The sequence below is a fragment of the Pirellulaceae bacterium genome (assembly GCA_029243025.1).
Taxonomy (GTDB): Bacteria; Planctomycetota; Planctomycetia; order Pirellulales; family Pirellulaceae.
In genome coordinates, this window is sequence record JAQWSU010000006.1 from 57,672 (window position 1) to 115,342 (window position 57,671).

50 protein-coding genes (2 of these 50 cut by a window edge) are annotated in these 57,671 nt (G+C 52.8%); 20 read left to right on the top strand and 30 right to left on the bottom strand.

Annotated elements, in window-relative coordinates:
- Positions 1-377, top strand: the 3' portion of a protein-coding gene (locus P8N76_02240; protein MDG2380469.1) for an SGNH/GDSL hydrolase family protein. It extends 334 nt beyond the left edge of the window; only the last 377 of its 711 coding nucleotides appear in the window; its start codon lies beyond the left edge, outside the window; it ends in the stop codon at positions 375-377.
- 18 nt (positions 378-395) lie between these two features.
- Here P8N76_02240 and P8N76_02245 read toward each other — a convergent pair whose 3' ends face one another.
- The 3 genes from P8N76_02245 to rpiB all read right to left on the bottom strand — a co-directional run bounded on the left by P8N76_02245 (position 396) and on the right by rpiB (position 4,146).
- On the bottom strand, positions 396-1,637 hold the full coding sequence (locus P8N76_02245) for a Gfo/Idh/MocA family oxidoreductase (protein MDG2380470.1): 1,242 nt from the start codon (positions 1,635-1,637) through the stop codon (positions 396-398).
- Positions 1,638-1,656: 19 nt separating this feature from the next.
- Positions 1,657-3,159 (bottom strand): arylsulfatase, encoded by a 1,503-nt coding sequence (locus tag P8N76_02250; protein MDG2380471.1) that lies wholly within the window; start codon positions 3,157-3,159, stop codon positions 1,657-1,659.
- 558 nt (positions 3,160-3,717) lie between these two features.
- Positions 3,718-4,146, bottom strand: coding sequence for a ribose 5-phosphate isomerase B (gene rpiB, locus P8N76_02255; GenBank protein ID MDG2380472.1), 429 nt, complete (start codon positions 4,144-4,146; stop codon positions 3,718-3,720).
- A 548-nt stretch (positions 4,147-4,694) separates the two neighbouring features.
- Between rpiB and P8N76_02260 the strand changes: the two genes are divergently transcribed.
- From P8N76_02260 to P8N76_02270, 3 genes are all read left to right on the top strand, one after another.
- Positions 4,695-5,117, top strand: coding sequence for an arsenate reductase ArsC (locus P8N76_02260; GenBank protein ID MDG2380473.1), 423 nt, complete (start codon positions 4,695-4,697; stop codon positions 5,115-5,117).
- Between the two features lie 62 nt (positions 5,118-5,179).
- Entirely contained in the window at positions 5,180-6,784 is a 1,605-nt protein-coding gene (locus P8N76_02265) for an arylsulfatase (GenBank protein ID MDG2380474.1), read from the top strand.
- Between the two features lie 151 nt (positions 6,785-6,935).
- The gene (locus P8N76_02270; protein MDG2380475.1) at positions 6,936-8,741 is read left to right on the top strand and encodes an ATP-binding cassette domain-containing protein; all 1,806 of its coding nucleotides are present in this window, start codon (positions 6,936-6,938) and stop codon (positions 8,739-8,741) included.
- 64 nt (positions 8,742-8,805) lie between these two features.
- Here the strand turns inward: P8N76_02270 and P8N76_02275 are convergent, their stop codons facing one another.
- Positions 8,806-9,054: a helix-turn-helix domain-containing protein gene (locus P8N76_02275; GenBank protein ID MDG2380476.1), complete on the bottom strand. Its 249-nt coding sequence runs from the start codon at positions 9,052-9,054 to the stop codon at positions 8,806-8,808.
- A 565-nt stretch (positions 9,055-9,619) separates the two neighbouring features.
- Here P8N76_02275 and P8N76_02280 point away from each other — a divergent pair.
- Positions 9,620-10,291: a DUF1080 domain-containing protein gene (locus P8N76_02280; GenBank protein MDG2380477.1), complete on the top strand. Its 672-nt coding sequence runs from the start codon at positions 9,620-9,622 to the stop codon at positions 10,289-10,291.
- 101 nt (positions 10,292-10,392) lie between these two features.
- Positions 10,393-11,736, top strand: a complete 1,344-nt coding sequence (locus P8N76_02285) for a DUF1501 domain-containing protein (GenBank protein ID MDG2380478.1) — start codon at positions 10,393-10,395, stop codon at positions 11,734-11,736.
- 60 nt (positions 11,737-11,796) lie between these two features.
- Here P8N76_02285 and eat read toward each other — a convergent pair whose 3' ends face one another.
- The 5 genes from eat to P8N76_02310 all read right to left on the bottom strand — a co-directional run bounded on the left by eat (position 11,797) and on the right by P8N76_02310 (position 17,833).
- Positions 11,797-13,275 (bottom strand): ethanolamine permease, encoded by a 1,479-nt coding sequence (gene eat / locus P8N76_02290; protein MDG2380479.1) that lies wholly within the window; start codon positions 13,273-13,275, stop codon positions 11,797-11,799.
- 14 nt (positions 13,276-13,289) lie between these two features.
- On the bottom strand, positions 13,290-14,063 hold the full coding sequence (locus P8N76_02295) for a glucose 1-dehydrogenase (GenBank protein MDG2380480.1): 774 nt from the start codon (positions 14,061-14,063) through the stop codon (positions 13,290-13,292).
- A 26-nt stretch (positions 14,064-14,089) separates the two neighbouring features.
- Positions 14,090-14,824, bottom strand: a complete 735-nt coding sequence (locus P8N76_02300) for a gamma-glutamyl-gamma-aminobutyrate hydrolase family protein (GenBank protein ID MDG2380481.1) — start codon at positions 14,822-14,824, stop codon at positions 14,090-14,092.
- Positions 14,824-16,206: a glutamine synthetase family protein gene (locus P8N76_02305; protein MDG2380482.1), complete on the bottom strand. Its 1,383-nt coding sequence runs from the start codon at positions 16,204-16,206 to the stop codon at positions 14,824-14,826. The genes P8N76_02300 and P8N76_02305 overlap by 1 nt, the downstream gene beginning before the upstream one ends.
- 94 nt (positions 16,207-16,300) lie before the next feature.
- Positions 16,301-17,833 carry an arylsulfatase gene (locus P8N76_02310; protein MDG2380483.1) on the bottom strand — a complete coding sequence of 511 codons (1,533 nt, stop codon included), beginning with the start codon at positions 17,831-17,833 and terminating at the stop codon, positions 16,301-16,303.
- Between the two features lie 257 nt (positions 17,834-18,090).
- Here P8N76_02310 and P8N76_02315 point away from each other — a divergent pair, with 257 nt between their 5' ends.
- From P8N76_02315 to P8N76_02330, 4 genes are all read left to right on the top strand, one after another.
- Positions 18,091-21,303 (top strand): DUF1553 domain-containing protein, encoded by a 3,213-nt coding sequence (locus P8N76_02315; protein MDG2380484.1) that lies wholly within the window; start codon positions 18,091-18,093, stop codon positions 21,301-21,303.
- A 6-nt stretch (positions 21,304-21,309) separates the two neighbouring features.
- Positions 21,310-22,725, top strand: coding sequence for a DUF1501 domain-containing protein (locus P8N76_02320; protein MDG2380485.1), 1,416 nt, complete (start codon positions 21,310-21,312; stop codon positions 22,723-22,725).
- A gap of 109 nt (positions 22,726-22,834) precedes the next feature.
- Complete coding sequence (locus P8N76_02325) at positions 22,835-23,773, top strand: DMT family transporter (GenBank protein MDG2380486.1); 939 nt, start codon at positions 22,835-22,837, stop codon at positions 23,771-23,773.
- A gap of 501 nt (positions 23,774-24,274) precedes the next feature.
- Complete coding sequence (locus tag P8N76_02330; GenBank protein ID MDG2380487.1) at positions 24,275-25,279, top strand: discoidin domain-containing protein; 1,005 nt, start codon at positions 24,275-24,277, stop codon at positions 25,277-25,279.
- Between the two features lie 14 nt (positions 25,280-25,293).
- Here P8N76_02330 and P8N76_02335 read toward each other — a convergent pair whose 3' ends face one another.
- From P8N76_02335 to hemG, 6 genes are all read right to left on the bottom strand, one after another.
- Complete coding sequence (locus P8N76_02335; protein MDG2380488.1) at positions 25,294-26,358, bottom strand: hypothetical protein; 1,065 nt, start codon at positions 26,356-26,358, stop codon at positions 25,294-25,296.
- Between the two features lie 68 nt (positions 26,359-26,426).
- The gene (locus P8N76_02340; protein ID MDG2380489.1) at positions 26,427-27,440 is read right to left on the bottom strand and encodes a Gfo/Idh/MocA family oxidoreductase; all 1,014 of its coding nucleotides are present in this window, start codon (positions 27,438-27,440) and stop codon (positions 26,427-26,429) included.
- Positions 27,441-27,464: 24 nt separating this feature from the next.
- Positions 27,465-28,523, bottom strand: a complete 1,059-nt coding sequence (gene mtnA, locus P8N76_02345) for an S-methyl-5-thioribose-1-phosphate isomerase (protein MDG2380490.1) — start codon at positions 28,521-28,523, stop codon at positions 27,465-27,467.
- A gap of 25 nt (positions 28,524-28,548) precedes the next feature.
- A complete protein-coding gene (gene purE / locus P8N76_02350; protein ID MDG2380491.1) occupies positions 28,549-29,058 on the bottom strand; it encodes a 5-(carboxyamino)imidazole ribonucleotide mutase in 510 nt (169 codons plus the stop codon).
- A 102-nt stretch (positions 29,059-29,160) separates the two neighbouring features.
- Positions 29,161-30,267 (bottom strand): alanine dehydrogenase, encoded by a 1,107-nt coding sequence (gene ald, locus P8N76_02355; GenBank protein MDG2380492.1) that lies wholly within the window; start codon positions 30,265-30,267, stop codon positions 29,161-29,163.
- Positions 30,268-30,514: 247 nt separating this feature from the next.
- The gene (hemG, locus tag P8N76_02360; protein MDG2380493.1) at positions 30,515-32,014 is read right to left on the bottom strand and encodes a protoporphyrinogen oxidase; all 1,500 of its coding nucleotides are present in this window, start codon (positions 32,012-32,014) and stop codon (positions 30,515-30,517) included.
- Between the two features lie 132 nt (positions 32,015-32,146).
- Here hemG and fhcD point away from each other — a divergent pair, with 132 nt between their 5' ends.
- Positions 32,147-33,046, top strand: coding sequence for a formylmethanofuran--tetrahydromethanopterin N-formyltransferase (gene fhcD / locus P8N76_02365; GenBank protein MDG2380494.1), 900 nt, complete (start codon positions 32,147-32,149; stop codon positions 33,044-33,046).
- A gap of 37 nt (positions 33,047-33,083) precedes the next feature.
- Here fhcD and P8N76_02370 read toward each other — a convergent pair whose 3' ends face one another.
- The gene (locus tag P8N76_02370; protein MDG2380495.1) at positions 33,084-35,114 is read right to left on the bottom strand and encodes a terpene cyclase/mutase family protein; all 2,031 of its coding nucleotides are present in this window, start codon (positions 35,112-35,114) and stop codon (positions 33,084-33,086) included.
- Positions 35,115-35,539: 425 nt separating this feature from the next.
- Between P8N76_02370 and P8N76_02375 the strand changes: the two genes are divergently transcribed.
- The 5 genes from P8N76_02375 (at position 35,540) to P8N76_02395 (ending at position 41,631) form a co-directional block, all read left to right on the top strand.
- On the top strand, positions 35,540-36,481 hold the full coding sequence (locus tag P8N76_02375) for a MoxR family ATPase (protein MDG2380496.1): 942 nt from the start codon (positions 35,540-35,542) through the stop codon (positions 36,479-36,481).
- An 89-nt stretch (positions 36,482-36,570) separates the two neighbouring features.
- Positions 36,571-37,794, top strand: a complete 1,224-nt coding sequence (locus P8N76_02380; protein ID MDG2380497.1) for a DUF58 domain-containing protein — start codon at positions 36,571-36,573, stop codon at positions 37,792-37,794.
- Between the two features lie 5 nt (positions 37,795-37,799).
- The gene (locus tag P8N76_02385; protein MDG2380498.1) at positions 37,800-40,157 is read left to right on the top strand and encodes a DUF3488 and transglutaminase-like domain-containing protein; all 2,358 of its coding nucleotides are present in this window, start codon (positions 37,800-37,802) and stop codon (positions 40,155-40,157) included.
- 100 nt (positions 40,158-40,257) lie between these two features.
- Positions 40,258-41,286 carry a DUF933 domain-containing protein gene (locus tag P8N76_02390; GenBank protein MDG2380499.1) on the top strand — a complete coding sequence of 343 codons (1,029 nt, stop codon included), beginning with the start codon at positions 40,258-40,260 and terminating at the stop codon, positions 41,284-41,286.
- A 93-nt stretch (positions 41,287-41,379) separates the two neighbouring features.
- Positions 41,380-41,631: a hypothetical protein gene (locus tag P8N76_02395; protein MDG2380500.1), complete on the top strand. Its 252-nt coding sequence runs from the start codon at positions 41,380-41,382 to the stop codon at positions 41,629-41,631.
- Between the two features lie 145 nt (positions 41,632-41,776).
- Here P8N76_02395 and P8N76_02400 read toward each other — a convergent pair whose 3' ends face one another.
- Positions 41,777-42,019, bottom strand: a complete 243-nt coding sequence (locus tag P8N76_02400; GenBank protein MDG2380501.1) for a hypothetical protein — start codon at positions 42,017-42,019, stop codon at positions 41,777-41,779.
- Positions 42,020-42,461: 442 nt separating this feature from the next.
- Between P8N76_02400 and bioF the strand changes: the two genes are divergently transcribed.
- Positions 42,462-43,634, top strand: a complete 1,173-nt coding sequence (gene bioF, locus P8N76_02405) for an 8-amino-7-oxononanoate synthase (protein MDG2380502.1) — start codon at positions 42,462-42,464, stop codon at positions 43,632-43,634.
- Here the strand turns inward: bioF and P8N76_02410 are convergent.
- The 7 genes from P8N76_02410 to P8N76_02440 all read right to left on the bottom strand — a co-directional run bounded on the left by P8N76_02410 (position 43,617) and on the right by P8N76_02440 (position 49,511).
- Positions 43,617-44,027 carry a SelL-related redox protein gene (locus tag P8N76_02410; protein ID MDG2380503.1) on the bottom strand — a complete coding sequence of 137 codons (411 nt, stop codon included), beginning with the start codon at positions 44,025-44,027 and terminating at the stop codon, positions 43,617-43,619. The two genes, bioF and P8N76_02410, sit on opposite strands and share 18 nt — an antisense overlap.
- A gap of 128 nt (positions 44,028-44,155) precedes the next feature.
- Positions 44,156-45,877 (bottom strand): TIGR03790 family protein, encoded by a 1,722-nt coding sequence (locus P8N76_02415; protein ID MDG2380504.1) that lies wholly within the window; start codon positions 45,875-45,877, stop codon positions 44,156-44,158.
- Positions 45,878-46,216: 339 nt separating this feature from the next.
- The gene (gene rpsI / locus P8N76_02420; protein ID MDG2380505.1) at positions 46,217-46,630 is read right to left on the bottom strand and encodes a 30S ribosomal protein S9; all 414 of its coding nucleotides are present in this window, start codon (positions 46,628-46,630) and stop codon (positions 46,217-46,219) included.
- Between the two features lie 43 nt (positions 46,631-46,673).
- On the bottom strand, positions 46,674-47,096 hold the full coding sequence (gene rplM, locus P8N76_02425) for a 50S ribosomal protein L13 (GenBank protein ID MDG2380506.1): 423 nt from the start codon (positions 47,094-47,096) through the stop codon (positions 46,674-46,676).
- Positions 47,097-47,320: 224 nt separating this feature from the next.
- Complete coding sequence (locus tag P8N76_02430; protein ID MDG2380507.1) at positions 47,321-47,971, bottom strand: hypothetical protein; 651 nt, start codon at positions 47,969-47,971, stop codon at positions 47,321-47,323.
- 121 nt (positions 47,972-48,092) lie between these two features.
- The gene (locus tag P8N76_02435) at positions 48,093-48,479 is read right to left on the bottom strand and encodes a hypothetical protein (GenBank protein ID MDG2380508.1); all 387 of its coding nucleotides are present in this window, start codon (positions 48,477-48,479) and stop codon (positions 48,093-48,095) included.
- Between the two features lie 12 nt (positions 48,480-48,491).
- Positions 48,492-49,511 carry a M28 family peptidase gene (locus P8N76_02440; protein MDG2380509.1) on the bottom strand — a complete coding sequence of 340 codons (1,020 nt, stop codon included), beginning with the start codon at positions 49,509-49,511 and terminating at the stop codon, positions 48,492-48,494.
- 134 nt (positions 49,512-49,645) lie between these two features.
- Between P8N76_02440 and P8N76_02445 the strand changes: the two genes are divergently transcribed.
- On the top strand, positions 49,646-51,334 hold the full coding sequence (locus tag P8N76_02445) for a M3 family oligoendopeptidase (GenBank protein MDG2380510.1): 1,689 nt from the start codon (positions 49,646-49,648) through the stop codon (positions 51,332-51,334).
- Here P8N76_02445 and P8N76_02450 read toward each other — a convergent pair.
- On the bottom strand, positions 51,331-51,837 hold the full coding sequence (locus P8N76_02450; GenBank protein ID MDG2380511.1) for an FxsA family protein: 507 nt from the start codon (positions 51,835-51,837) through the stop codon (positions 51,331-51,333). The two genes, P8N76_02445 and P8N76_02450, sit on opposite strands and share 4 nt — an antisense overlap.
- Positions 51,838-52,544: 707 nt before the next feature.
- Here P8N76_02450 and trxA point away from each other — a divergent pair.
- Positions 52,545-52,865 carry a thioredoxin gene (gene trxA, locus P8N76_02455; protein ID MDG2380512.1) on the top strand — a complete coding sequence of 107 codons (321 nt, stop codon included), beginning with the start codon at positions 52,545-52,547 and terminating at the stop codon, positions 52,863-52,865.
- 144 nt (positions 52,866-53,009) lie between these two features.
- Here the strand turns inward: trxA and P8N76_02460 are convergent, their stop codons facing one another.
- The 5 genes from P8N76_02460 to P8N76_02480 form a co-directional block, all read right to left on the bottom strand.
- On the bottom strand, positions 53,010-53,210 hold the full coding sequence (locus P8N76_02460) for a hypothetical protein (GenBank protein MDG2380513.1): 201 nt from the start codon (positions 53,208-53,210) through the stop codon (positions 53,010-53,012).
- A 67-nt stretch (positions 53,211-53,277) separates the two neighbouring features.
- Positions 53,278-53,745 carry a hypothetical protein gene (locus tag P8N76_02465; GenBank protein ID MDG2380514.1) on the bottom strand — a complete coding sequence of 156 codons (468 nt, stop codon included), beginning with the start codon at positions 53,743-53,745 and terminating at the stop codon, positions 53,278-53,280.
- Positions 53,746-53,882: 137 nt separating this feature from the next.
- Positions 53,883-54,803, bottom strand: a complete 921-nt coding sequence (gene ricT / locus P8N76_02470) for a regulatory iron-sulfur-containing complex subunit RicT (protein ID MDG2380515.1) — start codon at positions 54,801-54,803, stop codon at positions 53,883-53,885.
- A 156-nt stretch (positions 54,804-54,959) separates the two neighbouring features.
- A complete protein-coding gene (locus P8N76_02475) occupies positions 54,960-56,075 on the bottom strand; it encodes a terpene cyclase/mutase family protein (protein ID MDG2380516.1) in 1,116 nt (371 codons plus the stop codon).
- 189 nt (positions 56,076-56,264) lie between these two features.
- The gene (locus tag P8N76_02480) at positions 56,265-56,552 is read right to left on the bottom strand and encodes a co-chaperone GroES (protein MDG2380517.1); all 288 of its coding nucleotides are present in this window, start codon (positions 56,550-56,552) and stop codon (positions 56,265-56,267) included.
- 358 nt (positions 56,553-56,910) lie between these two features.
- On the opposite strand from P8N76_02480, the gene P8N76_02485 reads away from it, so the two are divergent.
- A protein-coding gene (locus P8N76_02485) for a hypothetical protein (protein ID MDG2380518.1) crosses the window boundary here: on the top strand, positions 56,911-57,671 show its 5' portion. The gene runs 460 nt beyond the window's last position; the window shows 761 of its 1,221 coding nt (coding positions 1-761); it begins with the start codon at positions 56,911-56,913; its stop codon lies beyond the right edge, outside the window.

Sequence of the window (57,671 nt, forward strand, 5' to 3'; positions counted from 1 at the left end):
AAGACGGGAACCTGACCAAAACGGAAACAGGACGAGTCCAGGTACCACCGGCGGAATACGAGCGCAATCTTCGCGCACTCATTCGTCGATTAAAGGAGACCGGTGCCCAACTCATTTGGTGTTCTACGACCCCCGTGCCCCAAGGCGCACTCGGTCGCGTTGTTGGCGATGCAAAAAAGTATAATACGATCGCGATTCAGGTTGTCCAAGATGAATTGGGTGAGGATTGTGCCATCAACGACCTTTACCAATTCTGCCTGCCCCGACTACCGGACATCCAACGACCGGCCAACGTTCATTTCACACCCGCCGGATCAAACGCTTTAGCAACACAAGTCACCAAGAAAATTCGCAAACGACTCAAGAAACCAGATTGACGTTTCTGCAAACAGCGATCAATGCAATCCGCTGAGATTCCCATCCGCGTCATGGTCGACATGAATCAGCTGGCCCTTGTTGTCCAAGCTGCGCCGCCCCGCCTCGAGGATTGCCGTCACTGCCAAGGTGTCATGAACGGTCGCAAGTTGGTCACGAAACGAATCCACTGCCGCTCGTTGATTGACAACCGAAACGGCAGCCTGGACAAACGCTTCAATACTGCGATATCCGTATCCTTGCTGACCCACAAACTCACCGTTCGAATTAGAGGCATACTTCATAAACAGCGGGTTCGGAGAACTGTATCCGTCCGAATCAGTCGCCAATGCGTAACCCCGGTGAGCCTGATCAACCGTAACCTCCCCCTGATGAGTCGCAAAGAAAAAACGTTGCTGCGAATGCACATCACTGCTGGGCGCAATCCAACTGGAGGTGTAAACCGCAGTCGCTCGGTGGCCAGTCGACAAAAGTCGCCAATCGACGGTTAGTGTGATGGTATCTTCCGTCGCCAAGCCGGCTTCCTGAGCCACGCCTGTAGACGCTGACGCATAAACGCGAAGCGGTTGTGCACAGGCACCCACTGACCAAACGTGGAAATCGATATGATGAGCGTTGAGATAGTAACTAATGTCACTCGATTTCCCTGCCCATGATCGGAACGTTTGCAACTGTGATTTCGGTTGACTCATGTAAGACGAAAAAAAACTGAACTCACCCAATTGACGGACTCGATCACGAGCGTCGGAGTAGATCGGATCCCAGCGTTTGTGAACTTCCATCGCCACTAAGACATTCGCCTGTTTCGCTGCTGCTGCCAACGTCTGATGTTCGTGAACCGTTTTGACGATCGGTTTGGCAATTAAGACATGACAACCGGCAGCGACGGCATCCATCGCAATCTGAAAATGGGTGTCGTCCGGGGTGAAGACAATCACCACATCTCCACGGGACATCGTCGCCAACGCGCGCTGATAGGCTTTTGGATCATCCGCAACGTCTTCGCCCGGAAAGCTCTCGAAGTCCGTCGAAAGATTGTTGTAAGCGTCGCCAATGACTCGCGCTAAATGCTGCCGAATGCTGGGAAATTTGCTTCCATTTGTGCCAACCATTTTCAATGAATTCAACAAGCCGCGCTGGCGCAGGTCAAATAGCGTGAGCGCAACCACTCCCGCGCTTTTATCAGAATCAGCAGCCGCGCCATGCACGAAACCTGTTGTGTATTCACCCGTCCCTACCATCAATGCATTGATTTTTTTCACGTCATCATCCTCAGTTCTTCTAGGAGGACGTTCGCGATCGTCCGGCAGTCCTGATCTTTTTGAGTTGTGCTTTCATCGCGCGTAGCCTTTCAGGATGCTGCTTTGCTAAATTATTCTGTTCCCCAAGATCATCGGCCAAATTGAACAGCTGAAACGATTTGCTCTGTACTCCACGACGTTTCCAGGGAGCAACAATTTTCCAGTCGCCGTCACGATAGGACAACGAACTTGTACCTTGAATGACAAGTTGCGATCTTCCTTTGGCCTTCCGTTTTCCGAGCAATGCGTCCGTGATGACAAGGCTGTCAGGAAATTTTTTACCAATCGGCTGATCCACCAGATTCGCCAAGGAAGCGGGCAAATCGACTAAGCAAACAATTTCCTCAGAGACAGCAGGCTGAACTTGTTTCGGCCAACGAACAAGAAACGGGGTACGTGTCCCCCCTTCATAGGGGCTGTATTTCCCTCCGCGAAGCGGACCGGAGGGTCGATGTCCATTCAAATCTTCAACGGCACGATCTTGATAACCATCATCCAACACAGGACCATTATCACTACCAAAAATAACGAGCGTGTCTTCGGCCAATCCCCGCTGATCCAGCGCTTTCAGGATTTGTCCAACTTGCCAGTCGACTTGCACGATCGCATCACCACGAATGCCGCACTCGCTACTTCCTTGAAACCGAGGATGAGGTACACGTGGTACGTGGATGTCATGGAGCGAAAAGAAAAGGAAAAAAGGCTCCGACTGATGCTTGTCGATAAACTTCACGGCTTGCTCGGCAAACCGGTCAGCCATGTCTTCGTCGACCCAGCGCGCTCGATGGCCGCCGGCCATAAAACCAATCCGGCTAATGCCATTTACAATCGAACTATTGTGTCCATGACTCCAATTCATTTTCAATGAAGCGCGATCAGTCTTACCCGTCGGTTGGCGATCGGGGTTCTGCATCGATACCGTAATGGGATCATTGGGATCAAGATCGACAACCCGATGCCCTTCGACGTAGACACATGGAACGCGGTCTCCTGTCGTGGGCATCAGATAACAATGATCAAAACCGATCTCGAGGGGCCCCGGCTTCAAGTCGCCATTCCAATTAGGACCCGGTTTTTCACCCAAGCCCAAATGCCATTTGCCAACAATTCCGGTTGCATATCCCGCGTCACTCAGCATCGATGCCAACGTCGGTTGACCGGGCTGAATTAACGCCGTTGCGTTGGGCGGCGCGATGCCAGTCCCCGGAATTCGCCAGGCATATTGTCCGGTTAACATCGCAAAACGGGTCGGCGTGCAGGTGGCAGCGGGTGCATACCCGTCAGTGAATCGAACACCTTCTCGGGCAATCCGATCAATATGAGGCGTCTTAACTCTTGTCGCACCGTAACATCCTACATCCCCGTAGCCAAGATCATCGGTCAAGATCAATACAATGTTTGGTTTATCAGCAACAACAGGTGATGCCATAAAGTTGGCGATGATCAAACAGCCAAAACTAAGAACTGCAGCAAAGCGAATCATGGATGTCTCTTTCGGTCTTGTGCAACTTAGGATGAAGGGCATCATCTCGTCCGCAAAAGCCAGGCGGACCATCTTAGTTTAACGCCTATTCGCAATATTGCAGACCACTGATCGCTTGATTTTGACCGCGAAACCCTGGCTCAAGGAAAGTGCTGATCACGGAAGAAAGCATCGCCTCTCATTCTTAACATTTCCACAACGCAAAAGATGAAACGACTCCTTTCCGGGAACCGTGCGTAAATCAACGGCTAAACTTGCAAAACTCGGAGGATCTGCAGGGTGAGGTCGACACGACACAAAATTTGTACGACTTACGGTGTTCAACTTTGACTGGTAACGGAAACGACTCATCGTAGAACCACAGCAAGATGACGGTGAAACGATCAATCTCTTCCGGTGAACTGCCTTCCACAACCGTTGACATCCAATGGCAAGCAAGCGGCCAAGAAAAGACACAAATCGCTCCAGTAGCAGTTCGACACGAGTCTCATGTACCCCACGTGAAAACAACAGCCGACACCAAGCCGATCATTCAGATCGAACAAGAACATTCATCGCTCAAGAATCAATCTTCTCGATTCGGCGAATATGGCGGCCACCTTCGAAATCCGTCGTCAACCACGCGTCCAAGATTTGTTCCACCGTCGACCACTCCGTCAATCTCGCACCAATGGAGATCATATTCGCGTTGTTATGTCGTCGAGCTAACTTGGCCGTTTCAACCGACCAACAAAGTGCGCAGCGAATCCCATGGATTCGATTTGCCGAAATCGCTTCGCCGTTTCCCGATCCGCCCAAGACGATACCCCGATCGCATTGCCCCTCCGAGACAGCGATCGCTGCCGGGCGAATGAAGTCGGGATAGTCTACCGACTCCGTAGAGTCGGTGCCCAAGTCTCGTATTTCATGCCCCTTGCCAACCAAATACTTTTTGATCCGCTCCTTGTATTCAAACCCCGCATGATCAGACGCAATGGCTATTATCATCGTCGACACGTATTCCCCATCGTTGGGCGCTTTAATGGCAGTTTGCAAAACCAGACTGGAGGGCAGACGAAGGCGATTTTACGGCATCATCTCTGGGCTCGATCAGGCCGTCCGCTTCGGATCACCCCGGCCATCCGAATTTTGCAAGCGTAAGGCAGCCAATCATGAGCAGTCAAGCGGTCAGAAGTCAAGTTATTGGATCCCCACGACCCACTGAAAAAAAGCTGATCCGCCCCAATTTCCTCTCAGACCGAGACGAAAGAAGTCGGAACGGTCGCTGGGCGTCAACTTTAGTCCGTTCATGATGTCCCAAGCAAGGCCCATCCGACTCTTCTATCCGCCCAGCCTCTTGAAATGGCGATGGGCGATTTGAACCCTTCAGCTCAGAGAGACAATCTGTCAGATGGCCTGAGCATTCCCGGAAAGAGCCAATTCTGGTAAATCAAATCTCGATCCCACCTTCCGAGCATTGTGTTATGCATCGGACTGTCTTACCATCGCTGGTCGGAGGTACGAAAACAAAAGTCGTAACATGGAGGAGAATAGTTGTGAAGAGTGTCTTGATTCTTTGTACTGGCAATTCCTGCCGCTCACAAATGGCCGAAGGTCTTTGGAATCACCTGGGTAAAGACGCATGGCAGGCATTCTCCGCAGGATCAGATCCCGCCGGATATGTCCACGAATCGGCCATCGGGGCGATGCACGAACAGGGGCTCGATATCGCTTCCAATCGCAGCAAAAATGTGAACGAATTCCTTGAGCAACCAATCGATCTGGTTGTTACCGTCTGTGATAATGCAAAAGATTCGTGCCCAACCTTGCCGGGGGCAACCACCGTATTGCATTGGCCATTCGAAGATCCGGCACACGCGACCGGATCGGATGAAGAAAAAATGGAGATGTTTCGTCGGGTGCGCGATCAGATTTCAGATCGTATTGCTTCCTACCTGAACGAAGTCGATGCGAGCTAAGTGAATTATCGTTGAAGGAATCTCAACCGAGTCATTGCCAAACTTATTCCAAGCCGCTCTTGATGATAAGGGGACGATCATTGGTCCGAAGATCGCATGTTTTTTATTGGGCTGCAGTTTTCGTTTTGTCTGCCACCCCAGTCCCGTCGTCCCCGGCCGCAGAAAAACCGTCGCGCCCAAATATTTTACTCATCATGCTGGACGATTTGGGGTTTTCAGATCTTGGCTGCTACGGCGCCCCGATCATTAAAACTCCAACCATCGACTCGCTGGCAAAGCAAGGCCTTCGTTTTTCTCAGTTCTACAACACATCAAAGTGCCATAGTTCGCGAATCTGTTTGCTGACGGGCAAGTACCCGTTCCAAGCGGGCAATCATGCGATGAACAAGGCGGTGACCATTGCCGAAGTACTCGGACCAGCGGGATATTTCACGGCCATGTCAGGCAAATGGCATCTCAAGGGTGAGCCGACTGAACGAGGATTTGACCGATATTTCGGCCATCTTTCGGGGGCGACAAACTTCTTTACCGGTGACAATTCGTTTCGTCTAAACGGAATGCCGTGGTCAGATTTCTCAGAAGACTTTTACACAACTGACGTCGTCACCGACTTTGCTTTAAAATTCGTCGACGAGTCACTTGCACTCGACAAGCCGTTCCTGATGTATGTGGCTTACAATGCCCCCCATTATCCACTCCAGGCGCCAGAGGCTGATGTGCGCAAATATCGACACCAATTCCTCGGTGGATGGGATCGATTGAGAAATCGGCGGCATCAAAAGATGAAAGACGAAGGGCTGATTCCCGCTGAACTGCAGTTGTCACCGCGACCCGATTATATCCCTGCTTGGAACCAACTCAGCGAAGAAGCAAAGAACTGGGAAGACTTTCGCATGGCCACCTATGCAGCCATGGTCGATCGTGTTGACCTCAACCTAAATCGCTTGATCAAACAACTGAGGGATAAGGGAGTCTGGGAGAATACCTTGCTGATGCTCTGTTCGGACAATGGCGCGTGCCCGTTTGAGCGGACGCGAGGCCGAGAAAAAAAACCCTGGGATCCAGCTTCCTATTGGACCTACGACGTGGGCTGGGCACACGTCGGTAACACGCCATTTCGCTGGTACAAGCAAAACCAACACGAGGGAGGTATTTCCTCGCCGCTGATCGTCCATTGGCCGGAAGGATTGAAAACCGATCCGGGTACCGTGACGCATCAACCAGGACATCTGATCGATTTACTTCCAACCCTTGCTGAAGTTGGCCAAGCAAAAATCCCCTCAACAAAAGGAAATCGCGAGCTTTCGCCAGTTCAGGGCAAATCCTTGATGCCAATCTTCCAAGATAAGGAACGCGAGGGCCACGACTGGATTTACTTTCACTTCAATGACAATCGGGCAATCCGTCGCGGCAACTGGAAACTCGTATCGGCCGAGTGGGGTCGCTGGGAACTGTATGATCTATCCAAGGATCGCAGCGAACTGCACGATCTTGCCGGTGAATTCCCTGAACGGGTCGACGAACTGAAACAACTGTGGCACCAAGCAGCAAAAGAGATCGACGGGGTGCCGAAACGACTACGCCGATCCGTCAGCGATCGGCAGCCGACCTTCCCACCCGGACAAATGACCCAACGGCCCCGAAAAACAAGTGGCGAAACGAAGTAACGAAATTCCCCGGGGCTGCCATCTCAAACTTGGCAATGCGCGTTTTACCCCCGAGTCTGCGGTTGACCATCTCTGAGTCGTGCGTCATCTTGGTCGATTCCTTGGCGTTCATTCCCAGCATTCAACCGATTGCCCGCTTGTCAGAAGACCCATGTCGCTCGTTAGCATCAATGACGTTCAGATCGGATTCCGCGGTCCACCGCTCCTTGACGGTGTCAACTGTCGCATTCAACCGGGACAACGGATCGGTTTATTGGGTCGCAATGGGGCCGGCAAAACGACCCTCATGCGAATGCTCTGCGGTGATGTCCAACCGGATCACGGCGGGATTGTTCTAGCTGCCGATACACGAGTATCCCTGCTGGCGCAGGATGTGCCGCGAAGTGTCGAAGGCACCATCAAAGAAATCGTTTCTCAAGGCATCGACAGCGACGATGTTGATGACGCCTGGGAACAGCAACATCAAGTTGAACAAATCTTGTCCCGTATGTCGCTCGATGCAGATACAAAATTCGCTCAACTGTCATCAGGCATGAAACGGCGGGTTTTGTTGGCAAAGTCACTTGTGCGAAAGCCTGACCTGCTGCTTCTCGATGAACCCACGAATCACTTGGACATTGCATCCATTGATTGGCTCGAACAATTTCTAGTTCGCTGGCCCACGACTTTAATGTTTGTCACCCATGATCGCATGTTTTTGCGACACTTAGCAACTCGCATTCTCGAGATTGATCGTGGACAGTTATTTGACTGGTCCTGTGATTACGACACTTTTCTCCAACGCAAAGAGGCAGCGTTGGCGGCGGAAGAGAAACAAAACGAGCTGTTTGACAAGAAACTGGCGCAGGAAGAAGTCTGGATTCGGCAGGGTATCAAGGCACGCCGTACCCGAAATGAAGGTCGCGTGCGAGCGCTAGAAAAAATGCGACTCGAACGCAAAGAACGCCGCGGCCATGCTGGCGTTAGTCAAATCCAAATTCAAGAAGGTCAGCGAAGTGGAGCACTCGTCGCTGCTGTCGAAAAAATCAGCTTTCAGTACGATGACCGGCCCATCGTAAGCAACTTTTCTACGATGATCATGCGCGGAGACCAGATTGGCATCATCGGAACCAACGGCGCAGGAAAAACTACCCTATTGAAACTACTGCTCGGTCGATTGGAACCGCAGACCGGATCCGTTCGCCTCGGTACCAATTTGCAAATCGCTTACTTCGATCAGTTGCGAGAACAGCTCAATGAAGAGCAAACGGTTCAAGACAACGTGGGCGATGGCTACCAAAATGTGCAAATCAACGGGCGATCCAAACACATCATTGGTTATCTCCAGGATTTTCTCTTCTCGCCCGAACGTGCTCGAACTCTCGTCAAGTTTCTCTCCGGCGGTGAACGCAATCGAGTGATGCTGGCAAAATTATTTGCCAAGCCCGCTAATGTGATCGTGCTTGATGAACCGACAAATGATCTCGATTCAGAAACTCTTGAACTGTTGGAACAGCGATTAGTCGAGTTCCAGGGAACTGTGCTTTTGGTTAGCCACGATCGGATGTTCTTGAACAACGTCGTCACCAGCACGATTGCAATCACCGACAATGCCGTGAAAGAGTTCGTCGGGGGATATGATGATTGGCTGAGACAAACACAAAACCAATCAAGCTTGGCCGACGCCGACAACACAGAATCCGCCAAGCCCAAGAAGGAACGCAAAGCAAAACCGAAAAGCAAACCGAAAAAATTGAACTACAAGGAAACACAGGAACTCGCCAAACTCCCAGCATTGATTGAACAACATGAGCTGACCATCGCCGAACTCCATCAACTCATGGCCGATCCCGCTTTCTATCAGCAAACGGGCGATCTGATCGCCCAATCTCAAAATAAGTTGAAAGCAGCCGAAACAGAACTCGCCAAAGCATTCGAACGCTGGGAGTATCTGGAACAGATCTCGAACGAGTCCTAACCGGTTCTACCGGACTGCCTCAGTGGCAATCTCAATTGGCAGTGAGAACCGGCCAGTCGACTCCCTACAACGAATTGAGCACATTCAGTGTGTCCGCAAGCACCGTTTCAATTAACTTGATGCCACGCGGGTCCGACCACCGGATGCCGAGTTCCTTCATCAGCTTTTCGGCAGTATCAAGTCGCAGATTCGCTTGCTTTCCCGATGCGAATCGTTGCAGCACCTGCTGGGGAATCCCTGTTGTTTTTGCAACACGACTGATGTTACCGCTAGCCAACAATCGGTCTCTCAAATGTTCCGTCAAGCAACTCATCCGACACCAAGCCTCTCTAATTCTTTTTTCCGGTTGCAAAGATCTCGCTCCAAGGCCAGTTAGACCATTTTCATAATAGAACGTCGCATAATCTCATTCAAAACAACCTGCCCAAATCCGAGCCCCCTCAGCTGCCCATGAAAATCCGTAACTGACTCAAATCACTCTAGTTAGCAACTCAATTTCCGCTCCGATCCGCAGATCAAGTTCCGCGAAACTTGTCCGGCAGCGGCGAAGACAACCGCTGCGGTAAAAGAGCCGACCTACACGTTTCAGTGTTACTCGTTGATTGTCGCAGCAAACCCTCAGGATTGTCGCAGCAAACCCTCAGACGACGACCTCCACCGCCGGATCCCTGTCCGGATCCCTGTCCGGATCCGCCATCCAAGGAGACAAAGCCCCGCCTGGAAACCGAACAGAAGAGCCCGTAAGCGTCCGTCCTCGGAGCAATTAAAAGCGGATAACACTTCGGTGACAAATACGAAGTGCGTTCAACAACTCTGATATACTTGCCATCAGTCGTGCCATGTGTTTGATACGAGATACGAGAGAGAGGGATGCGAAAATGAGAATTTTGTCAGGTCGAGTCGTTATTTACTTGGCATTCATCACCCTCTGCTCATCGGCATCGGCAGAGGATTGGATACCGATGTTCAATGGAAAGACACTGGAAGGTTGGACCCAAAAGAACGGAACTGCGACCTACGTCGTCAAGGACGGGACGATTGTTGGCAGCACCAGCGAGGGCAGCCCGAACTCGTTCCTCTGCAGCGTGAATGAATATGGCGACTTTGAGCTCGAGTTCGAAGTGAAGGTTGATAACCAATTGAATTCGGGCGTTCAAATCCGATCTCAGACGAAAGACGAACCCGGTAAGAATACAATTTATCAAACAGGCCGTGTGAACGGCCCCCAGGTAGAAATCGAAGCGAGTGGAAACAACGGCGCTGAAGCCGGCTATGTTTATGGAGAGGCGACTGGACGCGGCTGGCTGACACCTCCCGATCGCCTGAAACCTCACAAGCATTTCGTAGATGGCGAATGGAACAAATATCGGATCGTTGCTAAGGGGCCACGAATTCAAACCTACATTAACGGTCAAATGATCGAAGACATCACCGACGATGCGATTTACAAAACTCACCCCACAGGATTCATCGGCCTACAAGTACACGGCATTGGCAGGAACAGCGGCCCGTTTCAGGTCGCCTGGCGAAACCTAAGAATCAAGGACTAAGCTTTCTTTGAAAGCACTTCTTATCGAAGCGAGAACAATATTTTCTGCCGAGCAACCTTTGCAACACAATTCACACGCTATTTTCCCCAAGGAGATTTACAATGTTGTCGATTCCCATAGGTCGAAAGGCTCGCCTATGTGACGGAATTTCGCGTCGCGATCTACTTCGCGTCGGGAGCTTGGCGCTTGGTGGCTTAACGCTACCCCAAGTCCTGCAAGCCGAATCCCAAGCAGGAATTCGCAACTCGAACAAAGCGGTCATCATGATTTACCTGGTAGGTGCGCCACCTCACCAGGACATGTATGACTTGAAACCACTGGCGCCCGTCGAATTCCGGGGCGAATGTCGGCCTATCCCCACCAATGTTCCAGGAATTGAGATCTGCGAGCTGATGCCTCGCATGGCTCAGATCATGGACAAGTGCGTCCCTCTGCGATCGGTACACGGATCACCCAATGGAGCCCATGATTCGTACATTTGCTACACAGGTCGAGCCAAACAAAATGAGCCTCAAGGCGGCTGGCCATCCATGGGTTCGATCATTTCGAAGCTACGAGAATCGCAAGGCGAAACCGTCCCACCGTTTGTCGGCTTGGCACCCGATGCAGGACATCCACCCTATGGTTCGCCGGGGCTACCAGGTTTCTTGGGCGTGGGCCATGCGGCATTTCGACCGACAGGTCCGGCAAGTCAAGACATGCGATTAGCGACGAACTCAGTTGACCGTTTGGACAATCGTCGCAATCTGTTGCAAAGTTTTGATCGATTTCGCGAACAAATTGATCAAAATCGACTCTACGAAGGACTGGATGCGATTACGGAACAGGCACTGGGAATCCTCACTTCCAGCCGACTTGCGGAGGCCTTAGACCTTTCGAAGGAAGAGACGAGGGTCCGCGAACGCTATGGCAAAGGCAGTACAAAGCCTGTCGCCGATGGGGCTCCACGCAATCTCGAACATTTCTTGCTGGCAAGACGTTTGGTGGAAGCCGGCGCACGTGTTGTCACCTTGAATTTCGGACGTTGGGATTTTCATTCGCATAATTATCGTGGCCTCAAAGAGACTCATCTGCCCTTGTTTGATCAGGGACTTTCCGCCTTGATTGAAGATCTTCATGAACGAGGCATGGCCGATGACGTCTCGGTGATTGCATGGGGTGAGTTTGGCCGCACGCCTAGGATTAACAAGGACGCGGGTCGAGACCATTGGCCACGCGTCGGGGGCGGACTTCTCGCCGGCGGTGGATTAAAAACTGGCCAAGTGATCGGTGCGACAGACCGCATCGCGGGAGAAATCGCCGATCGGCCCGTCCACTTCGGAGAGGTGCACGCCACGCTCTACCATCAAATGGGAATCCGGGCAAATCAAACGACCGTACCCGATCTTAGCGGGCGACCAAGATATCTTGTCGACGGGTATGAGCCTTTGCCAGAACTGATCTGACCCCTGGCGTGCTTTTATCACTAACCAACAGCGGCTTGGTACAACCCCAGTCCGAGCCTGTTATTCCGAATCTGGCGTCGATTCACCTGACAAGGCTATTTGTTCTTCGGGGGCTTGAGCGACCAAGCGTCTCCGGCTGTAGAAAAAATAGAAAACCAAGCAGGCCAATAGAAAAACGACCGTTCCGATCACGCCCGGAATATACTCTTTGACGGAGAAGCAGGCGCCCAACGCGACCAGCGAAAGCAGCCCACCTAGAAGGGCCCCGGGAATGCCAAGCGGACTGCGATAAGGACGAGGAAGATCCGGACGTTTAATCCTCAACACGATATAGCTGAGCATCACGAGGGCGTAGGAAATGACCGCACCAAAGACAGCCATATTAAGCAGAGCCGCCCCCACGGTCCGTTCTTCGAACAGGTGAATTAAAGTGGCACAGGCAAGTCCGATGACCGCGCCCAAGATCAATGCAGTTTGCGGTGATTGCCAACGATTCACCAAGGAAATCCAGCGAGGGAAATAACCGGCTCGCGAAAGCGAAAACAAGACTCGTCCATAGGCATATACGATCGTGTGAAAACTGGCGATCAAGCCCGTCAGGGCAATCAACGTCAACAGAGAACTCGTCACACCCGTTCCCATCACGGCAACAAAACCATCCGCCAACGGTGCAGCGGATGCCCCCATCGCAGCCGCTCCTCCGCCGACACCCGTATTCAGGACAAGGGTAAATAATGAGAACCCGAGCAGTGTAACGATCCCCCAGATCAATGCCTTCGGCATATCGTTGACAACATCGTGGGTTTCTTCCGCCGCAAGAGGTAATTGTTCGATCGCCAGATAAAACCACATTGCAAACGGCAGGGCGGCGAATACACCTTTCCAGCCAAATGGCAGCCAAGTTGCAGACTGACCTTCTTCGGCCGGAATATTAAAGAGTAATTCCCATTGAAAGGCGCCGCTAAAAATTGCAGCCACATAGAACACGATCAGGACCGCGGCGGCCAACGCTGTAATGACCAATCCAACCTTGAGGGTCAGTTCGACGCCGCGAATATTCACAGCCACGAAAAATGCGTAGGCGATGAACCACCAGACAAAAGGCATCCAGCGAGGCGCCTCTCCCACTCCGAAAACAAGCGTATTGAGATAGCCACCGATACCCACAACGATCACAGCAGGTGTAATCACATACTCGATGGTATCCGTCACTCCACAAACAAATCCGGCGGTCGGCCCCAGTGCGTTGCGAACAAAGGAGTAAAAACCCCCTGCATAGGGCAACGCTGCGGACAATTCGGCAATGCTGAATACCATGCAGACGTACATTACCGCCATCAACAAGGTCGCGATGGTCATCCCCCAAAAACCGCCGGCTGCGAGACCAAAGTTCCAGCCAAAATAGTCCCCAGAGATGACCGCGCCGACCCCGAGTGCCCACAAAAGTTTCCAGCCCGCACGTTTTTGAAGTTGCCGATCTTCGAGATATTTTTCATCGACGTTTTCGTAGCGAGCAACGCCGCTGTCCTTGCGATTCATACTGCGAGGTCTTCCTATTCGGGTGTCACGTAAGCGGCGGTAATTCCACCATCGACCTTAAAATCAGTACCGGTGATGTACGATGATTCGTCCGTCGCCAAGAACAGGGCCGCATTCGCCATTTCCTTGGCTTGACCGAATCTTCCGGAAGGAATGTGGACAAGGCGTCGTTGTTTCTTTTCGTCGGTGTCTAAAAACTTCATCAATAATTCCGTGTGCAAAGGTCCCGGGCAGAGCGAATTGACGCGGATATTCTCTTTCGCGTGCACGATGGCCAATTCGCGTGTCATCGCCAGCACCCCGCCTTTTGACGCAGTGTAAGCGATTTGCGGCGTCGCAGCTCCCATGATCGCAACGAACGAGGCCGTATTGATCACCGATCCACCACCGGCACGACGCAAGGCTGGGATGCCATATTTGCAGCCGAGAAATACGCCTTTCAAGTTAATCGACATCGTCAACTCCCAAACATCATTCGAAGTCGATTCGGCGTTGCCATCGTCGCTGTGCATGATTCCGGCGTTATTAAATAACACGTTCAACTGACCGAACTCTCGTTCCGCAACTTGAATCATTTGCTCGCTATCCGATTCCAGTGAGATATCCGCGCGGACGAAAATGGCCCGACCACCCGATTCACAAATCTCTGCTGCTGTTTGTTCTCCGGCATCTTCTGCCACATCAGCGAGTACCACCGCGGCACCTTCTGCGGCGAAGAGCAATGCGGACTCACGACCAATACCGCTGGCAGCCCCGGTGATTAAGGCGACTTTGTTTTGCAATCGCATGACGACGAACACTTTCTATGGATTGATCATTGGTGTTTGTCCAAAGTCGATCGAGCAACCTTGGATTGGCGAACCACTTCATCGAACAAGTTTTGCTGCGATACATCATTGACTGCCGTCAACTCAGGATGCCATTGGACCCCGATTAACCAGCGATGACGATTTAATTCGACCGCTTCGACAACGCCATCCGGCGCGGCCGCCGTCACCCGCAACGTCGAGCCCAGCTGATTAATTGCCTGGTGATGCCACGACATGGTCTGCACCTGCGTCGTTTCCAGAACGCGAGCTAAACTCGAATCCGCCTCGATTTGAACCGGATGAGGTGTTGGCTTCCGAGGCGGGGCACGATGAGCCAGCCCTTCGCCGTAAATTTCTGGTAAATGAGCGTGCAACGTGCCTCCCAGGGCCACGTTGACGATCTGCAAACCCCGGCAAATAGCCAACGTCGGCAGCTGATTTTCAATCACCATTTGGGCCAGTTGCAACTCGGTGCGATCACGATCATGATCGACCATATAAACTTCAGGGTGCTCCTGCCCACCGTAACAAGCCGGTGCAATGTCGCCCCCCCCTGCCAAGATCAACCCATCGATGCAGGCCAACAACTCTGACACATGGGATTCGCCGGGCGCGATTAATAACGGTACACCGCCAGCTCGTCGCACTGCATCCACGTAGTCGACGGGCAGAGTCACCTCATCCTGCTCATTCTTGGCGTAAGTAGTGATGCCAATTAATGGCCGATTGGGCAGGTTCATCAGATACGTTCAAAATACCTTCGAAGTTCCCAATCGGTGACGGCTTTGTCGTAGGCCAGTTGTTCCGTTTGGAAAAAATGCGAGTAGTGTTTCACGACCTCTTCACCCCACGTCTGCTTGGCAAAATCACTTTTTCTAAAACGGTCCGTCGCTTCTTTGAGCGTGGCTGGGACGTGCGCCGCATCGGCCGCATCGTAGGCATTCCCCACAAACTCCGCCGGCGGTTCAATTTGGTTTTCAATGCCATACAGACCGGCCGCCAAGGCACCGGAGTAGGTCAAATAGGGATTGCAGTCGGCGCCTGGGATGCGGCATTCGATTCGCAGGCTATTTTGCTTGCCCACGATGCGGAAGCCAGCGGTCCGATTATCGCGTGCCCAAGCCAATCGGGTAGGTGCCCAACTCCCCACCTGATATCGCTTATAGGAATTCACTGTGGGAGCCATCAAGACCATGAGCTCAGAGGCCTTTTCAATCCAGCCTCCAAGGAACCAGCGAAAATACTCACTGCACTGCACACCGGCAAAGTCGCAATCGCCCTGAAATGCATTCGTACCGTCCTTCCAAAGACTCACATGTACATGACAACTCGAACCTGCCTCATCCGCATCGGGTTTCGCCATAAAGGTGACACTCTTGCCGATCGATTCGGCCGTTTCCTTGGCGCACTGCTTGTACAGCAGATGCCGATCTGCCATCTCCAGCACGTCGGCATAACAGAGGTTCAGTTCATGCTGGCCCCGCCCCCATTCACCCTTCGTACACTCCACAGCAATGCCAGATTTCTGGAGATTCCGGCGAAGCTCTCCATTGAAAGGTTCCTCCCGTGTCCCCTGAAGAATGTGGTAATCCTCGATGTAGTCACCTGCAGGGCGCAGCTTCCGATAACCTTGCCGCCAAGCGGTTCGATAATGGTTATCGTAAAGATAGTATTCGGCCTCCGAACCGGCCATCACTTGGAGTCCCAGTCGATCTGCCCGAGCTACTTGCGCCCTCAACAGGCTGCGAGGAGCCACCGAAACAGGCTGCTCATGATGATCGTACAAGTCGCAAATCACGATGGCTGTACGATCCAACCAGGCGGCTTTCCTGAGCGATCCAAAATCCGGCAACAAGTGAAAGTCACCGTAGCCGCTCTCCCAATTTGCAAACTCGTAACCGCTGACAGGTTCCATCTCCATATCGACCGTCAACAAATAGTTACAGCTGTGAGTACCGGACTTGGCGACTTGATTAAGAAAAAAATCGGCAGCACAACGTTTACCGACAAGTCGCCCATACAAGTCGGGAAACGCGACAACGACCGTATCAATTTCATCCTGTTTGGTAAGCACCGCAAGCGACTTAAGATCCAGCTTACCTCGTTGGTCATTGTCAGCCACTACCTTTAATCTCCTTGATTTCAACCGATCACAGAAACAAAAATTTTGTCGGTTCGATGAGCCATTGCCCAGACGACAATTGCCGGAAGTCAGTCTATTTCACTGGTTGAACGGGCGACGTTTTCGGCTTAATCGCCGGCACATCAAAGGGGCGCAACGGGTAAAGCTCAGAGGCTTCATGTTCCTCCATCATCATCGCCGTCATCTGTTCCGTCCGATTAGGATGATCCTCAGAAACATCATGTTCCTCGGCCACATCGCTGGCAAGATCATAGAGCTCAACTTTGGTGTTCCCACGGTTCATTTTGGTGCGAATCGCTTTCCAATCCCCGACGCGAATCGATTGCTGGCCACCATAACCGGAAAACTCACGATACAAAAATGGCTTGCTGGTTTGTTCTTGCCCCAGTAGAGCCGGCGCAAAACTCAAACCATCCGTTTCTTCAGTCGTCGTCTTCGGTGCGCCGATTAGCTCCAACACTGTCGGCGTCCAATCCTCGAAGCCACTCACATGATCCGAGCTTGATCCAGCTTCGACATGCTGCGGCCAACGAACAATACACGGAACGCGAATGCCGCCTTCATACAAGGATCCCTTGAGCCCCCGCAACTCACCCACACTCTCAAAAAAATCATAATCGACTTCTAGCTTCAAATGGGTTGTCCCATTGTCAGAACTAAAGATCACAATCGTATCTTCCGCCAAATTTAACTCGTCTAAAAGTCGCAACACATTACCAATGTATCGATCCATCCGAGTGATCATGGCCGCGTAGGCAGCACGCGGTGTGAAATGGGGCGTGTAGCCGTAACCTTCAGCGCGAGAAAATGGCGGATCCTTCCAACCAAGCACCAGGTACGGCTCGAGCTCCTCGTCCGGGACATGCAGGGCAACATGTGGAATGATGGTGGGATAGTACAAGAAAAAAGGTCGGTCCTTATTTTCACGGACAAATTCGAGCACCTGTTCGTTGATGCGATCCGGTGCGTAATCCTGTCCTTGGAACACGTCATAACTGTCCGGGTCATTCGGATCCGCGTCGGCAGATAAACTTGCGTGCCCGGGAACCGGCGGATTGTTATTGAGAGACACGCGAGTCTCGTTACTCCACAGATAATCCGGGTAGTAACTGTGTGCATGCCGCTGGCAGTTGTATCCAAAAAAGCGATCGAAACCTTGTTTGATTGGATCGCCCTCAGAACCGGGCCCGCCCAAACCCCATTTGCCAAAGGCACCGGTCGCATAGCCCCGTTCTCGGAGGCGTTCGGCTAACGTCAACTCGGCATCCGGGATCGGTTGCTGACCCTCTGGCTTTAGCTCTCGATTGTTACGAACCCAAGCATGCCCCGGATGCTTGCCAGTCATTAGCACACAACGAGACGGAGCGCAAACTGCATTCCCGGAATAATGCTGGGTTAGTCGCACGCCTTGCGCGGCCAACTCGTCCAGATGAGGCGTCTGGATGCGAGCCTGCCCATAGCTACCTAATTCCCGATAACCCAGGTCATCCGCCACAATCAAGACAACATTTGGCAAACGTTGATCACCGGTTGAAATCCGACTTGAAGACGATATTACGAATGTCAAAGCGATGAGCACGAATCGTATCACGGTTGCCCTCTTCATCTGATTTCCCACCCATGAAGGTCACTTACCAAATCTCAATCAGTCTATCACTACTTCGTTAGCCCGGCGAGCTGACCGATCGGTCACGGACACAACCGCCCGCCGCTCAGGGCAGTGACCACGTTGAAAAAAGGTTCCTGACATCTTTTCCCGAGCCACCTTTTTCCGAGCTCTCCGCAGAAAACACGGGTGCCAAGCAGCTGCAGGACCTTTATAATCGATCTCCCCGCCGAAAACCCTCCTTGGGAAATTCAGAAATGAGCTGCCCGTTCACATCCCGTTACCGCTGGATTCTGTTGTTCGCGAGTTTTAACCTCGCCTCGGCCTCAGCTGACGATTCAGATTTTTTTGAGTCGCGAATCCGACCGGTTTTGGCAACTCACTGCTGGGATTGTCACAGCGTTGATAATGCAGAGAGTGAACTGCGCCTTGATGATCGTGATGCGATGCTGCGAGGTGGAACGCGCGGAGCTGCCATCGATCCCGGTAAGCCTCAGACAAGTTTATTGGTTCATGCGATTCGGCACAGCGAGCGTTTGCAGATGCCACCCAAGTCGAAGTTAGACGCAAGACAGATCGCTGATCTTATCCAATGGATCAAGTCCGGTGCGCCTTGGCCCAATCACTCATCCAACCCTGCAGGCATCGAACAGGCAACTGTCGATTACGAATTGACAGACGACGAACGCAACTTTTGGGCCTTCCGTCCGCCCTCACAGCACCGCCTGCCCAAAGTCGATGACCACGCTTGGATCGAATCTCCCATTGACCAATTTGTCTTAGCAAACCTGGAATCTCGGCAGTGGCGACCGGCAATGATCGCTGACAAACGCACTCTAATTCGGCGTGCGACGTTCGACTTATTCGGACTGCCACCCAGTCCTCAAGAGGTTGCTGATTTTCTTGCCGACAATCGGCCCGGCGCTTTCGCACGATTGGTGGACCGACTGCTAGGATCACCTCGCTACGGCGAACGTTGGGGAAGACACTGGTTGGATGTCGCGCGTTACGCCGATTCAAACGGTCTGGATGAAAACCTAGCATTTGGCAATGCCTATCGCTACCGCGACTATGTCATTCGATCTCTAAATATCGACAAGCCATTCGACCGTTTTATCTTCGAACAGCTTGCTGGTGATCTCCTGGAAGCGACTTCATCATTTGACCCCATCATCGCAACCGGATTTCTGTCGCTAGGTGCAAAAATGCTGGCTGAAGATGATCCTGTCAAAATGCAAATGGACATTATCGATGAACAAGTCGACACGGTCGGGCGCGCCTTGATGGGTTTGACACTTGGCTGCGCTCGCTGTCACGACCACAAATTCGATCCCGTTCCGATCACGGACTACTACTCAATCGCCGGGATCTTCAAAAGCACGAAAACCATGGAACACTTCAATGTGGTCGCAAAGTGGCAGGAACGCGAGCTAGCGACCCAACACTACATTGAACAAAAGGCTCTGCATGATCAGCAAGTCGCAGGCCTCCAAGCAGAATTAGATCATCAACTCGCACTTGCCAATCAGGAAACGATGAGGCTGGCAAAACAGCACCTGGGCGATTACCTGCTGGCAGCCGCACGATTAGAAATGATCCAACAACGGCTCAAGGCGACAACTCCTTTTGGAAACGACAAGAATTCCAAAAACGACAAGGCCCCTTTGCCGATCAACCATCTGCTACTGGAAGCTGAAGATTTCACACGTGGAAATCTCCGAAAAGACACCGATAACTACGGGCCATCGATCGGTGTATTGGTAAATCAAGGTCAGCTACCCAATGCGGTGGAATACGAGATCGTCATCAAGTCGGCTGCCTGGTATCAACTCGATCTGCGCTATGCGGCCCTCGAGTCACGTCCCTGCTTATTGACGATCAATGGCAAGCAGTTCGAACTCCCCGTGGCGGGCCAGACAACCGGTGGCTGGCATCCGAATCACCAAAAATGGCATGCCGAAGCCTTGATCTACCTGCAAGCAGGAAAGAACCTGCTGCGATTGGAACGGTCCAGCGCGTTCCCGCATCTTGACAAACTGCTGTTAATACCGCTTCCGAACGACAAGCTCGTCGACATCTTGCCGATTAGCTCCGATTATGAACTCATTCCTGCCTTGGTCGTTCAATGGCACCAATACCTAACCACCCATGCGATAAGCAGGTCGGCGTTCAACCCGTTGTTGCAATGGCCGGACGACACAGCCGATTTTCAACGCTGGGCAACCGCCTATCGAGATCGGATCTTAGCCTGGCAAAACAACGCAAAATCTGATTCCGGCCATGCCGATCACCTGCCATGGCAGACCCTACTCGATGACCCTCAGGGACCGTTCGCCCGACCGACAGAATTGCTGCCATTTTACCCAGAGCAATCACAGCAGGCGGTAAAAGCGGCTCGCGAACGACGGCAAGAAATCACCAAGCAAAGCCCTGCGATTCCGACAGCCATGGGGGTAACCGACGCGGAGCATCCGGAAAACCTGCGGGTGCATTTACGAGGCAGTCATTTGACGCTGGGTCGAGAAACTCCTCGACGATTCTTGCGCGCCATTCCATCCGCTCGTGAGTCAGAGATCCCCGACAATCAGAGCGGTCGATTGCAACTCGCCACTTGGTTGACCGATCCATCCCATCCCTTGACGGCAAGAGTGATCGTCAATCGTCTTTGGCAATGGCATTTCGGCCAAGGCCTGGTGGCCTCCCCCAATAATTTCGGTCGACTGGGCCAGCGTCCCTCTCATCCAGAATTATTGGACTGGCTCGCATTGCGACTCATCAACTCGGGGTGGTCGATAAAGGCCATGCACCGGTTGTTGATGAATTCGGCGACTTACCAAATGAGCAGCCAGCCTGATCCGTCAGTCGCCGAGACGGACCCTGAAAACCGCTTACTTTCACACTTCAACCGCCGCCGACTCGAGGCCGAGGCAGTGCGTGACTCCGTCCTGGCCGTCAGTGGCAATCTGGATTTCACCATGGGAGGCACTCGCCTGACCACCGCCAATCGGGCCTATGTCACAAGCACAACGAACGTCAGCCCGAAAATATACGACTCGAACTGTAGATCGGTCTATTTACCGGTCGTTCGAAGTGCCTTGTACGAAGTCATGCAATCTTTCGATTTCCCTGATCCCTCGGTAACCACGGGAAAGCGGCAGTCAACAACGGTGGCTCCTCAAGCCCTGTTCATGATGAACAGCCAACTGGTTTCGCAGCAAGCGGCCCAGTTAGCCAGCAACTTACTGAAACAGGAAACTCTTGATGACCGCGCACGGATCGAGTCGGCCTACAGGATGCTTTACAGCCGTCCGCCAAGCGATGCCGAAATCGATTCGGCAATCCGTTTCATCGAGCGATATCTCGACCACTTGTCAGATCTGCAACTCGATGCGACAACAGCCAATGCTCGGGCATGGCAAAGCCTTTGCCGCGCTTTGATGTCCGCGAATGAATTCATTTTTGTGGAATAAATTGACATGAGTCGATATTGCCGAAAAGAGCAAAGAGTAAGCACACGCCGTGAGTGGTTAAAGGCAAGCGGTGCGGGCTTTGGCAGCCTGGCACTCACGACTCTTCTGCAAGAAGAGTCGCCAGCGTCAAACAACTCAATCAACCAGCCTCCGCCACATTTCGCTCCGCGGGCAAAGCGTGTAATTTTCTTGTTCATGCATGGTGGCCCTTCCCAAGTAGACACGTTTGACTACAAACCGGATTTGATTCGTGACCATGGCAAACCCTTACCATTCGACAAACCGCGCGTTGTGTCGTCGCAAACCGGGAATCTCCTGAAATCACCTTGGGAATTCCAGCAACACGGGGAATCGGGAGCTTGGGTCAGCCAATTGTTTCCCCACGTGGCCAAATGCGTTGACGATTTGTGCATCATCAATGGGATGCACGGTTCGAATTCAAGACACGGTGGAGCCTTGCTCGAACTGCACACGGGCAGCGACACATTCGTCCGACCCAGCATAGGATCCTGGATCAATTATGGACTGGGGACAGAAAACGAAAACTTGCCTGGATATCTGACCATTTGTCCAACGCTGACACACGGTGGATCCAACGCCTTCGGCTCGGCTTTTCTGCCAGCCGATTTCCAAGGTACTCCGATTGGCAACGCGAGTATCCCATCCCAAGAAGCAAAAATTCCCTTTATCGAAAACGCAACAAAGACTCCCACCAGACTCCAGCGCATCGAATTGGACTATTTGCAAGAATTAAACCGACGCCACCTCAAACCTACGGAACAGGAGTCAGAGTTAACGGCGAGGATCAATTCATTCGAACTTGCATTTCGCATGCAATCCGCAGCCCCGGATTTGCAGAACGTGGATGATGAAACCGAATCCACACGCAGCATGTATGGACTCGACAACCAACAAACGAGTAACTTCGGTCGACAATGCTTAATGGCGCGTCGCTTCGCCGAACGGGGAGTCCGATTCATCCAGTGCAGCCACAGTTACAAATGGGATCAACATGGCAACTTGAGGCATGATCATGCGAAAAACGCCGCAGAAGTCGACCAACCCATTGCGGCCTTGTTGAAAGACCTGAAGGCCCGTGGACTGCTCGAAGATACCTTGGTGATCTGGGGAGGTGAATTCGGACGCACCCCCGTCGCCCAGGGCAACGACGGTCGCGATCATAACCCACATGGATATTCCATGTGGATGGCAGGTGGCGGCATCAAAGCAGGTATTCGTTATGGAGCGACCGATCCGTACGGCTACTACGCCGTCGAGGATAAAGTCCATATCCACGATTTGCACGCGACAATCCTTTACCTGCTGGGCATCGACCACACCAAGCTGACCTATCGATTCGCCGGACGCGACTTTCGCCTAACCGACATCTATGGGGATGTGGTTCATGGAATCATCGCGTAAATTGGATGACAAGCTTTCCAACCAGTAATCGTTCCGTTACGCACCCAGATTCACAACCTGCCGGCCAGATGGCACCAATGTGCATTTCGGTCATCGATTGAGATGCGACATGAAGCAAGATAGTTCGGCCGGTTCGCAACCACTGAATGCGGCGTCGCTAAGCATCGTTTTATTAACGTCAGCTCTCTGGGGTGGCACGCCCGTAGCCGTTACGTTCGCAGCCGTTTCCTTGCCCCCTATCGCAATTGCCGCCGTGCGATTCTCACTCGGTGCCGTCTTCATGTTGTTCTGGTGCTGGTTTGGCGGCACCCCGCTGCGACTAGGTTCAGGACAACTAAGAATCTCACTAGTTGCTGGTGTGCTGCTCTTCGTTCAGATCGCCACGTTTAATGTCGGTATTGCCTGGTCAAATGCCTCTCATGCCACCATGATGATCAACACCTTCGTATTCGGAGTGATTGGGATTGAACACTTCGTCACCAAGACAGATCGTCTGACATTGCGAAAACTAAAGGGACTTCTCTTGGCCACCGTTGGCATCATGTTGATGCTGACGCGAGATGCGGATCAGACCCAAACGAAGGTCCAACAAGACCTGCCCTCTTTAGCCGGCGATCTATTGATATTGCTGAGCGCCTTTCTGCTATCGGTAAGAATCGTCTATGTGAAGTATGCTTTGAGACGAATCGAGCCCGGAAAGTTGATTCTCTGGCATGACATCATCGGTGTCGTTTTGTTTATCGGTTACAGTGCATTGTTTGAACAGATTGAACCTCAACGGATGACCCTTCCCGCCATCATCGGACTTGCCTACCAGGGCCTTCTGGTTGCGGGACTCTGTTTTGCGCTGCAGACACAGCTCTTGCGAAAACATTCAGCCTCGCAGCTTTCCATGTTCAGCTTTTCAACGCCCTTATTCGGCATTTACTTCGCATCTATCTTCCTCAGCGACCCCCTTTCCCCGTGGCTGCTACTCGCTGGCGGATGCATCGCCGCCGGAATCTATTTGGTCAGTACACGTCGACGATCGACCGTCAACGCCGCGTAGCCAAACGGTGCCAGGTCATTCTCCAATTCCCTGAGGAACGATTTCCGCCGGACCGAAGCGGTGTACCGCATTCATCTCAACAGAGCTGATTATCGCTACGATCCGCAGGAAGATCGGGAGGGAATTCAGGCAAGCGGAACGGAAAAGTGGGCTGTGGAACCTTTCCCCCGGCCAACCAGGTCGAGCGGGGCGGATGCGGGAATCTTCGTTCCAACCACCGCGATCCGAATTTGACGATTGCAGTGGCCACCAGATTCGATGCGGTCCCCGTTGCATTTCCAGAGCGTGCAAGCAGATAAAATCGCTGATAGAAGCCGGCCACTCGAGGCCAATTGCAAGCGACGAGCTGAAATGGAACCTCCCAAGAGCGCGTCAACAGATGTTTATCATTCGAAACGAAGATGCAAGCCGATTCCCAAATGATTACAATCGTCGGTTACTTCACTGACGACGTATACTAATCTGATCCATTTGACGGACGAGAACATAAGGACATCAGCAATGAGTATCCGACTATCGCTAGGCACGCGTATCCTCTGGACCGTAGCCCTCTGCACAATCCTCTACACCTTGAATTTCGCGACTCCTGCATTGGCTGATGAAGCTGCGGCGTTAGCTGGAGTCACCGAGCAAGGTGGAACGGTGCGCGTAATCGCAAAGGACTCTACGGACAAAGAAGCAACCTTTCATCTTTCTGACAAGGAAGTGGGTGACGAAGCACTGGTTCATTTGAAAGATATCCCCAATTTGGTCTGGCTGAATCTGCGTGGAACCAAGATTAGTGACGAGGGTCTAAAAAACCTGAGCGACCTCAAAACACTCACCCGACTCCACCTCGAGAAAACCGCGATAACGGACGCGGGCCTCGCCCATCTTGCGAATCTTGAGAATCTCGAATATCTCAATCTGTACGGCACGAAAATAACGGACGCCGGCCTGGACCATCTGAAGAATCTCAAGAAACTCAAAAAAATCTATGTCTGGCAGACCGAGGTCAGCAAGGAAGGTGCGGAACAATTGACGGCCGCAATCCCTGAGATCTACATCAACCGAGGCGCCGATGCGGAACCAGGACCACCGACCAAGACTCTGGCAAACGCCCGCTACATCAAGATTAGCCTAGAGGGCGACAAACGAATTCTCTCATTGGCCGAAGTGCAGCTAATCGAAACCGCAACCGGCAAAGAGCTGCAGGTCGACGGCAGCGCTAGCCAGTCATCGAATTATCAAGATACAAACGCCGATCGCGCAAAAGATGGAAATGTGGAAAGCGCATTCGACAAAGGTTCGGTCACCCACACAAATGAAGAGTCCAATCCTTGGTGGTTGATTGATTTGGGTGAAACCAAGGACATCGGCAAGGTCGTAATTCACAACCGAGCGAATGTCGGCGATCGGCTCAAAGATGCGAAAGTGGAAGCCTTTGCCCCATCCCTGGCGGTCGTCTGGACCGACAAAGTGACTGACGCGAAAGATGGCAGTGTGAGTGAATTCAGCGCGAAATAGCTGCTGACACCCGTTTAGGCTGTCCGGTCCGTCGCCTCAGACATTTCGCGACGGATTTCCTTGGCAATCGCTGGATTGAGCATCGCAGCGGTTGCCAACTGGACCGATTGCGCGCCGCAAGCGATCATGGCCTGAACGTCACTTGGGGTGGAAATGCCCCCACACCCCACTAACTCGACATCGAATTGGTGTTGCCGGATCAAATCTTGAAAACGGCCGACCTGCTTCTGGCTCACTTTACGAATCGCACCGCCGCCGATTCCTCGAATCTGGCCGTCAAAACGCGGTTTGCCATCTGCCCCCATCACTCGTGTCGCCAGACCGTTGACCATAGTCAGAGCGTCTAAGTGAGGCGAAAGGCTGGACAGCAGTTCAACCGCAGCAAGGTCATCGGGAACAAAGCCGATTTTGGCCAATAAGGGAGTCGAGCCGATCGCTTGCTTGACGCATGCTGAGACGACAGCTGCATCTTTTGGCTGCTGATAGAGCTGACCATCACAAGTCGCCACATTCGGGCACGACAAATTGACCTCGATGAGGTCTGCACCTGCCTCGACAGCCCAACAAGCACAACGAGCGTAATCATCGGCAACCTGCTGGATCGACCAATCAGGCTCAACCGTTGCGACGACAGAAACCGCCAGGAGCTTATGGGGCGCCAACTGATCTCGAGTAAGCCGTATGTCTTCACGCCAGACTTGCGGCGATTGTGAAGGCATTCCAAAGGAAATGGCCCAAGAATCTTGCATGACCTGCTGATCGAGAACTCGTTGCTCATTTCCTACCATCGGACTTGAGCCAACGGGTAACAGGTTAGGTAACGGGTAGCAACTCCGCTCACAACTTCGCACCGTCTTATAGGTAAGGATGTCAAACCCCAGACTTGCGTAATACAGAATCCAACGACCGTTGAGCAGTGGACCTGCGGCAACTCCCAATGGCGAGTTCAACTCAAACCCGCACAGGCTCCAATTCCCGGGCAACGGCCATTCCTGCAACTCTTTGGTCAAGAGCGGATCCGGCGGATGGTCGTAGTTCCATTGATAAGTTTTCGATACATCGTATCGTGGCAACGACATCCGACAACATCTCCGATCAACCGCGAGGATCGCTATCGTGAGATACGAACCCCGCAGCGGACGCCAATTTAGAGGTTAACTTTTTCACCTTTTTGGACACTTTCAATTTCAGCCTCCACAATTTTCACGGTCCGCAAGGCGTCGTCCAGAGTCACGATCGTGGGTCGCTGCTGTTTCTCGATGCACTCGACGAAATAATCAATTTCCAGGTTGTACCCCATGATGTCCTGGACTTCGATTTTCTCAGCGTCTTTGCCTTTCTCAAACAGGGTCAACGGTTCTGCAGCAGCCGAATCGAAAACAGCGGTCGCGTTTTCAAAATTAACCGTGTAACTCATGTTGAAAATAAAGCCGTCTGCCATCGCCCAGCTACCTTCCGCCACCACAAGCGGAACATCGTCATACTCGTACTTCGTGATAATGTGGTCAGGCTGATTGGTAATTTTCGAATAACCAAAGCTATTCACAGCTTTCGGCATACCGAAGCAGAATTGCACGAAATCGGTGTCATGAATGTGCAAATCCAATGCGGCGCCGCCACATCGATCACCATCCGTATAAAACGGCCCGCCAGGGTGATTGACGACTCGTCGAAAGGAAGCTCCGTAGACTTTGCCAAACCGACCGTCATCGATCGCTTGCTTGAGCCAAGTCCATCCGGGCCAAAATCGCATGCAATGCCCGACAAAGGTACTGCCTTTTGCATCTTTGGCTGCCTCGGCCAGGAGTTGCGCATCTGCCGAAGTTCGGGCCAGTGGTTTTTCAATCAACAGATGCTGTCCAGCTTTCAAGACTTCACAGCCAAACTTCACGTGCAGATCGGTAGGCAAACAAACATCCACCAGATCGATTTCGGGATTGCCAATCACCTGAAAGGCATCAGACAGCCGTTGCACATCCGTTAATTCTGAGATGGTCGATTGAGCCTGCCCTTCGATGTTCCCCGCCGCATGAGCTTTCCCAGACAGGCGATCGGGGTCACTGTCGCAAATCGCGGCAATTTTTACGCCGTCATGTTTCGCATAGGCATCGAGGTGCGTAAGCCCCATCATCCCCAGCCCAATGACTCCAACTCGTACCATTTTCAGTTGCCTTCCATCTTGAAATTATTGCGAATGCAGGACCTCTGCGATCCTTTCACGCGTCACAGGTTGAATCAAACCGTACTCGGTAATGATGCCATCGATTAATTCGGAAGGAGTGACATCAAAGGCTGGATTATAGACTTCGACACCGTCCGGAGCCGTCTGTCGCCCAAAACCATTGGTAATTTCATGCGCTGCTCGTTGCTCAATGGGTATCTGGTCGCCACGATCGAGCGTTAAATCAAACGTACTGTGGGGTGCCGCAATATAGAAGGGAATCTCATGCGCACGCGCCAGCACGGCAACGGAATAGGTTCCGATCTTATTGGCCGCATCACCGTTCGCCGCAATTCGGTCGGCACCAGTAATCACCGCTTGAACATGTCCCTCACGCATGACTTGCGCCGCCATCGAATCGCAAATCAGAGTCGCGGGGATGTCCCGCTGCATCAATTCCCAGGCAGTTAGTCGAGCCCCCTGCAGGAGTGGTCGAGTTTCATCGACAAACACTCGTAAACGTTTCCCTTGATCCTGAGCGGTAAAAAAGACGGACAGCGCCGTACCGTATTCGGCCGTTGCGAGTCCGCCCGCATTACAATGCGTGAGCACCCCCGCACCATCGGGAAGAAGGTGAGCGCCGACCTCCCCGATCGCATGACAAGTCGCTCGATCCTCAGCGTGCAAAGCTTTTGCCTCGGCAAGAATTTGCAGGCGTATCTCTTCGACCGACGAACCTTTGAGTTGTTCAGCGCGGCAACGAATTCGGTCCAAGGCCCAGAACAGATTTACGGCCGTCGGACGACTGGTCGCCAAATAATCCACCACTTGCGTCAACTTCGCAAACAGAGCTTCCGCATCTCCGGAGACTGTTTGAATACCAAGGCAAACACCATAGGCAGCTGCGATGCCAATCGCCGGAGCTCCACGAACCCTTAGCATCTTGATCGCTTCCCAAACGGTCTCGACGGACTTGCAGTCCAAGTAAACCAACTCCAACGGCAGGCACGTTTGATCAATCAAACGCAGAAAGCCATCGGTGCCTCCATGCCAAGCAATCGTTTCAGGGCCCTTCGTCGTCACCGGCAATGTCCTCATCGTTCGTGTTTTAGACCAACTGGTCTTGAAGCTTGTCGTTTTTGGCGGCGATCTTGGCAACCAGCCCTTGTTTGAACGCCTCAAAGCGTCGTCTCAGCTGCTCATCAGCCGTGGAAAGGATTTGCACAGCAAACAGTCCAGCATTGCGAGGCCCGCCCATCCCCACCGCCATGCTTGCCACTGGCACATCGCCGGGCATTTGCACCGTGGAAAGGAGTGAATCGAGACCGCCCAAATCGGCCGTCGGCACGGGCAAACCAATCACGGGCAAGGGGGTGTGGGCTGCCACAACTCCTGCCAAATGAGCAGCGCCGCCGGCTGCTGCAATGATGACTCGCAAACCTCGCTCTTCAGCCGTGGTAGCGTATTCCGCCACCACATGGGGCGTACGATGAGCACTCATGACCTGGACTTCATGGGCAATGTCAAATTCATTCAGGGCTGCAGAGACGCCCTTGATCTTTGGCCAATCGCTGTCGCTGCCCATGATAATACCAACCTGGGGGGTTTCCTGACTCATAATCTCCTCTCATCAACTTGAATATCAGTGGAAGATTCGGGACGATCTTTGGAACCATCAAACAAAATCGAAACTTCCGCTCACTTGAATTTTAAACACAAATTAATTCACAGACGAATCGCTGAAGGGCAGATCAAAAGTTTCTGCCACAGCTTGATTCGTCACTTCACCTCGATAGATGTTAATTGCTGTTGAGATCGCATCGGACCGCTTCATCGCCGCATCGACACCCTCACCAGCAAGCTCAATGATCCACGGAAGCGTGACATTACAGAGCGCGAAAGTGCTGGTCCGCCCCACAGCTCCCGGCATGTTGGTAACGCAATAATGCACCACTTCTTGTTCAATAAAAATCGGATCGCTGTGAGTTGTTGGACGCGAGGACTCGACGCAGCCACCTTGATCGACCGCCACATCAATAATCACGCTGCGATTTTTCATGCGCCGCAAATCACCCCGCTCAATCAGTCGAGGAGCCTTAGCGCCCGGGATCAAAACCGCACCAACAATCAAGTCTGCCAAACTCAACTCTTCACGGATCGTATGCCGATCGCTAAACAAAACGTTTACATTGGCCGGCATCACGTCATCCAGATACCGGAGTCGGTCCATATTCACGTCCAAAATGGTGACATCCGCCTGAAAACCGGCAGCAATCCGAGCTGCATTGGCGCCAACGATGCCTCCCCCAAGAATGGTAATATGGGCCGGGGCGACCCCGGGAACACCACCAAGCAGGATCCCTCGTCCCATTTGCGGACGTTCCAGATACTTAGCGCCTTCCTGAATACTCATTCGACCAGCAACTTCACTCATCGGCGTCAACAGAGGCAGGTGTCCACGATACTGTAGCGTCTCGTAGGCAACGCAAACAGAATTGGTCGCCAACATCGCTTCCGTCAATTCACGGCTCGCCGCGAAGTGGAAATACGTAAATACAATCTGGTCGGAACGGATCAGCGGCCATTCGGCAGCGAGCGGCTCCTTGACCTTGATAACCATCTCTGCTCGAGCGAAGATTTCGGCCGCGTCGGCGACCAGTTCGGCCCCGGCGCGTAGATATTCATGATCGGCGATGCCCGATCCCAACCCGGCACCAGCTTGCACGAGCACGGTATGGCCTCGACGCGTCAGCTCTTCAACACCAACGGGCAACATCGCCACACGATACTCATCGCGTTTAGTTTCCTGCGGAACACCAATAATCAAGGGAGGCTCCCCCGCCAGTCAGGGTTCGAGCAACGAGAAAATCCGAGCACCCGCATTTCAGCAGACGCTTGCCCCAACCGCAAGTAGGTGCAGCAGAGGGTTGCATCAGTGTCAGCCGATTCGATGGTCACTTCGGCCACAGATCTGGCACAAAATCGGCAAAACGGACCAGAAAACCAGATCGCAAAATCGAGGCACCGTGCCAAAGTGCACCCGCTCCACTCCAGCCGCCCGGACGTATCATCGATCAAGGCAAGTCACACGACGCGGAAAGTGCCTGAATGAGCCGTTCCGCCGCCGTTTCCCCCTGCTGCACACACTGGGGAATCCCAACTCCCGTAAATCCGTTACCGGCCAGTTGGAGGGTACCCGACTCAGGGACGGATCGATCAATACATCGAATGCGTTCCCGATGACCGACCACATATTGTGGCATCGCTTCGCGCCAGCGAAAAACTCGTTGGAAGAGGGGTGGGGATTTAACCTTGAGTAACTCTTGAAGTTGCTGCTGGACGAGCGTCACGAGTTGTTCATCCGATTGTTCCAGTAGCTCGGGTTGCAGCGCACCGCCGACAAACACGCGAAACAGTTCAAGTCCCTCGGGTGCCCGCCCTGGAAACTTCAAGCTTGGACAACTGATCGCTAAAATCTGCCGATTTTCCTGAGACGGAACAACACAACCAAATGCGTTCAAAGGACGACCGATTTCCTGCTTGCGGTAAGCGACACAGACAACCGCCGAACTGGCCGAGGAAATCGCTTGCAAGTTTTGTGAAAGCTGAGGCAGCGTCCGCTTGAAAATTTTGGCGGAGATGCGAGTCGGGGTCGCGGCCACGACACCGTCAAACAATTCTCGCGTCGTTTCGGTTACCACATGCCATCGATCCTGATCTGCAGCGGTGATTTCCTTGACGGCACAATGGGTGCGGATTGATGTTTGTTTGAGGCGACTTTCAATCGCCTCAACCAAGGAAGACATTCCGCGCTTGGGGGCAACGAACAAGCTATAACGAGCTCCCCGCGTCTTGGACGATTGCGAACTTTGTTTTTTCCGGTGCTGCATACCTCGATAAAGACTACCGTGCTCTCGAACTAATTCGACCATTTGAGGCAAAGCCGCCTGCACGCTCAATTGCGCCGGATCTGCCGTGTAGATGCCGGCAACCAAGGGTTCTACAAGTCGTTGAAATGCCTCCCGCCCCAATCGCCTTGTCGCGAACTCAGCCAACGACTCCTCGCCCGCGTCGCGAGGCTCACGAATCAGGGGTTCGCAAATCAACCTCAACTTACCCCACGGCGAGAGCAACCCGGAGGTCAAAAGAGGTGTTAATCGCGAAGGGGCCATCAACTGAAAACCGGCTGGCACAGGGTACAACTTTCCGCGCCAACAAACCTTGGCTCCGCGAAACTTTTGATTGGTGGAAATCAGCTGATCGGAAAAACCGATTCGTTGACAAAGATTTTCAGCCCAGGGGGCCGTTGGCCCCCGCAAAAAATTATCTGCCGCTTGTTCCAGCAGATAACCTTCCTGAAAATGTGTTCGCAGGACGCCTCCCAGCTGATCGGAGCCGTCAAACAACGTAACCGACCAATCCGGCTTACGTTCCGCGAAACGATGCGCGGCAGCTAAACCGCTCATTCCGCCCCCAATTACGGCAATCGCTGGCTTTTTGGCTTCTTGTGTGTTCACCTCCTCATGATAAGACAGAGTTCCTCGAGGATACAGACGCCATGAGGAACTCGACAACACCTTTTCGATCAGATCGACAGCTGGACCTTGACAGGGCAGGACGTGGTGTTTAATCAAGTAGCAGTCGTCGAGCGAACCTCTATTCGATCTAGATGAACCGAGAACCGTAACAAACCTGGGAGAGATACCTTGAAGCTTGGCGAAACCACGATCGATGACACCTTCGCCGAAGCATTCGGCATGAAGTACAGCCGTCTTATCATTACAGCTCATGATCAGCACTGGCTTGACGCGGCGATGCGAGAATTCACCGGATTCAGTTCATCCGTGATCGCATGTGATCTCGAAACGGGTGTCGAACTGCAAATACCGCCCGATTCAACACCGGACGGTCGCCCTGGAGCCTCCGTCTTGTGTTTTGGGTTTTCCCGCGATGCATTGGCAGAAGCGATCCCAATCCGCACAGGACAATGCCTAATGACCTGTCCGAGCACCGCTGTGTTTGACGGCCTTGCGAATCAGGAAAAACGTATTCCATTAGGCAAACACATTCGTTTTTTCGGGGATGGTTTCCAGAAAAGCAAGGTCGTCGGCTCGCAGCGTTTCTGGCGTATCCCAGTCATGGACGGCGAGTTTTTGGTACAAGATCAGATCGGTGTTGCTCAAGGTGTGGCTGGCGGCAACATCATCATCCAAGCCACTACCCAAGTCGCTGCTTTAGAATCCGCCGCACGAGCCGTCTCAGCGATCACCGGTTTGGCAGGCACCATCACCCCCTTCCCAGGGGGCGTTGCTCGCAGCGGAAGCAAGGTAGGATCGAAGTACAAGGCACTCAAGGCATCGACCAGTGACCCCTACTGCCCCACACTACGAGGCCGCGTAGCAACAAAGTTGTTCGATGGAGTGAATAGCGCGCTAGAAATCGTGATTGACGGTGTCGATGAAGCCGCGGTGGGCGAAGCAATGTCCGTAGGGATGCGCGCGGCGGCGGGAGACCAGATTGTTGCAATCAGCGCGGGTAATTATGGCGGGCAACTCGGAAAGCATCATTTTCACCTGCAAAAGCTCTGTGATTCGAACAACCTGTGATTCGAACCGGCCTCAGCATCGACGTGACAACTCCCGGCTACTCAAGGTCAGCTTCGACCGTCAGATCTAACCGTCGAAAGATGGGGGCATGACGGTAATAAACCTCAAGCGTACAGATGGCTAACGCCGTCATGTAAATCCGACCGCCCGCTTGAGCATGGGGACCGCGAGGCTGCCAACTGCCTGCCTCATGTCCGCTCTTTAATTGGGTCTGCACAAGAATTTCTCGGAGACGACGATTCCAACGCTCCCAATCTACGCCACCCGCATGATGCATGACTTGCGAAGCGTAGTACCAATAATAGATATTTGGTTTTTTGCGTTGGGGTGGAAACCGTTCCACCAAATTCGTGACGCCAGCTTGCATCCCAGGATCATCGAATGTCCATCCTGTGTACATACGACACAAGATCGCTTCTGCCGTCATGACATGATCTGGCGAACGTTTTCTTTGATAGGAGTAAGAAAACCCATCACGGTCTCGGACAGTATCCAGATATTGGCCGGCCAATTCAAGCGTTTCCTCTGGAACCTGAAGTCCAGCGATACGAGCACTCTGCAACGCCATGACTTGCCAACCAAGCACACTCGTGTCACCCGCCTCACCAGGTCGATAACGCCATCCCCCCACCGGATGCTGCGCCTCCACAATGAAGTCAATCGCTCGCTGTGCGGGATCCCGCAACATTTCGTCGCCGGTCATCGCGTAGGCTTCGCACAAAACAATCGCCCCTTGTCCATGCGCATACATGCCAGAGGTACCTTGCGAGTCGATCCTCAAATCGCCATTCGCTCCCTGATTTTCAATCAACCAGCGAAGGCCACGAGCAACTTGATCTCGATAGATCCCTGTCAGGTGGGTCTGGCCAGCACCCAAGAACGGCAACAAACTTAAAGAGGTTGCCGCCGAGTCGCTCACAATGCTGCCCCGCCCCTTGCAGCGACCTCGACACGTTTCGCAGTGGGCAAAACGATCTAAACTCCAACTGCCATTTTCGCTCTGATGCCGTGAGAGCCAGCGCAGACCGCGCGCTACAGCCGCCTCGGTCAACGTCGTGCCACCTTCACGCTTCACCATTTCCACCCGAACGCGAGGATCGCGAACTGCAAACGTTCGTTGGGATTTAGCTGATCCAATCGTCTCTCTAATTTTTTCCAATGGAGCAAGATAAGGATCATCGGCATTCGCGTCCAAACGGATCTGCCGCGCTTCTTGATCCGCCAAGACTAACGCCTGCTTTTGCCGCTGGTTACGCGGCCGATCCTCCTCCGGAACCGGCAAATCATAGTCGGGTACTACATCGGGTTTGACTTCGACCCGCCCTCCTTCCCGAACATCGCGACTGACAGCCGTCGACAGCAAAATCTGTTTCAGCGAGGATTCTTCCGACATCGTTAACAGCGCTAACAGAGTCAACAAGCCCAAGTGCAACAACAAACTAACGAGCCAAGCCGGAATGTCGGTCAAGAGTGTTCCCAGGCTCCGCCGGCGAGCGGGCACAACCGACGCACGAACAGTGCGACTCGGCTGGCGCGGAGGCTCTCGCAATACGGTCGCGGCTTGTACCGGCACCGCCAACTTGACCGCCGGTCGGATGTGGGGTGATTCGTAGCCCGCGCCAGGACTCACAGTACGACGGTCGTTGCCCTTCGCAGGTCCGCGCGAGCGTAGCGGACGATCCAATGAGCCAGTGGATCCGCCCGCAGCCAACACGGGACGACGACTCGGCGCCCGATGTTCGATTAAACGCCGTTGAAGCTCCGTCAACTCGATACTAATTCCACAGGACCAACAATCAGCCAACATCAACCAGACTCGAATCGCCATCGGAGCGCCGCAATCGGGGCAATCACAAAGGATCGAGTTACTATCGATCTCGATCCCATTCAGGGACGCGACGCGAACCATGTGCTTCGCTCGGGGCTCCCGATCTAAATAATTCAGGGGTAACGGTCCGGAGGAATTTAAATCAAGAACGGGCAGCGGCGCAGCGGGCGGATTGAAATCCCCAGCACTCGGGTCGAGCGTCGAATCGCCGTCTTCTGAACGAAAAAACTGAGAAGCCATGCAAGGACAACTCCATGAGCAAACGCATCAATCCACACGGCAAAAAATAAAGCTCCAGAACCCCTTGAGTGTATCCGACACCGAAGATTTCGTGAATGGAACGTGCAGAGGCCGGATTCTCAACCTCCAACCTGCAAACAGACCACCCGCCGTATTCAAGGGAATTCTCACAAAGAGTTATGCGATGGCAGACAATTTCGAGCCAAATCGTTAACATAGAAAGGTCGCTACCAAGGAGTCTCCATCTTGGATTCCGATCGATCGGTCGGCAGAAGATTACCGATTTCCGCCAAACTTGCGGGCAACCCGTAGCGATCGCGCAGCGGCATTTCACCTGGACTGGGCTAGGTGATCCACAACAAATCGACCGTGCCTGCCCAAACCAGCCGTTTTGCCACGGTTGCAGATGGCTCTAGGAGAGTTTGATGGCAACTGATTCAGCCAGCTTGATTCATGATCTGGGAAACAACATCGCCCAGGTCGTCCTCGGCAAAGTCGAGGTGATTCGACTCTGCTTGGTGGCACTGCTATCCGGCGAACATGTGCTGTTGGAAGATGTGCCCGGCGTGGGCAAAACACTGGTTGCGAAAGCGTTATCCAAAAGCGTTAACGGCTCATTTTCTCGAGTTCAATTCACACCCGACTTACTGCCGAGTGACATTATTGGCAGCAGCATTTACGACGCAAACACAGGCAGCTTCGACTTCAATGCTGGGCCGATTTTTTCCAACGTCGTCTTGGCAGACGAGATCAATCGCACACCTCCCCGCACACAGAGCGCTTTACTGGAAGCGATGAGCGACGGCCAAGCTTCCGTCGACGGGACGACGCACCAACTACCAGAACCATTCATCGTCATCGCGACACAGAATCCGTTTGAGTTCGAAGGCACTTATCCGCTCCCGGAAAGTCAGCTCGATCGTTTCCTCATTCGGATCTCGATGGGTTACCCCGACCGTGATGAAGAACGTCAAGTTTTACTTAATCATCGCGATGCTGAACCGGTCAGCCTACTAAAGCCTGTTATCACGTCGGAGCAAATCGTCGAACTCCAGTCAGCCGTTCGGCAGATCACCGTCGAAGAATCAATTTACGACTATTTATTGGATATTGTGACAGCGACACGAGAATGCAAGGAACTCCATGTTGGCGTGAGCACACGTGGAGCTATCTGTTTCTATCGAGCGTCTCAAGCGCTCGCAAAGATCGATGGTCGATCGTACGTCACGCCAGATGACATCAAGCATCTGGCCATTCCTGTGCTCGCGCATCGCGTGGTCCGGAAGGGATATTCAAACGGTAACCAGCGCGCGGCCGTGGAGAAACTTATCCAACGATTAGTCGAAGATGTACGGGCTCCCAGCTAACCTTTCGAAGTACAGAAGTCTGAAAGGACTCGTACTCCGTTTGAATTGACACCCAAACCATAGTTCACCACTTACGACGCCGGTTTCAGATGGCAAAACGCATCCACATTTCCATTCCGAAAGAAACCTGGGTGTATCTCATGATTCTCGGTGTTGTGATCGTGGGTGCGATCATCCGTGAAATCAACCTTCTGATTATTCTCTCAGGACTCTTGTTTGGGCCGTTATGTATTAGCTGGTACTTGGTTCGTTCCACCTTAAAGGGGATCAAGATCGAGCGGAAATTCCCCAACTCCGTTTTCCCGGGTGAGCTTCTATTGGTTGACGTCGATCTCAAGAATGACAAACGGCGACTGGATAGTTGGGCTTTGATTTACGGAGACGGAATTAGCCACGCCAATCCCAGGCGAGAGATTCCCCGCAAATCCGTTCAATGCTTAGTTCCCTATGTGAAGGCAAAGGCCACCGAACGAACGACCTATCGTTGCCGACTCTGGGAACGGGGCCGCTATCGTCTGGGGCCAGCGGCACTTTCAACCAAAATGCCGTTGGGATTGTTACGCGGTGACACGACCATTTCGCGGACCGATGAATTTTTGGTGCTCCCGCAGATCGGCAGGTTGACGGGTCAATGGAAGCACTTAGTCCAGGTCGATCGACCCGGTCAACGGAGCTGGCATCGCAGGCAGGGCCAGATCGAGGGCGACTTTTATGGCCTGCGAGACTGGCGTTCCGGTGACTGTCGTCGCTGGATCCACTGGCGCTCATCGGCAAAACGAAATCAGCCGGTGGTCCGACAGTTTGAGCAACTCCGAACACGCGACTTCATCATCCTGCTGGACCTTTGCTTCGACGAAGCCCTCGATCCGGCAGCAAAACGGACCCAATCACTGGCCGCCGAACGGGCCATTAGTTTCGCAGCCACCGTCATCACAGAACAGGTGCACCAGGGCTCAGGACAGTTGACATTGGGCATCGCTTCCGAACAAGCTCGCATGATACGAGGACCTAGCAGCTCGGCGTTACTGAATGAATCTCTGGAGTTATTGGCTGAAGCTCGCGCAACCTCAACAGATTGTTTGAATGACTTACTTTCACAAGTGATCGGTCAACTGAATCGAGACGATCAAGTCGTCTTGGTTTCAACTCGCAAGACCGGCTTTCTCGATCCGACGCGAATTGCTGGCGATCAAATTGACTCTGAGCAGCGCACCCGCTTCGCTCAATCAATCTGCATCGACACTTCCGATCCATCGTTTTCGGAGCTATTCGAAATCGATGCTCTCGAGGAGCTTGCCAGCTCGGACAAATAAAAACGATGGAACACACAACACCCAACCCAACGGCTGACACATCGATCAAGATAGAATCGTTATTGCAAATAACGGTTTTGACTCTCGTTGTACTCAGCACATTATTACTCTCGATGGGACAACAGAAGCTAATCTATGCTTTTGCCGCGTTAGCTGCCGCGGTAATCTCGTTCACAGTGACCGACATGAAAGGCTACCTGCAGCTTGGCAGCAAAGCGGCTTCGGTCGCTTCCCTCCTGGCCTGTCTGCTGCTACTGGTCCAAGTCGTTCGCAATGTGGAACAGAGCCAACTTTTGAATGTGGCAAATATGCTGGTTTGCCTGCAGATCATCTTGATGTTCGAAAAGAAGAACGACCGCATTTATTGGTCGCTCCTCTCGCTCAGTCTTCTGCAAGTCATTGTGGCAGCAGCCCTCAATCTGGGGTTATTGTTTGGAATTCTCCTCGGCATTTACATGCTGATCGCGGTAGCAGCACTCACCTTCTTCCACGTATTTCGAGTAACAAGACCCTTCACAAGTACCAGCCGAGAGGCAACTCATCACGTCGGAGATGGGATGCCTGCCGGCGGCTTGATCGTGACGGAAGAAGCCGATGCTGCGTCGCGAATCCTGAATGGCAGCTATGTCAATCGTCTTGTGTGGATGGTTTGCGTAACAACCCTTTCGACGATCGTCGTGTTCTATGCCATTCCGCGCTTCAACAACAATCCCTGGGAAAGCCCCACTCAAGACACCTCAACGGTAGGATTCACGAACCAAGTCGATCTAACGGATATGTCTCGAATCCTAGAGAGTCCGGAACAAGTGATGCGGGTTGAGTTTTCGACATTGGGAGGCGAACCCTACCAGATCGACACAGAACCTTATTTACGCGGCACGGTCCTTTCCGAATACCGCGAAGACGGTGGATTTTGGCGTGAGTTCAAAACACCGCAAGCCATCCGCTCGATCAACAACCGGGATGAACCGGACATGTCCCAAGTCGTTTTACAACGCATTACGCTGCAGCCCGGCTCGCATTCCGTACTGTTCAATGTGGCACCCTGCTATGCGGCTTTCGCCGACACTCCCGCGGATTTGCAACTTAACGAACATACGCGCCAGTTGACGCCGAGTGAAAACGACAACTCGAACAAGGGCACCTATCGATACACCCTTTCCACTACTGCATTTCGGAATGGATGGCAAAAAGACTTGATCCCTGTGCTCCGCCCCCTCGCTCAAGCCCACGGTGATCAGTCACGGGAAATCTACACGCGCGAAGAATGGCTCCAAAAGTCACCTCAAGTCACCGCAATCGCAGAACAAGTGTTGGTTGAACAAGGACTAACAGAAACGAATTCCTTTTTCCGCGCAAAATCTCTCGAAGAACACTTCCAAGTTTCCGGACAATATTCGTATTCACTCGATGGCAGCCAAGAACGAAATCCGGAATTAGATCCCATCGAAGACTTTGTTGCCAATCATCGCACTGGACATTGTGAGTATTTTGCCAGTGCGTTAACGCTGATGTTACGCAGCCAAAGAATTCCCGCTCGGATTGTTGTCGGCTACAAAGGCGGAGACTTCAATACGCTCGGCAATTACTACATTGTGCGACAGTTACACGCGCATGCCTGGGTCGAAGCCTTCCTACCTGCCGAGGAGATTCCCGCTGACGAACTCGATCCATTAGACGATTACAGCCAGGGAGCTTGGTTACGCTTGGATCCGACGCCGATGGGAATCGACCAGGTTGCAGATGACCGCGGACTGAAAATCATCACGACCGTCAAAGAATTGCTTGATTACTGCCAAGTTCTCTGGGATGACTACGTCTTAGGCCTGAACTCGAATCGACAGCGGCAAGCCATCTATGAACCCTTGACGCGTAATTTCCGGACACTAGGACAATGGCTCTTCGATCATGAAGCCTGGCAGGCAAGATTTCAACAGATACAAGTGATGCTTCGATCGCCCCAGACTTGGCTGTTGCTAAGCATCGTCACCTTCATCATCGGCTCCGCCTATTTCGGCCGAAATGGCTTGAGACGCATCGCGAGAGCGATACGCCCTCACCTCCCCCAACAAGGCTGGGTCCGGAGACGACGCGGCCAGAGATTAGATCTTTACGATCAAATGGAACGAATGCTGGCTCGCCACGGTTTTCGACGAACTTCGAAGCAAACCGCCTACGAGTTTGCAGAAGCCACCGGCGGTCAACTCGCCGAAACACCCATCGTGCACTTGGCGGGCGTTCCCCGACGTGTTACCAATGCCCATTATCGAGTACGCTTTGGCAAACAACGCTTGGGCTCCGACGAGTATCGCGAGCTTCAGCTTGCCCTCGGCAAACTCGAAAAAGCACTCTACGGGTACTAGATCGTTAATTCACTCGTCAGCCAGCCATGACCCTGGCGACCAAGGCCCTCTTACCAGCACACGCAGAAACCACACGCAGAAACAATAGATCGACAAAAACATGAAGATTGGATTAGTTGGCTATCAAGGCTCCGGAAAAAGCACCCTGTTCGAGTTCCTGACCAGCGTCGCTCCCGACTTGTCGCTCAGTCACACAACACAAAGTGCAATGGCAACGATTCCAGATGAACGTGTGGAATCACTGTGCTCCATCTATTCACCAAAAAAAATCACTCGTGCTTCACTCGAGATTGTTGACACCCCTGGCCTCAGCCGTACCCACGAAGGTAATGCAGCGAGACTGGGTCAAATTCGTGAGGCAAGTTGCCTGGTGCAAGTCGTCGGCGCTTTTGACGGCTCGGATTTCTCCAAGGATCTGATGGGCTTCGAAGAAGACCTCGTGCTGACGGATCTAGAGATCGTTGCCAACCGAGTGGAACGACTGAAAGACTCGCTGAGAAAACCAAGGCCAAACCGAGACGAACAACAAGCAGAATTGGAGGCTATTGAACCTATTCTCGCAAGACTTGAAGCCGGTGAACCGCTAAGCGGCTTCGAATTTACCGATGAACAACTCAAGGTCACTCGATCATTCCAACTCCTCAGCCAGAAACGACGGCTGGCCATCATTAATGTCGCGGATGATGAAGTCGATCTCAAAAAATACAACGAATACTCGACCGACAATCGACCCGTATTTGCCGTCCCCGTCGGCCTTGAGGTCGAACTCTCTCGGATGGAAGAGGAAGAACGTGACGAATTTCGCCAGGAGATGGGAATCGCTGGTTTCGATCGAGACTCTTTAATCCGCAGCATCATGTCTCAATCAGGACAGATGCTGTTCTTTACCGCCGGTGAGAAAGAAGTGCGAACCTGGCTGATTGCTCAAGGCGCGACTGCCGTCGAAGCCGCCGACAGCATCCACAGCGATTTGGCACGAGGCTTTATTCGTGCAGAAACGATGAGCTGCGACGATCTGTTCCGACTGGGCAGCGAACGTGAAGTCAAAGCAGAAAATCTCATGCGGCAAGAACCCAAAGATTATGTCCTACAGAATGGGGACATCATCAACGTTCGATTCAGTGTCTGACCCAATAATCAGCCTGTTCAACGAAAAATGCGTCTCTTACCCCACCCACCCCACCACAAACAGCAGCCCCAAAAGGGGTCAGCACCACCCACCATGAACAAACATGTCGGGATTTTTCCACCGAAACTCGACTTACCTCGCTCAAAACCAACGGTTAATCTGTGGCTCGTCCCGCTGGGAGCTCGTGTGCTAGCAGGTGAGCGGATCGTAGAAATACTCGCCGACGAACTCACCTTCGACGTCTCGGCTCCCACAGAGGGTCGGCTGGTGGAAAAGTGCATTGAGGAAGAGAGCGAGTATGAAGCCGGGGCATGCCTCGGGTTGATCCTTCGCGACGGCTTCTGAGGGGAGCTACCCTATCTGAGGAAACTGACGTATATTTGGTGGACAAGGAGTGGCCGATTCGCTTCTCCACGACGTCGCTGTCCGCATCGCGACGCTTTAAACACATTCGATTGCATCGATCAGGAGATTTTTTGAAATGAAAAGATCAACATTGGGTTGTGTGTTGGTGGCCATGATCGCCATCGTATCCTGGGGCTGCAACAAGTCGGGCAGCGGTGGGGCCGGTAGCAACACAACCACGACATCCACCACATCCGGCGATCACGACCATGGCGATCACGACCATGGTGATCACGACCATGGTGATCACGACCATGGTGATCACGACCATGGTGATCACGAGGACTCCACCACTTCGCTTGAGACATCCACCATTCTTTGTGGACACTGTGGCGAATCCAAAGGCTCGACGGGTTGCTGTGCTGGTAGCGAATCCTGTGCTGACTGCGGACTTTCCAAAGGCTCAACCTTGTGCTGTGCGAAGCTATCCGACGACTCAAAGGGCAAAGATATTTGCACGGACTGCGGCCACGTCGCAGAAGGCTCGCACAAGTGCGACAACCAATGCGACAAATGTTCGAAGTGCGGAATGCATGCTGGCTCACCAGCCTGCTGTAAGCTCAAAGCTTAGTTTCCACCCAGCATCATTTTAAGTTCACAAGAAGCCCCGATGATCAACTGTATCACGGGGCTTTTTCTTTGCCTGGATAACGTTAAAAATGAATTCGAAGCTCGCACCAGATGATGAGCCAAGAACAGGGCTTGTTAACTGAGTGCTATCAAAGCTCCTGTCGAGGAGCTGCCAACCACGGTCGAGTTGCTAAAACGAAATGAACCCATTGGACTGGATCGCCGACGAACTTCGACAATTGGACGCACAGCACCTACGTCGCCACCCAACAGTTCGGCGAGGGCCGCAAGCGAATCAAATCGAACTCGACGGCCGAAGCTACCTGAATTTTGGTTCGAACGACTATCTGGGGCTCGCTGCTGACCCCCTAATTCGAACCGCCGTCACCGAAACCGTTCAAGCGCAAGGTTGGGGCAGCGGTGGCAGCGCGTTGATCACCGGTCGATCACTGCAGCAACAACAGCTTGAACAGCAATTGGCTCAATTCGAATGCACAGAAGCCGCACTCGTTTTCCCGACCGGCTACGCAGCGAACCTCGGCACACTCACCAGCCTTGCCGGGCGTGGCGACCTGATTTTCAGCGACGCGTTAAACCACGCCAGCCTGATCGATGGCTGTCGCCTTTCCCGAGGCGAAGTCCGTGTCTATCCTCACGCTGACATCGACTATTTGCGATCGGAGCTCAAGGGTGTCAACGCAGAGAGACGAACTCTGATTGTGACAGACAGTTTATTCAGCATGGATGGCGACTTCGCACCTCTGGCACAGCTGATCGAGCTATGCGATGAGTTTCATGCCATCCTTGTCGTTGATGAGGCACACGCGACTGGCGTTTTGGGAAAACAGGGTCGAGGTGTCTGCGAACTCCTGGGCGTCGAAGATTCAGTCCCTGTCCGGATTGGAACCTTCAGCAAAGCAATCGGCTCTTTGGGAGGGTTCGTGGTTGGTTCGAAAAATCTGATTGAATGGCTCTTCAATCGAGCTCGCACACAGGTCTTTTCCACCGCCCTGCCCGCGTCCGCATGCCAGGCATCTGCCACCGCCTTACAAATCGTGCAGAACGAACCCCAACGCCGAGCACGCTTGCAACGGCACGCACACGAGCTCCGATCACACTTGCTTGCTGAAGGCTGGGATATCTCTGACAGCGAGAGTCACATCATCCCGATCGTCATTGGGTCGTCCGAGCAAACGCTGTCAGCTGCCAGACAGTTGCGTGATGGCGGTTTATTGGTCCCCGCAATTCGGCCACCAACGGTCCCCATCAATGCATCGCGATTGCGGATTAGCCTGACAAGCGATCACACAACAGAAAACCTTCAAACGCTCACCAAAGCACTCGCACCTGTCAAGTCAGCTCTGCGTGACTAGCTGCAACACGTTTTCAATCGCAGGTCGATCGGCGGGTCCGCGACCCACGTAGTGCAGCAGAATCAAACCTTGAGGGTCGATCAACACATCGCCACCCAACTGATAAATATCGTCCGTCGGTCGACGAATTCGACCCCCTCGAAGCATCAGCTTCAAATAGAGCCACCAGTTGTGAATCCCCATCACCTCTTTCGCCGTCCCGCGTCCCATGCCATAAGCCTGGTACAGCAATCGATCCGGGTCTAACAGCAGCGGCCAGGGAAAACCTGTCTCCTCGACGTAACCCTTCGCCCGCCAAGCCTGTTCAAAAGTAACCACCAACAGGTCGATCTGCCGTTCTCGAAGCTGGGCTTCCTGCTGCTGCAACTGCAACAGATGCGTTCGACAAGGCAATCACGATAGGTGGCGATGAAAAACCAACAACAAAAATCGGCCGCTGTAGTCCGAGAGACGATGCAGCCGATTGTTGGTGTCCTGCAACTGAAAAGGGAGGGCAGCTGCTCCGACAAGACGCTTCATGATCAGGGCTGCGGGTTGCCAGTTTCTGGGTTGCCAGTTTCTGGGTTGCCAGCGAGCGATTGGGGACCTTCCAGCAGCCTTCGAATGGTCGGATCAAGACCTTCCATCTTCAAGGCAGGCGCAGCTTTAAAAGGCGAATACAGTGGATCGCCAACCAACACCATCGTCCACGAGTTAAAAGTGTTGCAGCGAAAAAACGACTCGGCAAGCGTAAATTTCCCGCTGAGCAGCAGGGCGAAAAATTCATTGGGCCGCGGAAATGCGATAATATACGGTTCGTAAGCTGGACCAATCGTAGCGGTGACTCCCTCTTCCAACATGCGTTTACACCAGACCTGACTTTTCGCATCACGCAACGTCCTCGCTTCACTGCTTGCCATGTGATAGGCCACAGAGCCGGGCACCCATTCAAAGGCATCAACGTATTTAGCCAAAGAATACCAACCACAATACAGGGCAGCATCGGAGCAATCGCCAGGTTGAAATAAGGCCTGGCGTTTATCGAGCACCACTTCGAAATCCGTATGATCGCGAAACAACTTTTCAGTCAACAGTAAAGACCGATCGTAGTCTTTGTAGGATCCAGTTTGAACCTGCTCCTCAACCTCCGCCAAACCCCGTGCATCGAGATAAACTTTCCCTTGCAGCCCTGTCTTCTCAACCGCGATCGCCTCATCAATAATCTGACGAGTACGTAACAAGGTTGGAGCTTCGAGGCGTGAGACCATATAGGTGGGTCGGTAGCGACGAATTGGGGAACCGTCAAAGCGATAATGAAGATAGTTGGGTTGCCATTGAAGTCGTTGATAAGAAGGCCAAGCAACGAGCGACAATTCACTGTCAAAGCTCGCGTAAGTCTCGTTCTTCTTCAACTTCTTTTGCTCTTCATCGATCCATGCGATGGCTCCATAGATCCCATCGCTCATCTCGATCAGAGCCAATAATTGCGAATCGCGCTCAAAGCCAAGCGGCAATCCTTCCATCGCGACTCGGCCTTGACGAATCCCAACAACTCGCCCACGAAAAGTGTCAAATTGAGATCGCAACTCAGCATTCGCATTACCACCGAGGTTTAGCTGCCGCGAAAGACTCTGCGCCATCATATTCAGGCCGAGTGAGCGAACAAAAATTGTCTGTAATTCCTGTAAAGCGAGCTTTCTTTCAGGCCCGTCCTCGAGCTTCATCACATTTGCTTGAGCAGCGGCAAGACGTTTCTCGAGAGATGCTTTGATTTCCTCCAAGCTGGCATCAACTGCCAACCCATCAGCCGATTCACCGCTGCCGGCAAGTGTCGCGAGCGACGAGAGGTAATCGTTGATCCGATCTATCCGACTGGCACGCTCTTCGCTCAGATAACGAACCAACTGGGTGAGGCTACCCTCAGCTTGATCCTTCTTGATGCGCAACGGAACATCCCAAACCGTCACGAAGCAGCGAATTGTTCCATGCAATTTCGTCTGACCCAACCAAGTACGAATTTTCGGTCTGACCTTTTCTTGCCAGTCGCTGTAGCTCAAATCCTTCCCGGGCGGCACATCGATCTCAAGAATCTGTTGCTTTGGAACCTTGCGCTCCTTCGCGTAGTAAGACGCTACTGCGCGCGACTCACGACTGCCTTTGACTGCGATGATCGCCACCTCTTCAGGTGTCAAATCAGCGTACGCAGCAGACGCTAAACCAAGTGCGAACACGAGTCCGAAATAAGATGAATGAATGCGTTTCAACGTAACTCACCTCTTACCAAAGGGAGGGCCTTGATTAGTGCAGCACAGTGGCCATGATTTTATCATGGAAGCACGCGTTGGCGGCAGCGTACAAAAGGCCGATCTGTCGAAATTACGATGGCGACTACTGCAAGTTTAACGCTGAGGCAGATTAGGCAGCAAACACCACGGCTCGCTCACGATCAGACAGTCGGCCCAACACGGCACGCATTTTCGTCAAGCTGCTACCAGGAGCCGATTTTCGCTTAGCGAACCGGCCCACATCCACCGTCTTTCCAAAAAAAACGGCTTCCCCTCAGGCAAGCCGTTTCTTGTTGAATTTCTACTGCGCGAAGGATGCTAACGTTTCGAGAACTGGGTTCCCCGACGAGCACCACGCAAACCGTACTTCTTTCGCTCTTTCATTCGCGAGTCTCGTGTCAAGAAACCATTGTCTCGCATGGCAGGGAAGACCTCGGTGTCGTAGCTGACAAGAGCTCGAGCAATGCCCATGCGACAGGCACCAGCCTGTCCCGTCGTTCCACCGCCATGAACGCGAATGATAACGTCGACGTCGGAACGTTTGCCCGATTCTTCGAGTGGTTCTAACAGGGAGCGTTGATCCTGGAGAATCGGAAAATATTCCTCCAACGCTTTCTTATTCACAATGATTTTTCCGCTACCAGCACGAATTCGCACGCGTGCCACCGATGATTTGCGTCGGCCCGTACCGAGTGCGTCATTGGTCAATTTGTCTTTTCGGATGGTAACCATGCCTACTCCAGCTGAGGCCCTTAAGCGGACCCACAATGCGTTATCACTTACCGGCTAACTCTTTGAGTTCGGGTTGCTGAGCTTGATGAGGATGATCAGCCCCGACATAGATCTTCAACTTCGAGAGCATTTTCCGGCCCAGGCGATTCTTGGGAAGCATGCGACGAACCGCTTCCTCCAGGATTTTTTCTGGACTTCTCGCTCGCACTTCATCCGCCGTCTGCACTTTGAGACCCGGATAGCCCGTGTAGCGGGTATATGCTTTTTGTTCCCATTTTTTGCCTGAAAAGGTAATTTTTTCGACGTTAACGACAACGACGAAATCACCCGTATCGACATGGGGCGTGTAGGTCGGTCGATGCTTTCCCATCAGGATCACGGCGATCTCGCTCGCCAAGCGACCGACGATCTTGTCCTCGGCGTCGACCAACCACCACTTGGTGTCGACCTCACCTGACTTCGCCATGTATGTCTTCGTGGCCGCCACCCTGAATCCTCCGTTGTAGCCCGAGACAGTTCGCCCCGGCGAATTGGTTGGTATTTTGGGAAACCCGTAATCTAGTCGTTTGCCCCGATCAGATCAAGGGTGGCTGGGGCCTTCCAAGAGGTTTCCACCAGCCCCATCAGGCAAGCCGGCGTCAAAGTCAAACCAATCCGCCAACTCGGCTGATTTTCGAACTGGCAACCCAACTAAAGCCGCAAGAAATCATTCAAAGCTTCGGCAACTTCCAGCGGCTTGGTGGCGACGGAATAGCCAATCAGGATCGCGATTAACAGGCCGAAAAAGAGAAAACTGAAGCCGCGGGGGTTGATTCCCACCTTCATTCCCTTTAAACGAAGCCGCAATTCCTGCTCGACCAAACGCCATCCACCCAAATCTTGCTGGCCCCCCACCGAGGTCAACTGGATGTTCCGCATCGCCGGAAATGACTCGATGTTTAGATGCACGCCCCGATTGGGCAACATCAGGGTCTGACCGACCCAACAACGGTTATCGTCGAGTTTGGCCGCCACCCCTTCCAGAACGGGGTGTAACTGCTCGGCCGTCACGTTGTAAATGACGAGGCGAGGACGGGTCAACATGGCAGCGAAAGTGGCACAAAGCAGATAGAGGCAAATCAACGGCGGCCAAATCCAGGCCCGAAAAAAAACGGCCGCTGTCTCCGGCATGAACAGTTCCATTGGCCCAGCGATCACGAAGCCCGAGATCGCGATCGCCAAAGCCAGCACATCCCGCGTTCCGGTCGTGACAAACGGAGACTGCGACAGATTAAGCCAACCTATTAACAATAAGTAGACACCGAGTGGCCCCATCGCGATGCAAAGATGAAGAGGATCCATCGGCGATTTCTCAGTTGGATCGAACGAGGAAGAGCAAGCCGTACAAAAGCATGCCAGGATTCTAGATCCCATTCCGAGACCGGTCAACAAGCAGCCGCTCGCGGCCAACCCGCCTTTCCGCTCAATCCTTCGACGACTGCCCAACAACGACTGCAGCCCGCTTTGCTAGTAGGGTGTTTTCAACCAAGCGTAAATAGCGGTAGCTATCCCAAAAATCGAGCAAAGCAAAAACCATTAGTAAAGCAACAACAGACAGCATTCCAAGCCAATACCACCAGAACGATGATCTCGTGGGATCAAGCATCCACGGACTGCCGAGAAAGCAAATGCCGGCCAAGCCGATCAAGAAACTCGTAAACATTCGGCGACGAAATTGCCGACGCCCAAAACTGATTCTCCTTGGATCGAGGTCGGCGGATTTGACCTGACCCCATTTCCGCGAGTGAGTGAAGATCAGAAATGCGGAAAGGGAGACTAAGACCAAAGCGATTATTAATCCAGCATACATGAAACTACACCATCACAATTGCTTCAACCACTCGGAAACGACCCAACCCACTTTCGCGAGAGATAGGGCAGAACATTTATCGGGCGTATCCTCGGTTGTATGCCAAAATGAATCGCGACTTCCGGGCCGTCCGTAATCAAAATCAATGATGTCGCAAGCAGGTATTTTGGCGATATCATGCAACATGAGATGATCATCACGAATTTCGTAACCTCGACGAGGCACGAATTCCACAACTCCCAACTCGGCTGCCTTTTTCCAAATATCTTTGACCAGCGGACGAGAATCTCGCCAGCGCAGACTATGGCGTTCCTGATAGATCTGCAAATCGGTATCAGCCACCATATCCAGCAGCACGGCCGCCTTGTATCGATGCGCTGGTGGATTTGCGACGTAATCCTGCGAGAAGTAACGCGACCCCAAGAAATAAGGATCCCGATCGTCTTCATAGACCAATTCTTCACCATCAAACAAGACGAAGTCAACACCGTACTTCGAATTCAATTGGGGCATCAAATTCCCGAGTTCTGCCAGCAACGCGACCCCACTGGCACCGTCATTGGCGCCCACAAACAAGCCACGTCTTTTGCGAGGATCGGGATCTCGGTCGGGAAAAGGGCGTGTGTCGTAATGGGCGCAGAGCAAAATCCGCTCCTTTCGTTCTGGGTGCCAACGGACAATGAGATTTGCCATCGGCACCGCCGAACCATTGCGCGGATGTCGCACCGAGAACCGCTGGAATTCTACCTGCCCGCCTTGTTGCTGAAAATGATCTCGCAGCAACTCCTGCTGCTTCAGCATGCCGGGCGATCCACTCATCCTGGAACCCAGGCCACAAATCCGTTGGAGCATCTCGTAGCTCCGCTGGCCATCAAACGGAATATCCCCCAAAGTGAGCTTGGATTTCTGGGAGGCGGCACCTTCGGCCTCACCAGGCCGATTCGTAGGAATAACGACGATCGCGATTAAAATCGCCAAGCCAATCAAGACGGCTGACCCCAAGAACACCGTTTGGCCATCGGGCCTTTTCATGTTACACCTGAAAACTCATGGAATAGAACGAAAACTGGCTGTCGCGTGCAGCGTATTCTAGCGCGTTTCTAGCCGACGGCAAAGACAAAACGTTTACCTGCCGGCCTTTGCGACGATGCGTGGAGAAAAAACGAATGGCGACGATCCGATTCACAGATATCAAGGCTCCGGCTCCTGAAATGGTCCGGATCCAGGAACAATATGCCTCTTGGCTCAATCAAATCACCGAAAATCCGGCCAAGACGCTGTCATGCATACGAGAATGGGATGAGTTGCGCCGATCGCTGAGTAGCTGGCAGTCACTGGTCGATTTGCACTTTAACCAGGACACAACCAACGCCCAATTTCAAGAAGCACGTAAACAGTGCGATCAATTAAAGCCCAAGCTGACAGAGCTTGAGGTCGCGATGAAGCGCAAACTACTCGACAGTCCACACCGCAGCATGGTCGAGCAAGAATACGGGCAGCACGTAATCCAGCTCTGGGAAGTTGACATTCTCACGTACGATCCGGCAATCGAAGCGGACCTAATTCGAGAATCGGAACTGGAAGCCGACTACAACGAATTACTCGCCAGTGCCGAATTGAAATTTGCGGGAGAGACTCAAAACTTGTCTAGCATTTCTAAGTTCCTTGAGGATCTCGATCGACAAGTTCGTCACGATGCTGACGCGACTCGTTGGCAATGGTTCGACAACCATCGACAACAGCTCGATGACATCTTTGATCAACTGGTGCATTTACGACATGGCATGGCACAACAACTTGGCTTTGAAAACTACATCGAATTAGGCTACAAACGAATGACGCGCGTCGACTATGGCATGGAAGATGTCGAACGCTATCGAGAAGCCGTTCGGACAGAGGTCGTGCCATTGGCGGAACAACTCTTGGCCAAACAAGAGAAACGGCTGGGGCTCCCTGCCGGCGAACTTCGTCACTGGGACGAACCAATCTATGACCTCAAGGGGAATCCCAAACCCGACAGCGACTACGACAAGCTAATCCAAATGGCCCAAGCCATATTCGACGACATGGGATACGGCCTGGACGATTTTTTTCGCATGATGCAAGACGCTGATCTGATGGATCTGAAGATCCGTTCAGGAAAAGCCGGCGGCGGATTCTGCACTTCGTTTGACAGCTATGGCATTCCCTTCATCTTTGCAAACTTCAATGGAACCAAAGGCGATGTTGAGGTCTTCACTCACGAAATGGGGCACGCATTCCAAGCCTACATGAGTCGCGATCAACCACTCTACGATTACCTCTGGCCAACCTACGAGTCATGCGAAATCCATTCGATGGGGCTCGAATTCCTGACCTACCCCTACATGGAACGATTCTTCGGCGATGAAGCTCAACGATTCCGAACAATCCATCTGACGCAATCTTTGCTCTTTTTGCCGTACGGAGTGGCCGTTGATCATTTCCAACATCTGGTTTATGCCAACCCTGATGCGTCCGCCGATGAACGTTTCGGCTTTTGGCAGCAAATGGAAGAACGCTATTTACCCTGGCGAAAATACGGTGATCTACGTCATCCTGCCAATGGGGGCCGCTGGCAGCTGCAACGGCACATCTATCTGAGTCCCTTCTACTACATTGACTACACCCTGGCCCAAACTTGTGCTCTCCAATTTTGGTTGAAGGCTACCCATGATCGAGAAAACACCATGAACGAATTCGTCGCGCTCTGCCGTCGGGGAGGAGAAGCGGCATTTCAAGATTTAGCCCAATCGGCTCAACTCATCAGTCCGTTCGAAGAGGGCTGCCTCACAAAAGTCATTGAGCAGGCTCAACAGGCATTGCTGGCCGATTAGCTATCGGATTTCCCATCCGTCGACTTGGAATCGGCATCGATCACAAAAGAGTCAATTACCTGATCGCGGGACAAATCGTCGCCGCCGAACGGAGCCGCGCGAAAGGGTCCCGCGGCTCCAAATGAACTCGCCGTAACCCCTTGGACCTGAACCCGTTTCCGGAACCAAATCATCAGCCACCGCCGATAAATCGCACGAAACATCGGGACCAACAACGAAAAACCGACCACATCGGTGAGGATTCCCGGTGTGATTAACAAAGCACCCGCCACGAAAATCATCAAGGCATCAACTAAGGTCGTCGTTGGCAATTGCCCGGAGCGAGTTTCATTTTGAAGCCGCCGGATCACATTCCAACCTTGATGACGGGCCAATGTCGCACCAACCACACCCGTTATCACAACGATCGCAAACGTACGCCAACCGGTGATCAAATCGGCAAGCTTCAACAAAATGAAGAGCTCGATTAAGGGGACCATCACAAACAGCAGGATGAGTCGCACAAGGAACCTCGGCACAAGATTATAGTTATTTTGCTAGTTGATCTCGCTGATTCAATTCGATCCGACAAAGATCCAGATCGCAAGCAACCGCCTGAAAGATTGTAGTCCGTTTCACCTCTAATGCGAATCCGGAAGCTACTTAGCCAAAATGAAGGCATCCAAACGAGAGCTGTGCCTTGGCACTCGCGAAGCCTGGGCGGAGTGAATCCGGCAATTCCTCGATCTATCGCTGCTGGCAAACTGAGGCCGAACAATCGATGCTGCTGGACAGTCGCACGAATCGAGTCGAGCCCCGATGACCCGATTCTCGGACAATGACGCGAGCGATGACGACGTCCGCAGGCTCAACGTCAGGAAGATCAGGTCGAAATCACCTGTTAGATTTCCTGATAAATCAGGCGCATGGCCCAAATTCAAGCAGGACGATTCGACCTGAATCAGAACATTGCTGGCAGCCAACTCATCCAGTATCGGCGCGGAAAGGGCACTGAAGAACCACAACTGCCGCAGATCTTTGGACGAAAACCCCTAGGAAAGGCCGATCATCAATGAGCCGATCGAATGGCAGTTGAACACCGCGGTCTGTTGACGATGAGGCCGTTGACCCTATAATTTTCGGTCAATGAATCGGGTCACCGCTAATCCCCCGTGGACAAAACTTCTACATAGCGGTCGGCCGGCCAGTCCTACCAGCGGAGATAAAAATCATGGTTGCCGAGTTGAGCGATACGAATTTCGAGCAAGAAGTCTTGCAATCGAGTGAACCCGTCCTTGTCGACTTCTGGGCTCCCTGGTGTGGACCCTGTCGGCAAATTACTCCGATGATCGAAGAACTTGCGAGCGAAAACAGCGGCTCGGCCAAGATTCTCAAGGTCAATATCGATGACAATCCAGGAACCGCCCAAAAATATGGCGTGATGAGCATCCCCACGCTGCTCGTGTTCAAGGATGGGAATGTGTCAGAGCGTTTTGTGGGCGTCCAACCGAAAGCGAAGTTGCAGGAAGCAATCGACGCGGCCAAGGCATAGGCCCCACGCGCAGAATTCGGAATGCTCGGCCGTTTTCGCAGCCGCCGAGCAGTTGCCCTCTGCCTTTCTTACTCAACAAGTCCGTGTCCGCAACGGTACTTGAGCTCGCTAGGGTGCGTCGCAGAGGCCCGTCGCAGAGGCCCGTCAACTGAAGTCGATTAGCAATAGCAAGGCGGCGAGCCAAGCGATGAACAGCAGTCCGGCTAGGCAGAGTAACCAGACCTTTCGGGGTGGGCTCCAGCGTTCCCAATTCGTTCTGGGCTGATCCGCCGCGGCAACCGACTCCACCGACTCCTGAACTCCCGAATCGGCTACCTGTCGTGGCTGGCCTCTTGATGATCCCATCTCTGTCGATAATTCCCTATCTAGGCGGGATGTTTACCTGCCGAATTTTGCCCCTGCACACAACGACCTAACTTTCTTCGTCACCTGCCTGTCCTGCGGCAAAATCGAAGTCCTCATCAAACGCTTTTTTGAAATCGTAAACATCATTAAAATCCTCGCGTTGATCGGAGGATGATTTCCGCATCAAGTCGACACCGATGAGGTTATAGACAATCTCACCGACATCATTCGTGCTATCAATGTTCCAATTACCGAGGACGACTCGAGCCATCATGCCATACTGTTCGATTGCATACCGACGGCAAGCTTCACACAATTCCTGTCCCGTCAAATGGCGTTCCACCTGAGGCTCTTCCTGCCTTTTCTCGTCGGACACATCGGATTTCGCAGCTTGCTCCTCCACGACTTCCACGTCGTCAGGTTTCCCCATGTCCATCACATCCTGCGCATAAGCCAATGCGTCTCTCACAAATTCATAAGCTTCGACGGGATATTTGGGATCACGCTCTAGAACCAGCTGCAATGGATGTGACATAGTTTCGATTCTCGCGTTGATACGACCTGCAAGGTTGGAAAGTTAGAATCCGCTTTCGAGCGACTAATTTACTTACCGCAATTTTCCTGTTGATGATTGCTCACCCTAGGCAGATCATTTTGATCGGCAGGACAAACTTACGACTCTGCCTCTGCCGAATCCTGATCAGAATCTGTCCCTTTTGTCTTCTTCGTTTTGTTTTGGACTTTGGGAGCACCTCTATTTTTCGACGATTTCGACTTTCCTGATCCGCGACGCAAGACGGTCAGAATCTCCGATGCACCGATTAGCACACGTCGATGGTCCTCCATCTCAACCATCAATTGCTCTGCCAGAATCGATTGACTGACGACTCGAGCGCGACCGTTGTCGGTCACGATATCGGATCCAACCGGCGGCAACTCCCGCTGAATATCCACATAGGTATCGTATTCGTAGCGGAGGCAACATTTTAGTCGCCCACAGCGGCCAGAAATCTTCGTGGGATCCAGCGTTGCTTTTTGTAGCTTTGCCATTTTCATCGAAACCGGAGGCATCGCCGACAGGTGTGTGTTGCAACAAACCGGTTTCCCGCAATCGCCGTAGTCTGCGAGTAGTTTCGCTTCGTCACGAACACCGATCTGACGCATCTCAATCCGCGTTTGGAATTCGGAAGCCAATTTGCGAACGAGCTCTCGGAAATCGACTCGCTCCTCAGACAGATAATAAACGACGACCCGCTCACCACCAAAGATGTGCTCCAGATCGACTAATTCCATCTGCAGACCTAGTTCCGAAACATGTCGCTTACAAGTTTCGAATTCCTCGCGACCCTGGGTCTGAATGTGCAACCACTCGTTACTGTCTTCGGCCGACATACGTCGCAACACTTGCCCCTGGGGAGGTCGATCAAGATGGCCTAAAGCATCTTCGGTGGCGACGCAAAGCACCTCACCCGCCTCGAGCCCCCGTTCGGTTCGTGCGATCACGTTAACGCCGCGACGAAGCTTGTCGTGGCCGCGAACACTAAATACTCCAAGCGCTCGCATCGCACCGTATCGGACTACGTACTTGGGCATAAGGGGTACTTGGGCCTAAGGGGATCTGCAGAAAAACAGGAAACAGGGAAATCATCGACAACGACCAACTGTCGGCCAACGCCCAGTATAGGGCTCTATCGAAATTGAATCGAGGACAGCGTGAGCGAATTATGGGGTCCGCTGAGGCGCAGCCCCCTAACGGGACGGCTCCGAATAGGACAAGGCCAGCAAGACGTAACCGGTTACTAGCTCTGGATTACCCTCCAACCATCGCTCATTTTGGTTAATCCAGGAGCCATCAGCACGCTGTTTCCCCGCAAGTTCCTGGTTGAGCTCCGAACGCCAATCGTGGGAATTGCCATCCTGATCCACAAATTCAGCAAAGCCAAGCGTGTCCAGAGCCTTCGCGAAGGTGTGATAGTAATAAAACAACCCCGCATTCCCCATCCCAGGGTTGGTCGACAAATCGTAATGTTTTCGGATCCAATCGGTGGCTGCCTTGACCCGAGGATCCCCCGCATCGACGCCGGCGAAAATCATGCTCTTGAGGCCCGCATACGTCATCGAGCCATAGCTTCGTAGGCCTCCATTGGCCGTTTCTCCGGCTTGACTAGTACCGCCAGCTGCCGGTGTGTAATAGAAGCCCCCATCATTGATCTTGTCGCTAAATGGAGTCGTATTGTCCACCGATTCAAGGTTTTGACATCGAGATACGAAAACCAAGGCTCGCTGAATCGCCTCGCTGTCAGCATCGTTTCCCACGGCGTGTAGAGCGTCGACCAGAAAACTGGTGTTGGACAAGTCAGGACGCGAATGCTTGCCATATCCGGCACCACCGTAGGCAGGATCCGACTGTGATTTGCCCTCACTGGTATCCCACTGGATCGAGGTTACAAACTTCTGAGCCCGCTTCAACGTCTCGTCATAACGACCATCCTGATTGGCTTCTGCGAAACACATCATCGCCAAACAGGTTTCGTAATTCCGATAGAGTGTCTCCGGTCGGTGGATCCCACCAGTCGGTTGCACGAGACTCTCTAGGTAATTGAGACTTCGAGATACAAGCGGATCCTCGACCGAGCGACCATGCCGGAGAATACCAGTCGTCACCAATGCCGTGACGCCGGGACCCGCTGCAACCAGATAGGAACCATCTTCATTTTGTCGAGTTCGCAAAAATTCAATCGCCCGACCAACCATCTGCTGATGATCGGAGACAGGCTCCGTTTCCGTCGATTGCTGTGCGACGCTAGTCAGCGAGAGTGATAAGATTAACGACAACGAAAGCGTTGCTCGGATGAAAGTTGCCATGAATTTGCCTCATCCCCTGGTTCGAACGAGTGTGGGTGTTTGCTTAGCTCGGAATTGAGTCGGCCGACAAAGATTGCCCACTCGTAACTCAACGCCCGCCCTGAATTATAGAGTTTTTCCAGGAGCAGCGTGGTCAATTTGGCCCGATGAAACGGATTAGCAACCTCGCTGCGCTGAATGGCCGAAAAATCAGACCAAAATCGCGAGAATGTCGTCTTCCCCCATAATCAATAGTGGCTCATCATCCACCATTACGTCGGCGCCAGCATAACTGGCAAACAAGACACGATCTCCCTCCCGAACCTGATGCGGGGCTCGCAACCCATCTCGAAGCAGACGGCCGTCACCCACGGAAAGTACACGCCCTTGCTGTGGCGTTTCCCTCACGGAATCAGGCAAAACAATTCCACCTGGGGTCCTCTCCTCAGCTTCCAGTCGCTTGACAACCACCCGGTCCCCCAACGGTTCAACTCTCATTCGATTAATTCGCTCACAATTCGCGACAACCGGACCCGCACGCACGAACCCAGGATGCCTCGCAGAAATAAATGCCAGCGGAGAATTGTCCCGCGCCGATTCGCCGCATTCAAGACGTCAGATTTCTTAACTTGGAGGTAAATCGCCGAAAAATTCGGTTTCGCCCGATTTTTTGAGCGAGAAACGGCTGCTCTGCTAGCAACGCAGGCTTCCGGTCAGCGACGAGGATTTCGACCCCACTCTAGCGAGAAGCCTCAACAATCACACCGACTTTACCGATAACGTAAGGAAAGCCGACTTTAACGACCTGCAAACCAGATCTACTGCTCACCCCCACACGACGCAAGGGAATCGCAGAATGAGCGAAACCAAACCGTCTGCCGACACTCGTTCCCAGTCCACCACACGAGTCGATGCGGCGCACCTTCCGATCGCTAAGGAAGTGCCAAAAAGCTGCGAGCCCTCGATGGACTTACTGAGTGCAATCGCTGGGCAGAATCCGACACGAGCCGCAGAGCAATCACGCGAGCAAGCGATCGAATTGGCCACCTTGCTACAGGAGAAACAACGTTTCCTGGACCAGCGGGAATCGGAGCTCAATTCGCGTAGTGCGTTACTCGAAAACGATCTGCGAAACTCCCGTCTCAGACCCCATCCCGAAGCCTCCGAGCAAGACGAGGACGCTGCTTCGAACACGAGCGAAATTGAATCCAGCCCGATGGAATATGGCATCGACTTGGCCAACGCGCTGACGAACGAAGAATCGTTAGCCAGTCCCAATCCGACCATTTCCAGTGCGACAGATCGAACTACCGAACCAACGACGGAAGCTCCATCCGAGCAAGTTCGTTGGCGATTTGACGACCGAGACAGGACAAGTGACATGGCTCAGCCCATGTTGTCGCTGGACGATGACAGCGAAGAAATCGAGATCGCCACGACCCTCCCCATCCAGCCGAACAACCGCTCAACAGAAGCGGCACCGGCAACCACCCGGGGCAACTCCACCGAGGAACCCATTAAGGATTTGCCCGTACAGCAACGCGAACTCAACGAGCAACGAGATGCTTTGATTCGTCGCAAAGTCCAATTGGACGCGAGATCAACACATGTCGAACA

What these genes read in the sequence shown, in the direction of transcription:
- P8N76_02250 (MDG2380471.1), bottom strand. Translation starts at nt 3,159, where the DNA reads ATGATTCGCTTTGCTGCAGTTCTTAGTTTTGGCTGTTTGATCATCGCC.
- rpiB (MDG2380472.1), bottom strand. Translation starts at nt 4,146, where the DNA reads ATGATAATAGCCATTGCGTCTGATCATGCGGGGTTTGAATACAAGGAG.
- P8N76_02265 (MDG2380474.1), top strand. Translation starts at nt 5,180, where the DNA reads ATGATAAGGGGACGATCATTGGTCCGAAGATCGCATGTTTTTTATTGG.
- P8N76_02270 (MDG2380475.1), top strand. Translation starts at nt 6,936, where the DNA reads ATGTCGCTCGTTAGCATCAATGACGTTCAGATCGGATTCCGCGGTCCA.
- P8N76_02275 (MDG2380476.1), bottom strand. Translation starts at nt 9,054, where the DNA reads ATGAGTTGCTTGACGGAACATTTGAGAGACCGATTGTTGGCTAGCGGT.
- P8N76_02280 (MDG2380477.1), top strand. Translation starts at nt 9,620, where the DNA reads ATGAGAATTTTGTCAGGTCGAGTCGTTATTTACTTGGCATTCATCACC.
- P8N76_02285 (MDG2380478.1), top strand. Translation starts at nt 10,393, where the DNA reads ATGTTGTCGATTCCCATAGGTCGAAAGGCTCGCCTATGTGACGGAATT.
- eat (MDG2380479.1), bottom strand. Translation starts at nt 13,275, where the DNA reads ATGAATCGCAAGGACAGCGGCGTTGCTCGCTACGAAAACGTCGATGAA.
- P8N76_02295 (MDG2380480.1), bottom strand. Translation starts at nt 14,063, where the DNA reads ATGCGATTGCAAAACAAAGTCGCCTTAATCACCGGGGCTGCCAGCGGT.
- P8N76_02300 (MDG2380481.1), bottom strand. Translation starts at nt 14,824, where the DNA reads ATGAACCTGCCCAATCGGCCATTAATTGGCATCACTACTTACGCCAAG.
- P8N76_02310 (MDG2380483.1), bottom strand. Translation starts at nt 17,833, where the DNA reads ATGAAGAGGGCAACCGTGATACGATTCGTGCTCATCGCTTTGACATTC.
- P8N76_02315 (MDG2380484.1), top strand. Translation starts at nt 18,091, where the DNA reads ATGAGCTGCCCGTTCACATCCCGTTACCGCTGGATTCTGTTGTTCGCG.
- P8N76_02320 (MDG2380485.1), top strand. Translation starts at nt 21,310, where the DNA reads ATGAGTCGATATTGCCGAAAAGAGCAAAGAGTAAGCACACGCCGTGAG.
- P8N76_02325 (MDG2380486.1), top strand. Translation starts at nt 22,835, where the DNA reads ATGAAGCAAGATAGTTCGGCCGGTTCGCAACCACTGAATGCGGCGTCG.
- P8N76_02330 (MDG2380487.1), top strand. Translation starts at nt 24,275, where the DNA reads ATGAGTATCCGACTATCGCTAGGCACGCGTATCCTCTGGACCGTAGCC.
- P8N76_02335 (MDG2380488.1), bottom strand. Translation starts at nt 26,358, where the DNA reads ATGTCGTTGCCACGATACGATGTATCGAAAACTTATCAATGGAACTAC.
- P8N76_02340 (MDG2380489.1), bottom strand. Translation starts at nt 27,440, where the DNA reads ATGGTACGAGTTGGAGTCATTGGGCTGGGGATGATGGGGCTTACGCAC.
- purE (MDG2380491.1), bottom strand. Translation starts at nt 29,058, where the DNA reads ATGAGTCAGGAAACCCCCCAGGTTGGTATTATCATGGGCAGCGACAGC.
- P8N76_02370 (MDG2380495.1), bottom strand. Translation starts at nt 35,114, where the DNA reads ATGGCTTCTCAGTTTTTTCGTTCAGAAGACGGCGATTCGACGCTCGAC.
- P8N76_02375 (MDG2380496.1), top strand. Translation starts at nt 35,540, where the DNA reads ATGGCAACTGATTCAGCCAGCTTGATTCATGATCTGGGAAACAACATC.
- P8N76_02380 (MDG2380497.1), top strand. Translation starts at nt 36,571, where the DNA reads ATGGCAAAACGCATCCACATTTCCATTCCGAAAGAAACCTGGGTGTAT.
- P8N76_02385 (MDG2380498.1), top strand. Translation starts at nt 37,800, where the DNA reads ATGGAACACACAACACCCAACCCAACGGCTGACACATCGATCAAGATA.
- P8N76_02390 (MDG2380499.1), top strand. Translation starts at nt 40,258, where the DNA reads ATGAAGATTGGATTAGTTGGCTATCAAGGCTCCGGAAAAAGCACCCTG.
- P8N76_02395 (MDG2380500.1), top strand. Translation starts at nt 41,380, where the DNA reads ATGAACAAACATGTCGGGATTTTTCCACCGAAACTCGACTTACCTCGC.
- bioF (MDG2380502.1), top strand. Translation starts at nt 42,462, where the DNA reads ATGAACCCATTGGACTGGATCGCCGACGAACTTCGACAATTGGACGCA.
- rpsI (MDG2380505.1), bottom strand. Translation starts at nt 46,630, where the DNA reads ATGGTTACCATCCGAAAAGACAAATTGACCAATGACGCACTCGGTACG.
- rplM (MDG2380506.1), bottom strand. Translation starts at nt 47,096, where the DNA reads ATGGCGAAGTCAGGTGAGGTCGACACCAAGTGGTGGTTGGTCGACGCC.
- P8N76_02430 (MDG2380507.1), bottom strand. Translation starts at nt 47,971, where the DNA reads ATGGATCCTCTTCATCTTTGCATCGCGATGGGGCCACTCGGTGTCTAC.
- P8N76_02435 (MDG2380508.1), bottom strand. Translation starts at nt 48,479, where the DNA reads ATGTATGCTGGATTAATAATCGCTTTGGTCTTAGTCTCCCTTTCCGCA.
- P8N76_02440 (MDG2380509.1), bottom strand. Translation starts at nt 49,511, where the DNA reads ATGAAAAGGCCCGATGGCCAAACGGTGTTCTTGGGGTCAGCCGTCTTG.
- P8N76_02445 (MDG2380510.1), top strand. Translation starts at nt 49,646, where the DNA reads ATGGCGACGATCCGATTCACAGATATCAAGGCTCCGGCTCCTGAAATG.
- trxA (MDG2380512.1), top strand. Translation starts at nt 52,545, where the DNA reads ATGGTTGCCGAGTTGAGCGATACGAATTTCGAGCAAGAAGTCTTGCAA.
- P8N76_02460 (MDG2380513.1), bottom strand. Translation starts at nt 53,210, where the DNA reads ATGGGATCATCAAGAGGCCAGCCACGACAGGTAGCCGATTCGGGAGTT.
- P8N76_02465 (MDG2380514.1), bottom strand. Translation starts at nt 53,745, where the DNA reads ATGTCACATCCATTGCAGCTGGTTCTAGAGCGTGATCCCAAATATCCC.
- ricT (MDG2380515.1), bottom strand. Translation starts at nt 54,803, where the DNA reads ATGCCCAAGTACGTAGTCCGATACGGTGCGATGCGAGCGCTTGGAGTA.
- P8N76_02475 (MDG2380516.1), bottom strand. Translation starts at nt 56,075, where the DNA reads ATGGCAACTTTCATCCGAGCAACGCTTTCGTTGTCGTTAATCTTATCA.
- P8N76_02480 (MDG2380517.1), bottom strand. Translation starts at nt 56,552, where the DNA reads ATGAGAGTTGAACCGTTGGGGGACCGGGTGGTTGTCAAGCGACTGGAA.